Genomic DNA, 56,570 nt, shown 5'->3' on the forward strand with positions numbered 1-56,570 from the left:
GTGGCGACGAACGCGAAGCGCCGGATGACGTCCAGGATCTCTTCTTCGGGCATCACGCGCGGCACGAACTCCGGCCGGCCCGGCACGTTGAGCGAGATCGCCGACGGCGCCGGGAACGTGCCGTCGCGCGTGACCGCGCCCTGGCGACCGGGATGATTGATCTGCATCCAGAAGTGATTGCCTGCGCGCGTGCCCGCCTTGGCGTAGGCGCGAATCCACTCGAGGCCGCCGTTGTTGTCGATGGCCACGTTGCCCGGTCGTTCGAGATAGCGGCGATCGACATGGACGTTGCCCGACACCAGCAGGCCGGCGCCGCCCTCGGACCAGCACTCGTACAGCCGCACGAGCTTCTCGTTCGCCCGGTTGTGTTCGTCCGCAAGGCCCTCGGTCAGCGGCGCTTTCGCGAGGCGGTTCGACAAGGTGGCGCCGCAGGGAAGTTTCAGCGGCCGGCTCAGCAGGTCGGTCATCGGGGATTCCATCGGAAGTCGGAATCCCGATGCTATGCACCGATGCGCAGAGGGCCTATTGGGGTGTTTCCGCGTGGGCGCAGTGCTAGGTCTCGTCAGCGAGGCTTTCGCGCGACGATGGCGATACTGTCGATCCACGAAAACCCGCCCGCGTCGCCGGGCGATCAACCGGACCGGGGACATGAACAATCTGAGCGGCAAGACGGCTTTGATCACTGGCGGCAGCCGCGGCATCGGCAGGGACGCGGCCGTTGCGCTGGCGCGTGAAGGCGTGTCCGTCGCCATCACCTACCGCGGACAGCGCGAGGCGGCGGAGACGGTGCGCGCCGAGGTCGAGGCGCTGGGTCAGCGCTGCGTCGTGCTGCAGCTCGACGTCCGCGATGGCGCGGCGATCAAGAACGTGGTGGTCGAGGCCGAACGTGCGCTCGGGGCAATCGACATCCTGGTCAACAACGCCGGCATCGCCGTCCCGCGCGATCTGGATTCGCTCACCGAGCAGGACTGGCACGACGCCATCTCCACCAACCTGACGTCGGCCTTCCTGGTGATCCAGGCGGCGTTGCCCGGCATGCGCCAGCGCGGCTGGGGCCGGATCATCAACCTGTCGTCGGTGGCCGCGCAGATCGGCGGCGTCGTCGGCCCTCACTACGCCGCCTCGAAAGCCGGACTCCACGGACTCACGCACGGCTACGCGCGCTTTCTCGCCGGCAAGGGTGTGACCGTCAATGCCATCGCACCCGCGCTGATCGACACCGACATGGTCAAGGGATTGCCCAGCGGAGCGATGGGCCTGATCCCGGTGGGACGTTACGGAACAGTCGGCGAGACCAGCGACATCGTCGTGATGCTGGCCCGCAATGGCTACATCACCGGGCAGACCATCAACGTGAATGGCGGCTTGTACATGAGCTGAGGGCGCGGCGCGATCGAGAAGCTGCGCCTCTCCTGCGTTCTACGGATGAGCTGCGATCTGTTCCTGGATGCGCGCCCGCGCGGCCTTCCACATCGCCAGACCGTTGGCCGTGTTGCTGTCGACCAGCAGCACCGCCGCGTAATTCCGGCCGAACTCGATCCACGGCGTCGTGCCGAGCAGCCCGGGATCGCTGACTTCCGGCCCGATGCTCCCACCCAGCCCGGCGACATCCGAAATCCACCAGCCGAAGCTGTAGCCATCGACACCGGCGCCCGGCGGCAGTGGCGAGAAGAACGATCCCAGGACGCCGATCTGCGAGGTTCTGATCTTTGCGGCCTGCGCTGGAGAAAGCACCGTCCGGCCGCCGTACGTTCCACCGTCGAGCATCATCCGGGCGAATCGAAGGTAATCGCCGGCACTGGACACCGCGCCGCCGGCGACACGCGGGTTCTGCGTATTGCCGTAGCTGTAGCTCGACATTCCGAGCGGCGCGGTCACGCGTTCGCGAATCACGGCCGCCCATGACTGGCCCGTCACCTGTTGCGCGACCAGACCTGCAACCTGATAGCCGGCCCCGCTGTATCCGAACATCGTGCCGGGCAGGAAATCGAGCTGTGTGTCCGCGATCTCCTGCACGCAGGCCTGCAAGGTCATCTCCTGGCGTGACAGGCAGGGCGAATTGAACGGAATGCCGGACGTGTGATTGAGCAGCATCCCCATCGTGATCGCGGACTTCGACAACGGCCAGACGACCGCGCCGTTCAGATAGCGGGACACCGGCGCCGCGAGATCGATCAGCCCCTCGTCGACCAGCGCCAGGATGGCCGCCGCCGCCGGAGCCTTGGCCGAGGAAGCGATGGGGACGACGGAGCCGGTCGAGAATTCTCCAGCGGCACGCTGGAAGACCGTGGTGCCGCCGATGTCCAGGACGAAGCTGTAGCCGGAAACTTCATTCTCGTCATCGCCGACGAAACCATCGAGCGTCGAGGCGAGCGCGTCGAAGTCGTAGCCCGTCCCCGGCGCTGGCGCCTCATAGCCGTAGGAGCCACTGTCACTGCATCCCCCCAGCATCAGGAGCAGGAAGGACATCAGGATCGCGGAGGCGCACACGGATCGGCACGAACACATCGGTGGGAACCGTTAGAGGCGATCGGAAGAGAAATGAATATATATCGCGATCGACCCCGCGGACACTGTCACGCGAGATAACGGAATGCGTCGAAACGCTGACGCGACACGGTCACACGAACATGCGACGCCTTCGATCGGCGTCGCAGCGAATCACTTCTCGCCCTGCACCGTTCGAGCCGTTACGATGGACCTGTTTGCTGCGACGACACTGAAAGACAATCGTAAGGACCGTCGTCTCCGCCCGTCCGCTGTTGGCACGCTTCGCGCAACGGCCCTGCTCACCATTCGTTGCGAAACGGCAGAAGGGCTCAAGACAAATTCCGTGTGCGGAGTCGAAACCCTGCGGGCAGAGACGTCGAGTGAAAGCCTCGACGGACCTGCGTTCGTCCAGACCGGCTGACGGTCAGTGAACATCCGCGCGTGTCCGCGGTCTATCTGCGCTCGCCTGTCCTGCGCAGCGCGGCCGCACGAAGTTCTCCTCGCGGCTGCGTTCGAAGTCGATGGGCGAGCGCGACTCGTACTGAATGTGCCGTCGCCTTTCGGGAATACCTACTAATTGGAGCGTTGTGCTGATGCAGAGCGGGATGGAGCGCGGTAGTTCGAGCAACGCGATGGGGTGGGACGAGCCATACGATCCGGGCCCGGAGCGACGCCAACCCGACAGTGCAGTCAGTACAGGACGACTTGCGCCAAACCAGGGCATTCCTGAACTTCGAACCGAGCGCCGCGGCATCCGCAGGACCGCGCTGCTGGAACGCGTGTTCAGGGACGACGGCTTCCGTACGATCATCGTGCAGGCGCCTGCCGGACACGGGAAGAGCACGTTGCTCGAACAGATCCGCGCCGAATGCGAGCAACGCGGTGACGTGACCGGTTGGCTCGATGTCAGCGAAAGCGACAACGACATCCGCCGATTCTATGAACGCCTGGAGGCGATGATCGCCGCGATGAAGGCGCAGGGACCGACGGCCCATCGAGGTGCGCCCGCGCCGCCCGGAACCGGTGAGCTCCCCTACGAGTGGTTGCGTGCGCAGGCGCTCTCGATCGGTCGTCCCGCCAGCATTTTCCTGGATGACGTTCACGGCGTCGCCGCCAAGCAGACGCTCGCGTTTCTCGGGCAGCTGCTGAGCCGTGTTCCTCCGGGGATCAGATTCTTCATCGCCACGCGTTCGCCGCCGGAGATCGGATTGGCACGCCTGAGCGTCGCCGGAGAGGCGCTCTTCATCCGCGCCAGCGATCTGTGCTTCACGCAGGACGAAACGGCGCGGTACTTCGCATCGGTCGCTCACCTGGATCTGAGCGAACAGGAGATCGCGCTGATCCAGCGCCAGACGGACGGCTGGCCGGCAGCGATCCAGCTGTTCAGGCTCGCGCTGCATCAGCCGATGCTGCGACGCGACCTGCACCGGTTCGGCGAATTCCAGCGGCACGAGCTGGCGAGCTACCTGGCCGAGAATGTCCTTCAGCAGCAGACGGCCGGCGCGAGGGAGTTTCTGCTGCTGTGCTCGGTGATGAGCCGCTTCTCGGCGTCGCTCTGCGACCACGTGCTGCAGCGGAACGATTCGGCGGACCAGCTCGCACGCCTGGAAGCGGGCGGCCTGTTCCTGCGTCGCCTGGAAAGCGATCCCCGGTGGTTCTCGTTCCACCCGCTGTTCGCAACGTTCCTGCTCGACCAGCTCAAGTCGCAGTGGATCGAGAAAGTCGGCGCGCTGCGCAAGCGCGCGGCGAACTGGTTTCTGAAGCACGACCGCGTCGAGGACGCGATCGAGCACTACCTGGCCGCCGGAGATCACGCGTCGGCCGCCGCCGCCCTCGACGACTGGAGCACACGACTCATCCCGGCCGCACAGTTGACGACGGTCGAGCAGTGGGCCGATCGCATTTCGTTGACCGAGATCGAACGGCGGCCCGGCCTGCTGGTGAAGCTGGGCTGGGCGCAGACCTTCCTGCGGCGCCATTCGCGTCTCGCGCCGACGCTGGACCTGCTGCGCAAGCTCGGCCCGACGACCGCCAAGGACAACGCGGATCCACGTCTGCTGCTCGCCATGGCGGCCATTCTCGATGACGACCTTCACCAGGCTGAAGCGATCGTCAGCCAGGTGGCGATCACCGACGCCGAGCCGGGCTCGTTCCGCGCTTTCGAGCTGGGCGCCGCCTGCAACGTGCGCGGGTACGCCGCGATGTCGGCCGGCAACTTCCCCGACGCACACCACTTCTTCGGGCGCGCACGACAGTTCTGCGAACCCTCCGGCGCCAGCTTCACGTGGGCGTACTGGATCAGCAACACGGCCATGGCGCTGATCGCCCAAGGGCAGTTGCAGGAAGCGGTCACGCTGCTGCGCAACGGGATGAAGGATCGACGCATGATCGTCGACGAGTCCGTGACGCAGGCTTCGGTCGTCTCCAGCCTGGTCGTGGCGCTCTACGAAACGGATGAACTGCAGGACGCCGAGTCCTACTTCCACGAATTCCGCGACGTCATCACCCACGCGGCATTGCACGACTATCTCGCGACGACCTTCATCGCGATGGCGCGCATCCACGACGCGATGGGTCATCCCGGCAAGGCGCTCGATCTTCTCGACGAGGCCGAGGCCATCAGCTACGCCAACCGGTGGCCGCGACTGAGCGTCGTCCTGGGCTGGGAACGGGTTCGCCGCGAAATCATCCGCGGTGAACCGGAGCGCGCCAAGGCGGTCGCCCAGCGCGTCGAACGCGCAGGAGACGTGCAGCGCGGAAGCGGGATCCGTTTCTCGGAAGACGTCAACGGCAGCACGCTGGGACGCCTGCGGATGCTGGCCTACTGCCTGGATCCCGACGAGGCGCTCCGGATGATTTCCACCACGCTGGGATCAGCCCGAAGAAAGGGACGCATTCATCGCCAGATCAAGCTGCTCCAGCTGGCGGCTCTGGCCCACCATCGACGTGGGACGATGTCGCGATCGCAGCAGTATCTCGAAGAAGCGGTGAAGCTGGCGTCACCCGGCGGATACCTTCGTTCGTTCCTGGAGGAAGGCCCGCTGTTCGAGACGCTGCTGCGTGAGCACCTGGGCACGCTCCGGGGTTCGCTGAATGTCCGGTCCTCGCCGACGCATGGCGCGTTCCTCGATCGGCTCGCGCATCGCCTTCATCGCCACGACGACGCGGGTCCGGACGACACCGTCATCACGCCGGCATCCTCGTCGGCGTTGATCTCCACGGAGACGTTCACGCGGCGAGAACAGAATCTGCTGAAGCTGCTGGCCGAGATGGCGTCCACCGACGCGATGGCCGACGCCATGCACCTGTCGCGCGACGGACTCAAGTTCCATCTCAAGAACGTCTATACGAAGCTGGACGTCAAGACACGTCTCGACGCCGTTCGCGCGGCGAGGCAGCTCTTGAAGTAGCCATCGGCCCGCCGCGGATCCGCCCAACCCCACCCGAACGGGTAGGTTTTCGATTCGACCTACCCCCGGGTGGGTTTCGGGTGGGAAAACGCCGGAATTCCGGGCCGGAATTCATCGGCTCGCGCGTTATGCGAACGCCGTGACGGCCTGAATTCCGGCGCTGCGCGACACATCGCACTCCCCCACCGGAGTTCGACCCACATGGGTGGCTCTTCGACGCAGCGCGACGCCTATTTTGTCTCCCATAAGCGGGAAGAGAATCGGCGCCGCGGAATCGCGCGTCTCCTCTTCCTCGAAGACCGACAGCCTGCGTTGGCGTACCGCCGGCGCGCGCTGGAAGGACGGGAAGCAGCCCCCTGATCGAATGGGCTGCATCAAGCGAGGAGACACCGCGTCATGCGTATCCGGAAGTACGACTTCAATTTCAGCCGCCGATCCTTCATGGAAAAAGTGGCGACGGGCGCGGGAGCCGGTGTGCTCGCCCCGTTGTGGCCGACCATCGCCAACTCGGCGGACGACATCAGCAAGGCCTATCCCGACGAGCTGCTGTCGATCGAGATGTACACCAAGGGCAAGATCAAGCCAGGCGACGTGATCACGGCGGCGAACGTCGAGGCGGTCAAGGACCTGCTCGAGCCGATCGCGTATCAGCAGGTCAAGGAGCATGGCCGCCGCATCAATATCGTGCAGTCCAACAAGGACGTCACGAAGTTGTTCAACGCGACGTACCTGAAGAAGACACTCGAGAACAAGGGTCGCGCGAAGATCGGTGCGGACGGCAACGTCTGGACCGATGGAAAGGAAGGCAGCCCCTGGGTCGGCGGCCTGCCGTTCCCGGACGCCAACGACGGCTTCCAGGTGCAGTCGAACCTGACGCTGAACTGGGGTCGTCACGACTACTCGCAGTACGCCGCACAGGCGGACTCGCTGAGCCCGGACGGTGAGGTCGGCTATCGCCACGAGCTGGTGTGGTGCGAACTCAACACGACCGCGCGTACCGACGGCACCGTGTTCCAGGGTCACAGCGACAAGCTGCGCTTCCAGTCCGTGTTCTTCACGGCGCCGAACGACACCAAGGGCTCGTCGTTCCTGTCGATCTGGCACTACGACCAGCGCAAGTTTCCGGACCTGTACGGGTACTTCCCGGCGTTCAAGCGCGTTCGCCAGTTCCCCACCAACCAGCGTTTCGAACCGCTGGTTCCGGGTGTGACGTTCTTCCTGTCCGACGCCTGGGCAGCCGGTGATCCGATCCTGACCTGGGGCAACTACAAGGTCGTCAAGCGCGGCCCGATGCTGGGCGCCATCTCGGGCCATCACAACTGGATGGGCGGCAAGCACGCGACGTGGGTGCCCAACACCAACGGCGGCAAGAAGGGCAAGACCTTCTACGACACGTACATGGAGCTCATCCCGGAAGTGATCGTGTTCTCGGCCGAGCCCACGGGCTACCCGCGCGCGCCGGTCGGCCGCAAGGAAGTCTATGTGGACGTCCGCAACATGATGTTCACGTCGCAGGTGACGTATGACCGCCGCGGCCAGATCTGGAAGCAGTTCGAAGCGACCTTCGGCCAGCTGAAGAACGACAAGGCCGAAGTGCTCGCCGCCGACGGCAAGCCGGACTGGACCTGGATGTTCTGCCACACGCACGACATCCAGTCGGGCCGCATGACGCGCCTGCTCCAGGCGAAGAACCTAGCGTCGGGCTACAAGAGCAAGTACGCCATGGAAGGCGAAGACGTCTACAACAAGTACCTCACGCCCTCGGCGATGTCCCGTCTGGGCACCTGAACCAGCTTCCTCCGTAGCGTTTTTTAGCCCGGCTTTCGCCGGGCTTCTTTTTTTGCGGCGGCGCATGGGCTCACCATCTCGTGGCGCCGGATTCTTTCGGCGCCACGAGACCGGCCTCAATGCATCACCGTGCCTCCGTCGACCTGGATGGTCTGCCCGGTGACGAGCTTGCTGGCGTCCGACAGCAACCACGCGATGGTGCCCGTCAGATCGGTTGCTTGCAGCGACGTGGTGATCGCCTGGTTGTTCTTCACCACTTCGACGGCCTTGGCGGCCTTGTCGCCGAAGAATTCCTGCGTGCCCTGCGTCAGCACGGCGCTGGGCGCCACGGCGTTCACGCGGATCAGGTCCCGGCCGAGCTCGCGCGCCAGCCCGCGGGTCAGGCCGATCACGGCGGCCTTCGATGTCGTGTAGTGCAAGGCGTACGGCATTCCGTAGGTCGCTGCCAGCGACGCGATGTTCACGATGCTGCCGCCGCCGGCCGCTCGCAGGCTCGGCACCACCGCCTTGCAACAGTTCCAGATGCCCTTCACGTTGACCGCCATCGAGGCATCCCAGGCCTTCTCGTCGATCGCGTCGAAGCGCCCGCCACGCAGGGCTCCGTAAAGCGCCGCGTTGTTCACCAGGCCGTCGATGCGTCCGAACGCTTCCTTGGCCTGCCGGGCCATGGCCATCGCCGATTCGATGTCCGTCACGTCGAGCGTCACGCCCAGCACCCTGCCCTTCGCGCCCTTGCAGCGAGCCAGTGTCTCGGCGCAATCGTTCAGATCACCGGCGACGACATTCGCGCCCTGAGCCGCCAGGGTCACGACATATTCCTGTCCGATGCCGCGTGCCGCGCCGGTGACGACGATCACTTTCCCGGATACGTCCATCGATGCTTCTCCTCTTGGTTTTCGATCCGCGCGTACGGTTGCCCGACGCCGGCCTCGCGCTTGGTCCCGGCGTCCATCGTTTCTATACGCCTTGAGCGGAAGGCCGTCGACTCTGGCTGACCCGCAGGCGAAGTCGCGAACTCTGCGCACTGTGGAACCGGAACAGCGCCCGGATCAGTTGCCGATCAGGCGCCGATGATTCCGTGCGATCTGAGCTGTTCGATCTCGGCCTCACTCATGCCGAGCGCTTGCGAGAGCACCTGCGCGGTGTGTTCGCCCAGTCGCGGCGCCGGCTCAGGCGGCAGACGACCGGTGCCGAAGTCGAGAGGAACGGAAGCACTGAGCACCGGGCCCACGCCCGGTTGTTGAACGGTGCGAAACATCGGATTGGCCTCCGAGCACGCGGCGTCGCTGTCCACCAGTTCCTTGACGCTCTGGTAGCGGCTCCAGCAGACGGCGTGCGAATCGAAGATCGCCGCAATCTCGGCGAGCGCACGAGCGCCGGCCCACGCGGCAACGAATGCGGCGATGTCTTCGCGCGCCCTGAACCGGTCGCCTTCACGATCGAGATCGAAGCCACGCTGCCGTCCGATCTGCTCGACGTGCTCCGTCATTCCGGTGGCGACGCAAAGCGACCGCCATTGCTTGAGCGTCAAGCCGATCACCATGATCCGCTCGCCGTCCCGCGTCACGAAGTCGCGGCCGAATGCGCCAAACAGATCGTTGCCGTAGCGGGGACGCTCGATGCCGCGCTGCGCCTCGGCGATGAAACCGAGATGGCCGAGACTCGCCAGCGCGACATCCTGCAGCGCGAGCTTGATGTGCTGACCCTCGCCCGTGCGTCGGCGGTGCCGTTCCGCCGCCAGGATGCCCGTTGCCGCCATCTGGCCGGTGATCAGGTCCCACGCAGGAAGCACGTGATTGACCGGACCTTCATGAGTGGGAGGGCCCGTGAGATACGGCACGCCCATCCTCGGATTGACCGTGTAATCGACGGCGGAGCCGCCCAGATGATCGCCCTGGATCGTGAGCTGGATCAGGTCACCTCGGCGGGCGCGCAAGGCGCCGTGATCCAGCCATCCGCGCGCGGGAAAGTTGGTCAGCAGAATGCCGGCGTCGTCGCCGGGTGCCGTGATCAGGGCCTGGGCCAGCTCGCGGCCCTGCGGCGTCGCGATGTCGATGGCGACCGAACGCTTGGACTTGTTGAGCCCTGCCCAGAACAGGCTGACACCGTCATCGGTGACGGGCCAGCGACGGTAATCGAGCCCGCCGGTCGGCGGATCGATGCGAACCACGTCGGCGCCCATCTGCGCCAGCGTCATTGCGCCCAGCGGCGCGGCGACGAACGCGGAGATCTCGACGATCCTGAGGCCCTGAAGAATGCCTTGCGTCATGGCCGGCTTCATACGGCCTTGGGCAGGAGCGCCGATTCGAGCAGGCTTCGCGCAATGACTTTCAGCGCGAGCGTTTCTTCCGCTCCTTCGAATATCGACAGCACGCGGGCATCGACGAAGTACCGGCTGACGTCCATCTCCTCGGCGTAGCCCATGCCGCCGTGAATCTGCAGCGCATCGCGCGTGACCATCTCGGCGGACCTGCAGGCGAACAGCTTGACCATGCTCGCCTCCATGCGCCCACCGCCTTCGTTCAACAGGCGCGCCACCGCGTACGTCAGGTAGCGACAGGCCGCGTAACGCGCCGCGGATCTCGCGATCTTGCTGCCGGTCAGTGGATAGTCCATCAGCGGCGCGCCGAAGACCTTGCGCTCCTGTGCGTAGCGCAGCGACGCGAGCAAGGCCGCGCGCATGACGCCGCTGGCACGCGCGGCCGTCTGCATGCGGCCGCCGACCATGCCCGCCATCACGTAGTAGAACCCCTGCCCCAGTCCCTGTTCCTCGCCGATCACATGGGCGTCCGGAACGAAGAAGTTGTCGAACGACAGATCGAACGAGTGCATGCCGCGATACCCGATGGTCGGGATTGCGCGACCCGTCAGCCGCCCGCCGCCTTGCTGGACGTAGTCGAACGCATGGCCTTCGTGAACCGGCTTCTCCGCCAGCATCAAGCTCAGGCCGCGATGACCGAGCGATCTGTCCGGATCGGTGCGGACAACCACCATCAGCACACCCGCCTTGCCGGCGAACGTGCACCAGGTCTTGGCGCCGTTCAGCAGCCAGCCTCGCTCGACGCGCGTTCCGCGCAGGCTCAGGCTGGCCACGTCCGAACCGTAGTCGGGCTCCGTGATCGCGATGGCACACAGCGGATCGCCCCGGGCGATGCGCGGCAGCCAATGCCGCTTCTGGGCTTCCGTCCCACCGACGAGCAACGCACGCGAAAGGATTTCCGGGCGGGTGATCAGGCTTCCTGCTGCTGCCAACGACGCCTGCGACAGCGCTTCGGTCACGACGATCATCGTGAGGTTGTCTTCGGCATCACCGACGACACTGCCGCCGTATCTCTCCGGAATCGACAGCCCGAACACGCCCATTTCCCGTAGCGGCTGCAGCAATTCCTCCGGCACGATCAGGTCGTTTCGATGAATGCTTCCGGCAAGAGGCGCCACGGCCTCGACCGCGAACCGGGCGAACTGATCCTCCACCAGCGAATGCTCTTCGGTGAGCGGCACCTGCGCGAGCGAAGCAGGATCCCGCGCCAGAAGCCGGGCGGTTTCCAGGATCGATGTGCCGGTCAGGACGTCCCGATACAACGATTGGAACGACCGATCACCGGTGATCGACGCGTTCGCGCTGCCACCGAGTTCCAGCTCCGCCTGCAGGGCTTCGAGCCGATCCCGAATCATCGTGACGGCGTCGACAGCGAAAATCAGCGTCAGCCTGCGGTCCAGTTCGCCGATTTGCGCGTCCCACGCAGACAGCGCCTGCTCCGCCGCGAGCAGCTCCGCGGATGCCCAGGCCAGTTCGAAGCAGGGCACCTGATGCTCGTCGAGCAGACTCGCATCGAGCTTGCCGCTTTTCGCGCAGCGCGACGCCAGCACGTCGGTGGCCTGATCGAGTGCGTCGCGCAGCCGCGCGAGGAGTCGGCGCGCCGATTCACGCAGCGCAGGCGACGGCATCATCGAAGCATCGCTCGATTCGAAGCGAGTCCAGCGCAGATGCCGCGCCGGCCTGGACGCGCTGGGCGGGAACGATGAAATGTCGAATTCAAAGCCGTCATGCGCCGATGATGGATTCTCGCCAGTCGAGGGTCTTGCCGGGACCTCTGCAGCGAGTGTGAAGGCAAAGGCCTCGAGGGACTACCCGGGCGCCGCCCATCTGGCGGTGGCACATCGCCTCCATTGATGAACAACGTTGTGCAAGACGTGCGTGCTCTAAAATAGTGCCGCTGCACGCGTAACCCGAGACCGCTACCGTGATCATCCGGCCACAACCTTCGACGCTTTGGCGCGACGTGCCCCTGCACACGAACCCGCGAACTGGCGCGTGCGGGCGCCAGGACGCAGGACCGGATGGCCTCATTTCTTTCACGCAGCTGACGGACGAATGAGCCTGCATGGATCGCGATCGCGGACGATCGGTCGGCCGTGAATGAGCCGCCTGCCGGGCAGCCGGCGACGACGCCGCTGACCGTCGAGCCGAATCCGCTCTTCGCCGACGGCGATGCTGCCGAGAGCGGCGAGCACCCCCTTTTGAAATCGCGCCCGACGCTCGTCACGCTGAAGCGTCTGGAGGCCCGGGTGCGCCATGGCTGGGGCGCATGGAATTTCGAAGGGTCGGCCGAGGACGCTTATCGCGTCTGGCATCGCAAGCGCTTTCGCGCCTCGCGCACGCTCTTGTTCTCCCTGATCGCCTTGCTCTTCCTGACCGGTCCGCTGTACCAGCACGGACTTCTGCAGGTCAGCGAACCGCTCGGGCAGCTCTACAAAGTTCTGGACGTGTGGGCGCTCGGGCCGCTGCTGATCCTGGCCGCGGTACTGACCGCGCTGGGCCGCTGGCAATTGCTGACGCAGAGCGTTCAATCTGCGGCCGTGATGGCGACACTGGCCGCCCTGGTCTATCTGCACGCTGCCGACCTGCGCGACGAGGTGGTGTTTCCCGACGCGCTGATGGGGCTGACGCTCATCGCGATCGCCTATTTCGGCGGATTCAGTTGGCCGCGCATCGCGCTGACGGCCCTGGTGTGCTTGGGGGTTCGCATCCTGCTGGAGGTCGAATCGCTCGGCGTCGTCCCCGAAACGATCACCTCGATGGCGATCCGCGTCATCGAAGCCAGCATCGCCATCCTCGGAGCGTGGTCGCACGAGCGCCTGGCGCGCCTGACCTGGATCCGGCGCGCCGTGATGCAGGTGCTGCTGAGAACCGACGGACTCACGGGCCTGAGCAGCCGCTACGACTTCGACCGGACGTTCGCGCGGGTTCTTCGACAGGCGCGACGCGAGCACAAGCGCATCGGCGTGCTGCTGATGGACGTCGATCATTTCAAGCGCATCAACGACGGACACGGGCACCTGGTGGGTGATCACGTGCTGCGCTCCGTGGGAGAGGCGATCGGCCATCAGTCGGGGCGCCGCCCGCTGGACTTGCATGCGCGATTCGGCGGCGAAGAAATGGTGATCGTCTGGTACGACCTCGTCCCTGCAGAACTCGAGGCGCTTGCGGACAGCGTCATCAGGACCGTCCGGGATCTCGCGGTCACTTCTCCGCTCACCGGCGAGCGCATTCTGGTGACGATCAGTGCCGGACTCACGTGGACGGAGCCCGGCAGCGATCACCTGCCCCACCAGGTCCTCCAGCACGCGGACGAACTTCTCTACCAGGCCAAGCAGGCCGGTCGGGATCAGATGAAGTTCGGGGCGTTTGTTTCAACGCGCGTCTGAACTTCCCGCCGATCCTCAGGCCGGCCTGGTGTAGTCGGGAAGTTGCGCAAACGCCTGCGCGTCTTCATGAAACCGGCCTTCCTCATAGGTGCCGACCGCGGTCCGTTCCCGGATGCGCCAACCCTCGGGATGGCGAACCAGGGTGTCGTGGTAGTAGCCGCCGAGGATCCAGTTCGCGCGCGTGCCGTCCTTCAGGATCTGCACATGCACCGCGTGCACCGTGCTGGTCGTCCGCGCGACATCGCCATCGAAGGATTCGATCACCGGCGGCGAGACCAGATGCTGGGTCGCGTAGCAGCGCTCGTGGTAGGACATCGCCACGTCGACGCCGGCCGGCATCGAGAACTCCACGAACTGGCCCAGCAGGTAGTAGTGCTGCCGGGCGTTCTCCTCGAACGCCCTGGGCAGCAGCTCGCGGTGCCGCTTGTGATCGTAGGCACGCGCGACGAGCTGGATGGTGCGCGTGATCGCGAGTTCGTCTTCGGGGCGGATGTTCGCCATGGGCATTTCCTGCTGTTCGGGCGCAGTCGCCCGCTAGCGATCGGGACAGCGAATCAAAGCGGACTCATGAGGCCAGACCGCCTCATGAGCCGCCGTCATGCCGGAAGCGAAGCCACCGGCGGTACGCGAATCAGGCGACGTCCTTCACCGGAACCCGTCGGGCTTCGAGAAAGCGGGCCACGGCCTGGTTGATTTCCGCCGTGCGCGGAACGAACGCCGACATGTAGAACGCCGCGTGGACCAGGCCTTCGATGCGATGCAGCCGCGTCGGCACGCCCGCAGCCTGCAGTGCCCGCGCGTAGTCTTCCCCTTCGTCGCGAAAGGGATCGCACTCGGCGGTGATCACCAGCGCCGGAGCGAGTCCCGCCAGCGACTTCGCGCGGTTCGGCGAGGCCAGCGGCGATACCGCCTTCGACAGGTCTCCGAGATAGGTGGACCACATGCCCCGCGCGGCGGCCATCGACAGGATCGGCCCGTTCGCATAGGTGACTTGCGAGGCGGTCCTGGCTTCGGCGTCGATACCGGGATACAGCAGAACCTGGGCCATCAATTGCGGCCCGCCCTCGTCCCGCGCGCGCTGTGCGGCAACCGCGGCGAGCTGCCCGCCGGCGCTGTCGCCCATCACGACGAGCTGATCGGGATCGCCGCCGTATTCGCCGATCACTTCCGCGATCCAGCGCAGCGCCGCGTAGGTATCGTCGGTGGCCGCGGGGAACGGTGCTTCCGGCGCCAGCCGGTAGCTCGGCGCCACGACCATGGCCTTCAGTTCATGCGCCAGCGAGGCGCACGCTGCGGAGCACATGTCGATGCTGCCGGCGACCCAGCCGCCACCGTGGATGAACATGACGACCGGCAGAGGACCTTCCACGTCTTCCGGCCGGTGGATGTACATCCGGCGCGGGCCTGCAGGGCCCGGATACGTGGATTCGATCCGGCGCACCGAACCCGGCGCCGGCTTCTGCATCAGCGCGAAGCTTTCGACCGCGGCGCGGGTTTCCTCGAGCGTGCACTGCTCCAGCGGCTTCATGTCCTGCATCGCCATCGCACCGACCACCTGCGCGACCGCGGCATCGATCTGGATCATCGGCGGCACGCGCCCGGCGGGCGCCTCACCGACGCTGAAACCGGCGTAGCCATGATCCACCACGTCCGCGCACATCGCGCGATACAACGGAGCGCCGCCGGCGAAGATGAAGACGGCGCGCGGCTTGCCGGGCACGTTGGCGCCCATGTACCAGGAGTTGGCGCGCGGCATCAGCGTGGTGTGCAGGATGCCTTCGACCTGCTTGTGCCACGCGCGTTCGGCCGCCTCGTCCGCTTCGATCGTCTCGGCGCCCTTGTCGAGCGTGTACTTGATCGCGGCCGTCGCGAACTCGACGTGATCCTCGATCGCCATCGGGTTGTTGTAGAGCACGACGGCGCTCGTCGGACCCGTGATGTAGAACAGGTTGGGGAACTTGGCGCTGCAGATGCCCAGATACGTCTGCGGCCCGGAAGCCCATCGATCCGTCAGCTTCACACCCTCGCGACCGACGATGCCCATCTGCATCAGCGCGCCGGTGATGGCGTCGAACCCCGTCGCCAGTACGATCACGTCGAGCTCGTGGTCCTTGCCGCCGGCGCGAATGCCGGTGGCGGTGACCTTCTCCAGCGGGGACGCGCGAAGATCGACCAGCGACACGTTGTCGCGGTTGAACATGTCGTAATAATCCGCCTCGAGCACCGGGCGCTTGGTGCCGTACGGATGGTCCGTCGGGCACAGGCTCTCGGCCACTTTCGGATCCTTAACGCGAGCGCGGATCTTCTCGCGTACGTACTCGGCGAGCGTTTCGTTGGCCTTCTCGTCGGTCAGCACGTCCGCGTAGCTCGACGCGAGCACACCGAAGCCGCCCACCTTCCACAGCCGGTCGAAGCGCTCGCGGCGCTTCTCCGGACTCGCGGCCAGTGCGCTCGGTTCGGGCGACTCGAGGGGCACACCCATGAAGCGGTCGCGCGTCTTGGCGCGCAGCTGTTTCCAGTTCTCGGCGTTCCAGCGCTGCTTGTCCTCGTCCAGCGGCGCGTTGCCCAGCGGCACGGCGTAATTGGGCGTTCGCTGGAACAGCGTGATGTGCGCAGCCTGGCGCGCAAGGTTCGGGACCATCTGGACGGATGTCGATCCGGTGCCGATGACGCCGACGCGCTTGCCGGAAAGATCGACACCTTCCTTGGGCCAGCGGCTCGTCGTGAGGACCTGCCCGCCGAAGCTGTCGATGCCCGGAAATTCGGCGCGCGACTTCGGAACCCCGACGTTGCCGCCGCCCGCGATGATGAAGCGCGCGCTGTAGGAGCCGCCGTCATCCGTCGTGACGTTCCAGCGCTTGGCCGATTCGTCCCACACCATCGCCGTGACGCGGGCGTTGTAACGGAAGGCCTCGCGCACCTTGAGCTTGTCGGCGACGAACTCGAGGTAGCGCAGGATCTCGGGCTGCGCGGCGTAGCGTTCCGACCAGCGCCATTCGCGCTGGATCTCGTCGGAGAAAGAGTACGAGTAGTGGATCGATTCGATGTCGCAGCGCGCACCGGGATAGCGGTTCCACCACCACGTGCCTCCCGGTCCGCCGGCAGCGTCGATGCCCTGGACGCTGAGCCCGAGCTCGTCGCGAACCTTGTGCACGGCGTACAGGCCGGAGAATCCGGCACCGATGACAATGACGTCGGAATGCTGCTTCATGTTGGTAGCTCCACCATCGCTGGGAAAAGGACGTTCGACCGGACGCTGCTTCGATGGCAGCGGCCGCACGGCGCAGGTTCGGGATTCAACCGATGTGTCCACCGCGCGTTGCGCGGCGAGGTGAAGCCACATCGCGAGCGCGCATCACCGACGTCTCGCGAAAGGCGCAGGTGCGCCAAGGCCATCTCCTCTTCTTCATGTGCTGCCCGGGTCTGCTGCCCGATGGGATGGAGAATGCGCCTCGTCGATCGGTCATGACATGGCCGAATGCGCAACGGACATGGCATTCTGCGCATTGGTCGTCCGGAGTCCGACGTGGCCGGTTTTCTGATTCGAAGTGCCATCCTCGAAGGGGCAGCCGATCTGATCCGGGCGCACGGGGCGCGGCCCGCTGTCCTTGCACGCCGGGTCGATCTCCCCGCGCGGGCGCTGACGGATCCCGATCTGATGGTGCGCGCCACCTCCGTCCTGGAGTTCTTCGAGCTGGCGGCGGAAGCATGCAGCCTTCGAACCTGGGGCCTGACGCTGGCTCGCGACGCGCGTCTGGCCGCCATCCTCGGGCCACTGTGGATCCTGCTCAGAAACTCGCGGACCGTGGATCAGATGTGCAAGGAGCTGGCCGACAACTTCGACCTGTACAGCGACTCTGCGCTGGTGACCCTCGAGCGGACCGAGGGGGGCCTCTACCTCAACTGGTCGGTAACGACCGCTCAGGCTCAGAGCGAAGTGCAGATGTCGGAGTACGCAATGTCGCTCTTCGCAAGCGAGATCCGCAGCCACCTGACGCGTGACTGGATGCCACGCGCCGTGCTGTTCCGGCACGCCGCTCCAGGCGGTAGCCTGCGTCTCTACAGGACCGCCTTCGGCGCGGACGTGCGCTTCAACCAGGGCAGGAACGCCTTGCTGCTGGATACCAGGACGCTCGAAGCGCCGCTGAGAGGCCGTGGTGCATCGGGTCGCGCCCTGGCGGACCGGCTCGTGCATCTGGAGGAGCATCCTGCAGAGCAATCGATTGCCCGAAGAGTCGAGGCCATCATTCGCGCGCTGATGCCGTATGCACCCTGCGGCGTGAAGGATGTCGGTCATGCCCTGCAGATGGCGCCTCGCACCTTGCAGCTGCGCCTGAAGAAAGCCGACGCGCCCTCGTTCGTCGAGATACGCGACGCCGTACGTTCGGACCTGGCGTCGAAGTATCTGCGGCACTCCAAGCTGAGCGTCGTCCAGATCGCCGAGATCCTCGGTTACGCCGACTCGACGTCGCTCAGTCGGTCGTTTCGAAAGTGGCACGGCCGATCGCTACGCGAGGTTCGTCGCCAGCGATAATCGAAATCCCGGCCCAGCCATTGCCCGCCCCGGACCGTCGGCGGGCGCCATCTCATGCGTCGACCGTGAGGTCACATGCAAATTGCCGCGCAGCCGCGAGCTTCGTGCAAAACGCATTTCAACCCACGCTTCGCGGCAGCAGCATCAAACGTGATTTCAACGACATAACGACTTTCCCGGCTGGCACGACTTTTCAATATGAAAGGTCGAAGGCGCGCTTCCTGCACGACCCGGTGGCGGCAAGCCGCTCGCCTCCTAATCCAAATGAAGGGTGAAGGTCATTCGACGAGGCGCTCCGTTCGCAGAGCCGAGTCGAGCAGGCCCAGCACAGGGAGAGTCAGACAGATGGCGGTGAAGAAACGATTGGCCCCGCGCGTGGCACCCACGACGCACGACCTCAAGAAGGCGCGCACCGGCATCCATGGTCTGGATGAAATTACCGGTGGCGGCCTGCCCCGCGGCCGACCGACCTTGGTCTGCGGACCCGCGGGTTGCGGGAAGACGATGTTCGCGACCGAGTTCGTCGTCCGAGGTGCACTCGAACAAGGCGAGCCTGGCGTCTTCATGATGTTCGAGGAGACCGCCCAGGAGCTTGCCGAGAACGTCCGGTCGCTGGGTTTCGACCTCGAGGACCTCCAACGTCGGAAGAAGCTGGCGCTCGATTTCGTTCACATCGAACGCACCGAGATCGAAGAGACCGGCGAGTACGATCTCGAAGGCCTGTTCATTCGTCTCGGTCATGCGATCGACAAGGTCGGCGCCAAGCGGGTGGTCCTGGACACCATCGAAGCCCTGTTCAGCGGACTGCCCAATCACGCGGTCCTTCGCGCCGAACTCCGCCGCCTCTTCCGCTGGCTCAAGGACCGCGGAGTGACCGCCGTCATCACCGGCGAGCGTGGTGAGCACTCGATGACGCGGTACGGACTCGAGGAGTACGTCGCCGACTGCGTGATCGTCCTGGATCACCGGATCGTGGACCAGATCTCCACCCGCCGACTACGCGTGGTGAAGTATCGCGGTACCTCGCACGGCACCAACGAATATCCGTTCCTGATCGGCGCGCACGGACTGGTGGTCCTGCCCATTACGTCGATGCGTCTGGATCACGCGGCATCTCATGAACGGGTCCCGAGCGGAATCCGCGGTCTGGACGAGATGCTCGGCGGCAAGGGCTTCTACAAGGGCAGCAGCGTGCTGGTGTCCGGTGCTCCGGGGACCGGCAAGAGCACCGTCGCCGCCACATTCGCCGACGCCGCCTGCAAGCGCGGCGAGCGCACGCTTCTGTTCACCTACGAGGAATCCCAGAGCCAGCTTCTGCGCAACATGCGCTCCATCGGCCTGGACTTGGATCAGTGGGTACGCCAAGGCCTGCTGGAGATTCATGCGTCCCGGCCGACTCTTCTGGGACTCGAGCAGCATCTGGTCGCGATGCACGAAATCGTCACGCGGTTCCGTCCCGCCGTTGTCGCGGTGGATCCGATCAGCAACCTGACGATGGAACAGGGCGATGTCGCTCTCAAATCGACGCTGATGCGCCTGATCGATTTTCTGAAGGAGAAAGGCGCGACGGCGCTTTTCACCAGCCTGACGGCCGACTCCACCGTCCCACTGGCCGAGTCCCAGGTCGGCGTGTCGTCGTTGATGGACAGCTGGATCCTGCTGACCAACATCTCGGGGAACGGTGAACGTACGCGTGCGGTGCAGGTGCTCAAGTCGCGCGGGATGCCCCATTCCAACCGTGTCCGCGAATTCATATTCGGTGACCGAGGCGTAGACCTTATCGACGTCTATTTCGCGGGCGGCGAAGTTTTGACCGGCACGGCACGCGTGAAGCGCGAGGCACAGGAAACAGCATCCTCCGAGTTGCGGGACGAAGACCACTCCCGTCGGCTCAGCGCGCTCGCCAATCGGCGCAAGGCCATCGACGCGCAGATCGCGGCGCTCAACGCCGAGGCGGAAGATCACGCCCGCGAGGTCGCGGTCAGTCTGGCTCGCGAGCGGCTCGATGCCGGCATCACCCGGAATCGCGCCGCCGTGAACGAGGATCGCGATCCAGGACGGGCTGCGTCTTCGTCGAGGAAGCGAGCACGATGAGTCCGGTAAGGAACCCCTACAAGAAGCCGGCGAAAATGGAACCGGAGTGGCAGCTCAAGCTCTACGTTGCCGGCCATACCGCGAAATCGCTGGCGGCGCTGAAGAATCTCCAGACGGTGTGCGAGACGCACCTGGCCGGTCGGTATCACATCGAAGTGATCGATCTTCTGGTCAATCCCAGATTGGCGGCGGGCGATCAGATTCTTGCGGTACCCACGCTGGTCCGGAAGGTTCCTCAGCCCATTCGAAAGATCATCGGCGATCTTTCCAATGAAGAACGGGTGCTGGTCGGCCTGGACGTGGTGCCCATCGGCAAGACCGCGCCGTGAACGTCCGAAGCACGTCGACGCCCGATGCATGGATCGACGGAGCGCCAGCGACTTACCAGTTCCGTCTCTACATCAGCGGCGCAACACCGGCGTCTGCACGAGCGGTCGTCAATACACGTCGAATTTGCGAGGAGCATTTGAAGGATCGCTACACGCTCGAGATTCTCAACATCGCCGATCACGTGGAGCGCGCCGCGCGCGACCAGGTGGTGGCCGCGCCCACGCTGATCAAGGGATCACCACTTCCACTGCGCCGCTTCATCGGCGACATGTCGAACGTCGACAGGATCCTCGCAGGGCTGAATCTTGCCCCCTCGCCCTGAGCTCGTCGCCACGCTCGCCCCTCCCATGAACAGCGATGACCAGACCGAAGCGCGATTGCTTCGGGAGAACGCTGACCTCAAGATCAGACTCGAGGAAGCGGAAGACACCCTCGCAGCGATTCGCCGCGGCGACGTCGACGCACTGATCGTCGGCGACGACATCTACACACTCGACAGCGCCCACACGGCGGCGACGCGACTCAGAAAGGACGTCCTCGCACAGATGCAGGACGCGGTGATCGCCTTCGATCATCTGGGCCACATCATCTTCATGAACCCGGCAGCCGAGCGGCGATACGGGCAGTCCGCTTCCGAGACGCTGGGGCGCACGCGCAATGAACTCTTCGAGGAACAATGGCCGAGCGCGGACGCCGAGCAGGTTTCGCAGGCGGCGCTGCAGCGGGACGGCGTCCATCGGGCGCAGAGCGTCCACCGCTGCAGGAACGGCGAACGGATCGACGTGGAAACCACCGTCACCCGTCTCGACGTTGCCGAAGGACAGGCCTTCGGCGAGTTGCTGGTGGTGCGCGACATCAGCGCCCGCATCCGGGCCGAGCGCACGCTCCAGATCGCCGTGAAGGAGTTGGCCCGTCGCGAACGGCAGTTCGCGACCATCGTCGAGAATTCGCCGGATATCTACTCCCGCGTCGATCCGCAACACCGCCACGTCTATGTGAGCCCCGCCGTCGAGCCTTATGCCGGACGAAGCGTGGAACATCTGCTCGGCAAGACGCTCGCCGAATGGGGAGCCGGACCTGCGGTGCATGAACAATGGGAACGTGCCCTTCGGACGGCATTCGATGGTGGCCAGAAATCGCGCATGCGAACCAGGTTCACCGATGCCCGGGGACTCCGGCATGTGTTCGATGCGCGCCTGATTCCCGAGCTCGCGGAGAACGGTTCGGTCGAGTCCGTGCTGTCGATCGCCACGGACATCACGGAGCAGGAGATGATCGACACCGCGCTGCGCGACAGTCAGGCGCGCCTTCGATTCGCGCTCGACTTCGCCAGCATCGGCGAGTGGGATCTGGATCTGACAAACGATGTCGCGGTGCACTCCCTCCGTCACGATCGCTGCTTCGGCTATGCCGAACCGATTGCGAAGTGGAGTTACGAGCATTTTCTCGCGCATATCCACCCGGATGACAGGGGTCGCGTCGCGCAGAGCTTCGACAGCAGTGTGGCGGCCGGCAGCGAATGGCGAGTCGAGTGTCGCGTGGTCTGGCCGGACCAGACGCTGCACTGGGTGCAGGCCGGTGGCAGCCTCTACGTCTCGCCCGATGGCACACGTCACATGATGGGCATCATCGCGGACGTGACCGACCGCAGGGCGGCCGAGGAAGCGTTGCGAGAAGCAGACCGGCGGAAGGACGATTTTCTCGCGACCCTGGCGCATGAACTGCGGAATCCGCTTGCCCCGATACGTAACGCTCTGCAGATTCTGCGCCTGACGTCGGATCCCGCGAAGCAGCTCAAGTGGCGGGACATCATCGAGCGCCAGTTGCAGCAGATGGTGCACCTGGTCGATGACCTCCTGGATGTCAGCCGCATCAGCAAGGGCAAGGTCGAACTGCGCCGCGAGCTGGTCGATATCGCCGACGTGCTGCGGGCTGCCGTCGAGACGAGCCGGCCGCTGATCGACGAGAACAAGCATCGGCTCGACATGCGGCTGCCCGAGCCCGCGACGATGTTCGTCAACGCCGATTCGACGCGGCTGTGCCAGATCGTCGCGAATCTTCTCAACAACTCCGCCAAGTACACCCCTGAAGGCGGAAGCATCAGCCTCACCGCGGAGCGCAATGGGAACAACGTGATCATTTGCGTCCGCGATTCGGGTGTCGGCATCCGGCAGGATCTCCTGCCCCGCGTGTTCGACATGTTCACGCAAGTGGAGCGCTCGATCGAGCGCGCACAGGGCGGACTCGGCATCGGTCTTGCGCTGGTCAAGACGCTGGTTCTCATGCACGGCGGATCCGTCTCTGCTCACAGCGACGGGCCTGGCCTGGGCAGCACTTTCATCGTCCAGCTGCCGCTGTCCAATATCTCCACGCACATCTCTGCGTCGGAGCACGAGCAGGGACCGGACCGGCGCGCAACCGAGCTCATGGTACTGGTCGTCGACGACAACATGGACAGCGCCCATACCCTTGCCGAGCTGCTGCAGTTATGGGGCTATCGCACCTGCACCGCCTACGACGGACCCGGAGCCGTGGCCGCGGCGGACTCGAATCGTCCGGCCGTCGCCGTGCTCGATATCGGCCTTCCGGGCATCAACGGCCTCGATGTTGCCCGCCGTATACGCGAACAACCCTGGGGTCGCGACATGGTCCTTGTCGCCCTCAGCGGCTGGGGGCAGGGTTCGGATCGGATCAAGACCGCCCAGGCAGGCTTCGATCATCACTTCGTGAAGCCGGTCGATATTCGCCGGCTCGCCAAGGTTCTCGAAGAATCGCGATCGGATCCTTGATTCGTTTCGGTCGTCTGTCGGCCGAAAGGCATACGGCGGACTTCGAGATCGGAACGGTCCTGATCGCAAGCAATCTCCCGGATGGGATCAGCGCAGCACGACCGGCCGACCCTCGAATCCGCGCGGGAAGACGAGCGAAGTAGATTTCGGCGCCGGCACCTCAGGCCGGAACCGAACCCGAGGAACGCGCCGACGCACGCGGCTTCTTCTTCTTCGACAAGCGTTCCTCGGCCTGGCGGAACGACTCCACCTCGGCCTTCATGCGAAGCAGCGTGAACACGTTGAGCATCAGCTTGCTGGCGACCTCCGCCATCGCCGCCCGCTTCTCGACCGGATGATCCGGGCTCACACGCGACACGAAGATGTCGATTTCCGCGGCCGCCAGATCCCGCGCCGCCTTGAGGTACATCGACACGATGTTCGGATCGAACCCCTCTTCCTCGGTGAACCCGGCAGTGCGCATGTCGCCCCAGACGCCGACGATCTGAGCATCCATGCGGGACACGTACGTTCCGTCCGGCCTGGTGTGAATCTCGATGGCTCCGATTCGACGCAGGATCTTGGCGTCGGCCTCGGCTCTGGGGTTTCGACTCTCGATCGACTGCAGCGCGACCAGCTGCGTGTCGACGCCTGCGCGGAGCGCGAACAGGGCATCCAGATGTGGGAGCACCGCGATCTCGCCGGTGGACGCGGACGGCGCGCCATTCAAGGCCTGCTTGATCTCGTGGATCTTCAGCCGGCCCTCGGTCTGCAGACGCCGAATCGTCTCGATTGCGCGCACATGCTCTTCGCCGTAATCCGCCACGTTGGGCTTGGGCCGCGCCGGCTCGGGCAGCAGTCCATGTGCGAGATAGAACTGGACCATCTGCCTGCTGATGCCCGTCCTGCTCTCCAACTCCCTCATCTTCATGACGATTCCGTCGCTGTCGGGCGATCATCGCCCGGGCAAACTATACGTTAACGCACTATTTGTTTCCGGCCCCGAATTCCGCCGGCCGACCGTTCGTCAGGCCCTCAATACGAATAATTGAATTATGCATTAGTTCATTTTACGATCTGATCACGGTCGCAGGAACATCCGTTCCCGGACGCCCGGCAAAGAACGACACCTTCATCGGAGGATGAACATGGACTACCTCAAGTACTGGACGCCGGTTGCGGTTCTCGCTGCGAGCATCGCAGGCCTGGTGGCCGGCGGCGACTGGGTCTGGGTCGGCATCGGGACCTTCCCGGTTCTCGCGCTGCTCGACACGATCGTCGGCGCCGACTACAGCCAGCGCCGCATGTCGAACGGCACGCTCGCCAACCTGCCGATCTGGATCTGCTCGATCGGACCGTTGCTGCAGTTCTTCGTGCTGGCCTGGGCCGTCACCGCTCACGATCTCAGCGGCTGGCAGATGGCCGGCGCCGTCATGGGCGTGGCCTGGATGGGCGTCGTTCCGCTGGTCCCTGCCTCTCACGAGCTGTACCACATGCGCGGTCCCCTGCCCCGCTTCGTCGGTCACTACGTGCAGCTCTGCTACCTGGATTGCACGCGCGACATCGGGCACGTGATCAACCATCACATCGATGTGGCCACCGAAGAAGACGGCGACACCGCCAAGCGCGGCATGGGCCTGTACGCGTTCACCTGGGGATCGCTGATCCACAGCACAGTCTTCGCCCAGAAAATGGAAGGGCTCGCGTTGCGGAAGAAGGGATTGAGCGCCTGGAACATCCGGCATCGCGGTTACAGAGCGCTGCTGGCGCTGGCCGTGTTCCACGTCGCCATCTTCGCGGTGGGCGGCTGGGTCGCCGTGGGCCTGGCATTCGCCGCACAGGTCGTCGCCCGCCTCTGGGTCGAGTCGTTCAATTACTTCCAGCATTACGGCCTGATTCGCCTCAAGGGCGCGCCGATCGGTCGTCGTCATGTCTGGAATCACCTCGGCTGGTTCTCCCGCACCGTCGCGTTCGAGATCACCAACCACGCCGATCACCACCTGAATTCCTACCAGGTCTTCCACAAGCTGACGCCGCATCGCGAAGGCATCCTGATGCCCAGCGTGTTCGTGTGCTTCCTCGCGGCGCTGATTCCCCCGGTCTGGCACGAGCTGATCATCAAGCCGGCACTGAAGCGCTGGGACACGGAATACGCGACGCCCGAAGAGCGCGCGCGCGCCGCCAGGCAGAATGCCGCGGCCGGCTGGCCGGATTGGCAGAACGACACCGGAATAGAGATCGGCAAGGCCGCGACCGTGGGGATCTGAGCCGCGCCTGGTTTTTCGGGGACTCGACTCAAGGGTCCCAAACAGCAGCAACGGATGGCCGACCTGAGCAGGTCGGCCATTTTTTTGGCCCCGTCATTTCAGGGAACGATCCTCGCCTCACGCACGTGCTGACAACCAGAACTCTCTGACCGACCCTCACACCGCCTCGTGGGAAGCGTCCGCCTCTTCGGGACCAGATGAAGGACTGGCTCTTTCCGATCGTCGTCGCGGTCGCGATCTGCGCGTGTGCGCTGTATCTGCTGGAGCGAAGTTTCGTGATACCGCCTCGGGATTCTGCCGAAACTGAGCCGACTCAGGGATCGGGCGAGCGACCGACGACGCCGGAGCTCGATGCGCGACGTCCCGCGGCGAACCCGGCAAGCCTTCCTCCATCCCCGTCTGTCCCCGACGTCGAAGCTCTGCGCGCTCAATGCGTGGCCGAAACCCGATCCGGGAACGGGCTGACGCCCAGCCTGCAGAGCGCGTGCGAGCGCTTCGCCGCGGCGTCGCGCGGGACCCTGCCGGCGGCCCGCATGCCGCCGCCCCCTGCATCGATCTCGAGTCCGGGCCGTCAAGCGACGCGCCGGTCTGATCCGAATGCGGAGGGCGGTCTGGCGTACGTCGACATCCCAATGACCGACTGCGCGCGACATCACGGCTACGGGACGATCGACTACCGCCGATGCCGAGCAAGAGTCGCGGAAGAGCTTCGCTCCGATTGCCGTCGATATACCGAACGGGCCAACACGGCCAGCGGAGAACACCGCCAACACCTTCGCAACTGGGCGCGCTCCTACTGCCGCGAGGTCGATCGCTACCGCGTCACGGACTGAGTCGCGGCATGAGCAAAACCTGCGACATCCATCAACGCTCGCCCTGCACATCCATCACGAACCCCTTCACATCCGCCGAATCCACCCGGCCCCCTTCATCACCAATCATCAGGAACCCTTGATCCATCGATGCAACCACTGCCGCTGCAATGGTGCTTTCGGACCCCGACAAGTTCTTCAAGTACTACCCGCTGCAGATGGTCGGTGCCGCAGGGCCCTGGACGCAGAACGGCATCAGCACGAAGACGTTCTATGTCGGGAAGCGGAATGCAGGGACGATCGGAACCGTCGGAGGAAAGGAGGGGCACTACGGCGCCACGCGGCCAGGCTTCATGCACAAGAAGAACATCTCCAGTTTGAAGATGTCGGTCGGTGTCGTCCCGGGCCGTTCGGGTGCCTTGACCACACACGGCATTCCGATGGTGAACTACAACTCCAACAAGTACGGTGGCATCGACCTGCACGGCAACATCGCGGCGAAGCCGCATTTCGTCCCATCCCCGGCGGCCAACTAATTGCCTGGTGCCTTCACCCCGGCCCGCTGACGCCGCTGTAGCGATCCTGCGACGGACTCCACGCGGCAAGACATCTCCACGGTTCCGGGTCGTGCGTCCGACCGGCAGATCGGCTCTGCCGGTCATGGCATCTCGCCTCAGTCCAGGATCGATTCGTAACGCGAGAACGCAATCCACACCAGCGCTCCCGCGGACGTGATGCCGGCCGCGAGCAGGAACACCGCGTTGTACGACCCGGTGAGATCCAGCATCCACCCCGTCACCGCCACGCCGATGATGCCGGGCAAGGTTCCCGCGGTATTGGTCACGCCCACGACGATGTCGGCGTGCTTGGGCGTGATCTCGAGATGGTTCGGTGCATAGCCGGCCCAGGTCAGTCCCAGTGCACCGAGCGCGCCGCACATCAGCAACACCGCGCCGGTCGGCGTCGTCGGTTGCGAGATCAGCAGCATGAACGCCGAGGCGCCGAGCAGGCCGCTGACCTGCATGAGCTTGCGCACCGTCGGCAGCCGCATGCCGCGACGAAGCAGCGCGTCGGCGACCCAGGCGCTGAGATTGGCGACCAGGAACAGGCTCAGCCAGGGCGCCGCCGCCGCGAATCCGGCCTTGGCGAGGTTCAGGCCTTGCACGTCGCGGAAGTAGCTCGGCAACCACGAGAGCAGCACGTACAGGATCCAGTTGCTGCAGAAGTGGTTGAACACCAGCGCCCAGAACGCCGGCGCGCGAACGAGTCGGCCGACCGGCAGCGGCGAGCGCTCGTCGTTGCGCACGTCGACATTCGCGGCGATGTAATCGCGCTCTTCGACCGACAGCGTCGGGTGCCGCGCCGGCGAGTTGTGGATGCGCGGAAACCAGAAGAATGCGAGCACGATACCGAGGAAGCCGAACGCGTAGAACACGCTGGTCCAGCCGTAATGCGTGACCAGCAGACCCGACAGCGCAAGGCCGACGACGGTGCCCAGCGGCACGCCGCCGAGCGTCGCCGCCACCACGCGCGACCGCTCGTTGCGCGGGATCCACTTGCTGTAGAGGTTGTAGGTGGCAGGGAACGTTGCCGATTCGCCCAGACCGAGCACGATGCGCGACAGGATCAGCGCGCCGAAACCGGCCATCGCGGCAATCGGCGTGATCAACGTGAAGAACGACCACAGCAGCAGCGCGACTCCCAGGGTCAGGCGGCCGCCGACGCGGTTCGAGAGCCACCCGGCCGGGATCTGCCCGAGCATGTAGCCGAGAAAGAACGACGACATCACCAGGCCCTTCTCGGTCCCCGACCAGCCAAAATGCTCGGCCATCGGGATGATCGCGACAGCGATGTTGACGCGATCGATATAGCAGACGAACGCTGCGAGAAAGCACAGCAACACCAGCGCGTGGCGCTTGCCCAGACCCGGGCTCCCCATGTTCAAGCACTCCCAATTTCGCGTGATTTCATGTGCGCGCCCGAACGGCTCGCATCTGGACGTCGGCGCCGCGCAAATGTCCGCGCCGTGAATCATCGACGCGATGGGCCATCATCCGGCGTGAGCATCACCGCAAGCCGCGGCCGGCGGAACCACGCAGTTCGGGGATTCCCGGTCCTCGAACGAGGAGCGGATACCGGAGCGCCGGCAACGCCGAAGCCCGCTCCGGATGCCAGGGGCGCCCCTTCACGGGACACACGGCCGCAACACACGGCACGCCCCGTGCGTGCATAGTCGCGCCCCCATTGAACCGGCCCGGAGCCCTTTGTCCCCATGTCCACGATCCACTTCATCGGCGGCGAGAAAGGTGGCGTCGGCAAGTCGCTGGTGGCGCGCTTGCTGTCCCAGTATTTGATCGATCACAACCTGCCGTTTCTCGGCTTCGATTCGGATCGCTCTCACGGGGCGCTGCTGCGCTTCTATTCGAACTACGCATCTCCGGTGGTGGTCGACCATTACGAGAGCCTGGACAAGGTCGTCGAGGCCGCCACCGAGGACAGCGAGCGCCGAATCCTGGTGGACCTGGCGGCGCAAACACACCAGCCGCTCGTGAAGTGGATGGAAGAATCGGGGATGCTCGAGCTGGCCCACGAGTTCGGCATCAAGGTGCGCTACTGGCACGTGATGGATTCGGGCAAGGACTCCGTCGACCTGCTGCGTCGCCTGCTCGATCGCTTCGGCGCGCAACTCGACTACGTGCTGGTTCTCAACCAGCTTCGCGGTGACGATTTCGACATCTTAGAGAGCTCCGGAGAGAAGGAACGCGCGCTCGCGCTGGGCGCCCGGATCATCCGCATTCCGCGCCTGCACGAGTCGGCGATGACCCGCATCGATGCGCGCAGCACCAGCTTCTGGGCCGCCACGAACAGCGCGGACAAGGAGGCCACGGGCCTGGGCCTGCTGGAGCGTCAGCGCGTCAAGGTGTGGCTGAACAAGGCCAACGCCGAGCTCGCCCAGGTCGGCGTCTGAAACGGCGGCTCGCGTAACGCGCACCGCCAGGACGTCCCGGTACGAAAACCCGCTGGCCGGCCCAGTCGTCGGCTCACCGGCTTTTTTGAAGCTTGTCCCGATGCCCGCTCCGGCCGTTCGCGGAACGCACCCGGACGGCCGCATCCGAAGCGGTCGCCGCCAGCCCTCGAAACGCGCTTCGGAGACCGCGTCAACGGGCTATGGCCCACGAAGCCCCTCTGTAGGTACCATCGAATCACGGCACCTCCGGCTAAGAATCAGAGGGACGCGTCATGACGCAACCGTCGCAGATGAGGCCGTCAGGGCTTCTGGAATTATCCAGATGGCTCGCCTGCCTCACGTCGCTGGGGATCCTGGTCTGGATCCCCCAAACGCCTGTGCTTTTCTTCGCGTTGTGCGCGGGCACGCCGGTCGAGTTCTACGAGGCGGACCTCAATCACGACGACTACGTCTCCGTCATCGAAGCGGGCTATGCCTGCAATCTCGATTCGAGGCCGGTGCGGCGGCACGGGCACACCTGCACGGAGTTCTACAACCGCGTCGATTGGCGGCCGATCAAGGAAGTCTGCGAATAAGGATTCGACCCGATCCGCTCCATCGGAGCCGGAAGCTGTCGCGCTACTTGGCTCGCGTCACCAGACAGCTGCAGGTGGCGTGCGCCACCAGCTTGCCGGCGCTGTCGTACATCGAGCCTTCCGAGACGCCCAGGCGTGCCGACATGTTCAGGACCTTGCCTTCGGCGCGGTAGGTCTCGCCGACTCTCAGCGGCCTCAGCATCTTCACGGCAAGGTCGACGGTGCCGTACGTGGCGCCGGCCTCGAGCATCGTGTGGACCGCGCAGCCGGTGACCGAATCGAGCACGGTGCAGGCGAATCCGCCGTGCACGCCTCCCATCGGATTCAGGTGGCGCTGGTCGGGGATGGCCTCGAACGCGGCGAAACCCTCGGAGACCTCGACGGGCCGCATGCCCATCGTGGTGCCGATCGATGCCGCGCGGCCCTCGCCTGCTACAAAGGACTGCATCAGTTCGAGGCCGCTCATCTTCGCGCTCATGTCGTGCTCGCCGGAGTTCTCGAGTCGAGCTTAATTCAGCAACCGGCGCTTGTTGTGGCAGGTTGCGTCGGAAGCCAACGCGACACCCGTGGATCGCGCCTCGGTCCCGTTTACGAACCGATGCCGAAGCGCTGCCGCAGGTACACCGCCACCGCGTCGTACTCCTTGCGATCAAGGGTCTCCCAGAGCGTGTCGTCCTCGAAGAAGCGGCGGGCGACCGTTTCGTCGAGCGGCTTTTCGCCGAGCGGGCAGGTCGTGCAGCCGAGCTTCACGGCATAGATCTCCTTGCCGTACTCGTACTGCCGGTAATCGGGAACATCGCGCTTGGTCCGAGGATCCCGGTCCGGAGAGGGCGCCCGCGGCTGGGGCATGATCGACTGGGCGGCGGCGGCGAACGACGCCGACATCAGGACTGCAGCGACGATGGCCTTGCGGGATGACGAACGCACGCTTGCACACTCCAACGGGGGATCCGGCTGTGCATGCTAATCGCAGCGGCCACGCGTCTCCAGCCCCGGCTTGGGGCAAGTTCGTTCAGCTTTGAGCCCAAGTCACCGCGCCGATCGAACCGGCGCTTCGGTTCAACCTGCCATCGCCTTGTTCCGTGCCCACAGCGCACCGGCAGCGGCGACCAGCAGCACGCCCACCATGATCGCGATCTGCGACTTGGACGGATTGCGCAACACCTGGCGCAACTGGTGGCCGAAGGCCGTCATCAGCAGGTTGCCCGGCAACAATCCCAGCAGGGTTCCGAACGCAAAGGGCACCGCACGTACGTGCGCGGCGCCGGCGGCGAGATTCACCACCCCGTAGGGCGCCACCGGCAGCAGGCGCAGCGTCGCGATTCCCAGCACGCCGCTCTTCTTCAGCATCTGCGTGATGCGGTCGATCGCCGTGCTGTCGATCCGGCTCAGGCGCTTGCCGCCGAAGCGACGGCCCAGCGCGTAGGTGAACATCGCCGACGCCAGGCTGCCCGCCATGGCGCAAGGCAGCCCCCAGGCGGTGCCCATGCCCAGGATCGTCGCGGCGTTGAGAATGGTGTTCGGGAAGAACACGGCATTGGCCGCCACGTAGACCATCACGATGATCAATGGCGCCCAGGGATTGCGGCGCATGCCGTGCAGCCAGGTGGCGATCGCCTCGGTGTCCGCCACTTCGTGCAGCGGCGAGAACCGCCAGGCCGCCGCAATGGCCACCAGCACCAGGAAACCGATGGCAGCCGCGATCAGCGCGCGGCGCGAGCCGGACTTGTCACGTTCGGGGGCGTCGCTGGCCAGGGTTGGCGCCTCGGGTGCCGTCGACGGATCCGGCGTCGGCGCGGGCATCACCACGTCCATTGCGGACCCAAACGCGGCAGCGGCGGCGGAATCAGGCAACCCGCGCGGTCGCAGCGCGGGTGAGGTTGAAGGAGTGGGCGCACGGTTCGAAGGGAGGCGGCTGCGGCAGCCGCCGTGGCGCAATCGGCGTGCCCGGCGTTACCGTGCGTTGCGGTTGATGCCGCGCCCTGCAGGGAATGCGGCCCCCGACCCGAGTGACCCCGACCACTTTCTATCGAGGCAGCCTCGTGTCGCCCGTGCTGATACCGGCGCTGACCTGGTGGCTGTGGCCGAACATGGGAACCGCGATCCTGATCATGTCGCTGGTGATCGCAGGCCTGCCGTACCTGGCCTTCGCGTGCTTTCTGAGCTGGAAGCTCGGCCGCGTGCCGCCGACCGGCGACGTCCCGCAGCCGATCCTGCTGGCCCCGGCCTACTTCCTGCCGTTCGAACTCGTCGCCGTCCTCGCATGGTCCGCCCACCTCGAAGGCTTCGGTCTCAACCTGCTCGGCGCGCTGCTGGGCTTTCTGCCGATCGCGATGTTCCTGGTGATGTTCGGCTACTTCTATGTCGGCGCCACGATCCTGCTGCTCGTCCTGTTTCGCCGGCTGGGATGGGTTCGGGCACCGGACAGAGCCGCCGTCGCGGCCTGAGCGGCTCCAGCATTCATCGCCGCGCCCGCTGAACGATTGCAGCGCCGGCCATTGTTGACCGCGCCGCTGCTCGGCGGCCGGACAAAAGAAAAGGGCCCGCCGATCCGGCGGGCCCTTCTTCATCGATGTCGCCGAGGAGTGCCTCAGCACTCGCGTCTGCCCATCATTCCGTCGCTCACTGGAAGATGTTGTAGACCACCGCCGCGACGACGCCGGTAGCCACGGCCGTCAGCACCACGTCGTGGTCGACACGCACCCACTGGTGATTGCGCGGCGGCGTGCGCAGACGGTAGCTGCTGTAGTCATGCACGACGTACCGCGAACCGCGATAACCGGCCGGCAGACGCTCGCCGGCACGCCAGTAGTGATGCGAGTAGCCGCGCGGCGCCTGGTACTTCGCGACACGATAACGCTGCTCACGCCACTGCCGTTCACGCGCCTGGCTGTTCCAGTTGCGGTCGTCGTTGCGGTTGTTGCGATTGTCGTAGCGGTTGTCGTGGCGGTCGTCACGGTCATGACGATCGTCGCGGTCGCGCACGTCGCGATGCTCGATCACCACGACGCGATCGGGACCATGATCGTGGTAGCGGGCGTCCTGCTTGGGCTTGGCCATCGCGGCCGGTGCAACCGCGAGCCCAAGGCTGAGGGTGGAAGCGAACAGCAGTTGCTTGTACATGGAAAACTCCGGTGGAGACACGACCCCACCTTAGGCCCGGGTCACTGAACGACCTCTTAGCCCCAAGCGGATTTACCTTTCTTTACGCCGCGCAACGAAAGCGGAAAACGTGACTCCCGTCGCGCTCGCACCCGGTTCCAAAGCGCCGCCCGTGCGTCCTACACTCGGACTTTGCGCAGTCCCGCGGACCGGAGCACGACGATGGAAACCAGCACCCCAGACGAACCCGTTCTCGCCCGCCAGGATCACGACGGCGTCGTCACCTTGTGTCTCAATCGCCCGCGGCAGTTCAACGCGCTGTCCGAAGAACTGCTGGATGCGCTGCAACGCGAACTCGATTCGATCGCGGCCGACCCGACCGTGCGCTGCGTGGTTCTGGCCGGCGCCGGCAAGGCGTTCTGCGCCGGCCACGATCTTCGTCAGATGCGCGCCACGCCGGAAGCCGAGTACTACCGGGCGCTGTTCGCGCGTTGCAGCCACATGATGCAGACGCTGCAGAAATTGCCGGTGCCGGTGATCGCCCGCGTGCAGGGAATCGCGACGGCCGCCGGCTGTCAGCTCGTCGGCGCCTGTGATCTCGCCATCGCTTCGGATGGCGCGCGCTTTGCCGTCTCCGGCATCAACTTCGGACTGTTCTGCTCGACGCCCGCGGTGGCGCTGTCGCGCAACGTCTCGCCGAAGCGCTCGTTCGACATGCTCGTCACTGGCCGCTTCATCGACGCGGCCACGGCTGTCGACTGGGGCCTGATCAACGAGGCGGTACCCGAATCGGATCTCGACGCCGCGGTGCAGCGCAAGTGCGATGCGATCATCGCCAAGAGTCCTGCCGCGATCCGCCACGGCAAGGCCATGTTCTACCGGCAGCGTCAGATGACGCTCGAAGACGCCTACGTGTTCGCCGGCGATGTGATGACGCGCAACATGATGGAAGACGACGCCGGCGAAGGCGTCGACGCCTTCATCGAGAAGCGCACGCCCGTGTGGAAACCCGTCAGTCGCTGACACGCGACTGACACACGACTGCCACGCCTTGTCACTTTTCCATCGCGCGCATTTCGCGCGCCGGCAGTTGGCGTGCATCCGGACGCCAGACGCAGGAATCAGCACGCGCCGCGCGCGTGCTTTCGTACCGCCGCCGATCGGGCGCGAGTCGACAAGCGATTCAGGCTGAAGACTCGAACGGTGTACGGGCGCCAATGAACGGTGCATCGACGCAGGACAGCTGAATCGCCGATCGATTTGGCCGAATAGGTCTTGCACGGATGAAGGCTCATCCGATCGCACGCCACGACCATGTCGATCCCGAGCAAGCCGAGCGCCCTTCCCTTCCACCGGATTGCGCGCGCACTGCTCGCGACGTTCGCGATTCTGAGCACGCCTTCGCACGCGCACGAGACGGTGCTTCCGCAATTGCCTGGCATGACGATGAACTCGTTGAACGGCGTCCCGCAGGCGCGTTACGTGCGCACGTCCGATCGCGACGGTCAGCTTCGCGTCACGGCGGATTTCGCGGATCACGACGGCGAAGCGTTGCGCTTGAGCTTCAGCATGCATCCCGAAGCCAGCCTCGCATCGATGCAGGCCTTCGGTTTCAAGCAGGCTGAACTCACGGCGATGCATCAGGCCTGCATGCGTGACGCCAACTGCTCGCCGGCCGAGTTCGATCAGCGAATGAAGCGGTACTACCGCGAGCACGCGCTGCGCGCGCGAGAGATTCCAGGAAAACCGACGCGCCTGTCGGTCGACATTCCGACCGTGGTGCGACGCAATCGCGCCCAGGTTCAGCCGCTGGTCGCAGCGCTCAGGCAGCTGGGCAGCGAACGCGGCCTGGAGACCGAAGGGCTGATGGCCGCGGCGACGGCACTCGTGCAGGGTGGCCTCGCCTATCGCGCGCCCGCCGCACTGGAAGACGGGCGGGAGACGCTCGGCTTCTACACGCCGCCGCGCGCGCTCGAGAAGGGTTACGGAGATTGCGACACCAAGTCCGCCCTGCTCGCGGCCATCTTCGCGAACCTGGGTGAGGAGCGGATCATCGGCGTGGGGGTGCCGAATCACTACCTTCTCGGCGTGGCGCGCCAACCGCGCGACGGCGAGATGAGCGTCGAATATCGCGGAGAGCCGTATGTGCTGATCGAGGCGGCAGGACCCGCGCAGCGACGTCTGGGCGACGTCAGCAAGCAGACGCGAGTGGCGTTTGCCGAAGGACAGGAGATCCGCATCGACCCGATCTTCTGAGTTCGAGAACGCGGACGGCGCGAGTCCGTCGGTATTCCACGCACGGATCGGACAGCACCTGATCGGGCTGCGGGCGCAATGATGGTCCGCCCTCGGGTGGAATCGCACTCCCTGGTCCGGCATCGTGCAACGGATCCGCCTGACCCGAGATTCAAACGGGCGCCGCTCGAGGTGCGCTTCACCGGGCAGGCGTGGAAATCCGGGGAGAACCGCGATGCTCGATTACCGTCCGCTGGACGACATCATTCGCCACAAGGGACTGCGCCTGGTGCTGGTGCGCGGCATGCCCAGCCCCTGGGGCCAGGCCGCGAAGGCGATGATGGAACTCAAGAAGCTCGACTACGTCGTTGCCGCGCAGGAAGCGGGCGGCGCCAACGAGTCGCTGCTCGCGTGGTCGGGCCAGACCAGCGCACCGGTCGTGGCCTGGGCCGACGAGCCGCCTCGCCACCACTGGCTCGACATCCTGATGCTGCTGGAGAGGCTTGCGCCGACGCCGGCGATGCTGCCCACCGACGCCGCGCTGCGCGCACTGGCGGTAGGCTTCTGCAACGAGATCTGCGGCGAACTGGGCGTGGGCTGGAATCGCCGCCTGCAGATGTTTGCGCCGGCCATGGAGTCCGGCAATGCCCCGGAAGGCGTGGCTCGCATGAGCGCGAAGTACGGATACGGCCAGTCGGCGCTCGATGCGGCCAGCACGCGGACTGTCGGAATCCTGCAAGCGCTGAGCCATCAGCTCAAAGCCCAGCATGCGCGCGGTTTGCGCTTCTTCGTCGGCGACGCGGTCAGCGCGCTCGACATCTACTGGGTCACGTTCATGAATCTGATGGACCCGCTGCCCGCCGCGATCTGCCCGATGCCGGAAGCCTGGCGTCCAGGCTTCGTCGTGTCGGACCCGGCGATCAAGGCGGCGCTCGACCCGATCCTGATCGAACACCGCGACCGCATCTTCAAGGATTGCTTCCGCAATCCGATGGAGCTCTGAACCAGGGCCTCCTAAAACGCGGCCCTGCGGAGGCAAGGCGAGATCGCACGGCCTGGACGTTTCGAGAAGAGGATGTGGCCGGCAGTCCGGATTTCATCCGGGACCAGGCGACGGCGGGTCTGGCCCGTCCTGGACGGACGTCGGCGTGGGCACGCCTGCAGGTTGTTGGTGGAGACGAAGGGGATCGAACCCTCGACCTCCGCATTGCGAACGCGGCGCTCTCCCAGCTGAGCTACGTCCCCACGAAAACCTGCTGCCAGACGGACAACGATACAACCGGCCCGACGCGCAGCGCATCTTCATCGAAGAGGGTGGCTGCCCGTGAGGGGCCGGGATTATAACGACGGGTCAGCGCTCACGGTAGTGTCGCGAGCATATTGCAGCCACGCCATCGCGCCGCCCGTCGCGGGCACCCGCTGGCGATCCGCTTCGTGACTCTTTCGAGAGGGTCATCCGGGTGTGTGACCGTCCAGGCTCATCCACCGCCGGACCTTTCCGACGGCAGCGCCGGATTCGCTCGCCGCCGCCACGATTGTCTTGCGCGGATGCCTGCGCCAGCCCAGCTTCCCCAAGCCTGCGACACGCACGCGGAACGTCCAATTTCAGCCTCTACGAAGACCTCCCGCCGGCCCTCTTCACGATTGCATCAAAGCCTGCTAAAAGCCCGCCGTCGATTACCGAACCGGTGACCGTTTTCAGACATGGCCCGCAAGCCGAAGCAGAAGCCGCAACCCGAAGCACCCAAGAGCTTCGACGACAGTGCGCCGTTCGAGTCCGAGGGCGGCGACGAGGACGTGAGCGTGATCGAGCCGGATGATCCGCCGGTGGACACGCGCTCGCGCGATTGGCGCGACGTGGAGCGGTACAAGGAGATGCGCCAGCTCCGCAAGCTGGTGGATGACGACCTCGATTTCGAGGACAAGCCGCGCCGCGGCTCCTGAGCGATCCGCTGCGATCACCACCGGTCGGCACCACCCGGCCCTGCAAAGTGACCCTCAGCCGGACTCGCGTCCGGCCATCGTCTACATCAGCTCGCCCCCCGCACGCATCACAGCGGCGCCGCGATCGCGAGCCGCCAGCTGCATTCAGGCCGGCAACCCCGCCAGCACCAGTTGCATCGCCTCCTCAGGCGTATCCGCGTAGGTGAACAGGTCCAGGTCCTCGCGCCGGATCAAGCCACGACGCGCGAACGACTCGAAGTTGATCGTCTCGGCCCAGAACGAGCGGTCGTAGAGCACGATCGGCATGCGCGACGACTTGCCGGTCTGCGTCAGCGTCAGCAGCTCGAACAGCTCATCCATCGTCCCGAAGCCGCCAGGGAAGATCACCGCCGCGCGTGCAAGGTTCATGAACCAGAACTTGCGCATGAAGAAGTAATGGAACACCACGCTGCGCCGGTCGTCGACGAACGGATTGGCCTGTTCCTCGTGCGGCAGCGAGATGTTGAGACCGACATTCAGCGAGGCATCGACGCGCGCGGCGCCCTCGTGTGCCGCCTGCATGATCCCGGGACCGCCGCCGGTCACGATGTAGTAGCGCTCGGCCAGCGCGTGCGCCTGCGTGGTCCAGCGCGCGATCAGCTCGGCCAGCGCAGCGGCATCCTGGTACGAAGGGGATTCCTTCGGCAGACGCGCCGACCCGAACAGGATCACGCCGCGGTGGATATCGAGTTCGCGAAAGCGTCGTTCCGGATCCAGGTACTCGCACAGCAAGCGGACCGTGCGCGCATCCGGGCTCATCAGGAAATCCGGATTCAGATAGGACTTGGGCAGCTTCATGGTCGTGGATCGCGTCGGGGCAACGGGAAGCGATCTTAGAACCTGCGCATGACGCGGGCGCGCATGTCAGCGGGTTCTCCCCTCTCCCGCAGCGAGAGGAGCCGGAGGTGAGGGAGAGTCGGCCGATCGGTAGATGGCCTTCGCAGGAGAGCGACTCACCCTCACCCGCCCCTTCGGGGCACCTTCTCCCTGTGGGAGAAGGAACCTCGTGTCGTCAGGCGTCCCACACCACCTTGGAGCGCTTCGACGACCAGCCCGCGACGCGCGGCTCGTAGTGCTTCTCGACGACGTTGCGCTTGACCTTCAGCGTCGGCGTGATGAACCCGTTCTCCACCGTCCAGACCTCGGTGCTGAGCGCGATGAAATCGAGCTGCTCGTGCGGATCGAGCTGCCCGTTGACCGCCGCGAGGTGCGCTTCGAGCGAGGCGCCGAGCGCGTCGCGGTGCGCCTTGTCCTTCTTGCATGCAGCCGCTTGATCGGCCGGCAGGATCACCACCGCAAAGGGCTGCGCGCTGTTCGCGCCCATCACGCAGCAGGCCTCGATGCCGGTGTGCCCGGTCAGGCGATTCTCGATCGGCGCGGGCGCCACGTACTTGCCCTTCGAGGTCTTGAACAATTCCTTGGCGCGGCCGGTGATGCGCAAGCGGCCCTGGTCATCGATCTCGCCCAGATCGCCGGTGCGCAGCCAGCCGTCGTCCGTCATCGTCTCGCGCGTCTTTTCCGGCTCGCGGTAATAGCCCTTCATCAGGGCCGGGCTGCGCATCAGCACTTCGCCCGATTCGGAGAGCTTCTGCTCCACGCCCGGGTACGGCTCGCCGACATAGCCCACGCGCTGGCGTCCGGGCACGTTGGAATGAGAGCAGCCGAAGTTCTCGGTCATGCCGTAGGCCTCCATCAGAGGCAAGCCCAGGCGCGCGTACCAGTCGAGCAGCGCCGGCGGCATCGGCGCGGCGCCACCCAGCGCCAGACGCGTGTCGTCCATGCCCAGAGCGGTCACGATCTTCTTGCGCACCACGCGATTGAGCAGCGGGATGCGCATCAATCGATCGAGCTTCTGCTTGGGCATCTTCGAGAACACGCCCTGCTGGAACTTCACCCACAGCCGCGGCACGGTGCCGAACACCGTGGGGCGGGCCGCCTGCAGATCGCGCGCGAAGGTTTCGAGCGCTTCGGCGAAGAAGATCCGAAAGCCGGCGTGGAAGGACGCGCACTCCATCCCCCAGCGTTCGGCCACGTGCGACAGCGGCAGGTGCGAGAGCATGCGATCGCTAGGCACCAGCTTGTAGCGCAGCTCGAGCGTCTTGCTCGCCCAGCCCATGCCGGCGAAGTCGTGCATCACGCCCTTGGGCATGCCGGTGGTGCCGGAGGTGTAGATGATCGTGGCGAGATCGTCGGCCGCACGCACCGGGCTGCCGGAAATCGGTTGCGTGCGCGCGACGATGTCGTCCCACTGCGCGCAGGGCACGTCCGGCGACAACGGGAAGCGGATGCACTCCACGCCGTCGGGAATCCCGTCCTTCATCACCGGCCAGTCGTCGAGCTTGCCGATGAAGCAGAGCTTGGAGCCGCTGTGCTCGAGCACCTGGCGCACGGATTCCGCGGTGAGCGTCGGATACAGCGGCACCGAGACATGGCCGGCCATCCAGATCGCGAGGTCGGCGACGATCCAGTGCGCGCAGTTCTTCGAGATCAGCGCGATGCGCGAGCCCGGTTCCCAATGAAAACTCTGCAGGTGCGCCGCCATGCGGCGGGCCTCGTCTCCCACCTGCTTCCAGGTCCAGTCGCGCACTGCGCCGCCTCCCATCGGCTGCGTCAGGTAGATCGCGTCGGGCTGCACGCGCTCCCAGTGGTAGAAGCGATCGAGGAGCAGTTCCTTGGCAGCGTTCGTCATGCGATCAGGTGCGTTGGCGTCGGACGTGGGACTTGAACGGATGCTAGCTCAGGACTAGCGTGGCCGCTGATCATTTTCGGTTTGACGGTAATCCAGATGACTTACGCCTCACCCTTCTACGACAAGGACCACGAAGAGTTTCGCGCCCAGGCACGGCGCTTCGTGGAAAAGGAGATTTCACCCAACATCGAGGCCTGGGAAACGGCGGGCAGCATTCCGCGCGAGCTGCATCAGAAGGCGGCGGAAGCCGGGATGCTGCAGGTGGGATTTCCGGAACGCTGCGGCGGCATCGAAGTGCCTGATCTCTTCTACGGCGTCGTGCTGACCGAAGAACTCGCGCGCTCCGGCAGCGGCGGCGTCATCGCGGGACTGATGAGCCACGGCATCGCCCTCCCTCCGATCTGCCACGTCGGCTCGCCCGAGCTGCAGGCGCGATATGCACGTCCAGTCCTGGAGGGACGAAAGATCGCGGCGCTGGCCATCACCGAACCCGGCGGCGGGTCGGACGTGGCCAATCTGAAGACGCGCGCCGAGCGCGACGGCGATCACTACGTCGTCAACGGCTCCAAGACTTTCATCACCTCGGGCATGCGGGCTGACTATCTGACCTGCGCCGTACGTACCGGCGGCGCCGGCATGGGCGGCGTCTCGCTGGTGGTGATCGAGGGCGACACGCCGGGGCTGAGCCGCACGCCGCTCGACAAGATGGGGTGGCGTTGCTCCGACACCGCGACGCTCTACTTCGACAACTGCCGCGTGCCGGTAGCCAATCTCGTCGGGCGCGAGAATCAGGGCTTCATGGCGATCATGCTCAACTTCAACCAGGAGCGGATCATGCTGGCGGCGCAGGCCTACGCCTTCGCCAAGGTCTGCTACGACGAGGCCATGGACTACGCGCGCTCGCGCGAGACGTTCGGCAAGGCCTTGATTCGCAACCAGGTCATCCGCCACAAGCTGGTGGATATGCGCATGCGCCTCGAAGCGGTGAAGGCCAACCTGGACCTCGTGACTTGGCGCGTCTCGAACCGGCAGATCCCCATCGCCGAGGTCTGCATGCTCAAGAACTTCGCCTGCACCTCGCTCGAGTGGATCGCCAACGAGGCGATGCAGGTCTTCGGCGGCGCCGGGTATCTGCGCGGCGCCAAGGTCGAACGGATCTACCGCGAGACCAAGGTGTTGACGATCGGTGGCGGCTCGCTTGAAATTATGAAAGACCTGGCTGCCAAACAGCTCGGAATGTAAGGCAAAACCCTCTTTGCAAAGTTCAGCAAAGTCAGTACATTGCCACTTGAACTTAAAGTTCGCCCTGAGCATGGGGTGCGCAGGTGCCCGAAGAGGCCATCCGCGCATCGTTTTTCCCGGGGATCTAATTCGCGTTTCGGGGGATGCATGGCAATCAAAGGAAGCCTGCGCAGCGGGCTCGTCAAGGGCCTGATCGGCGCAAGCCTCGCAGGATTCTCGGTTTCGGCGATGGCTCAATCGTCGCCGGGCTGGTACTTCGGAATCGAAGGGTTCTACGCGGACACGAAGGATCTCGATGGTGCCGCCACCATCAAGCTTCCGGACTCCACCACAGTCTCGCCCAATACCTGCGTACTGCCGATCGAGCTGCTCGGCGTCAACCTGGAAGCGCTGGGTCTCTGCGTTCTGGGCAACAACCAGGGAACCATCTCCGAGCCGGGGACTGTGGCTCAGACCACGTCCTCCATCGCGCTCGATGGTGGGTTTGGTGGCGGCGCCTCGTTCGGCTATCTGTTCGACGGCGGTCTTCGCCCTGAACTGAACCTGCGCTACTCGGAAAACGATCTCAAGAGCTTCAGGACCGGCGGCTTCGACGGCAGCAGCGATGGCTCGCTGCGTGCAGTGCGCCTGATGGCGAACATCTGGTACGACCTCGACTTCGGCAACCTGGCGCCCTACTTCGGCGGTGGCCTGGGCCTGCAGAACACCGAGCTCAAGGGCTTCGGCACCAAGGCGGATGACGACACGATGGCCTTCCAGGCCGGTGCCGGTGTCGCCTACTGGTTCGGCAACGCCACGGCGCTGTCGCTCGACTACCGCTATGTCTCCTCCGAAGAACCGGAGTTCAAGACCACCGACGCGGCGACCGGCATCCAGACCACGCGCGACGGCGAGTACAAGGCGCACAACATCGGCGCCAGCCTGCGCTACTCGTTCGGCGGCCAGTTCAAGGATTCCGACGGCGACGGCGTGCTCGATCGCAAGGACAAGTGCCCGAACACGCCGCAGGGCGTGCAGGTGTACTCGGACGGCTGCCCGATCGATCTCGATCAGGACGGCGTGCCCGACTACCTCGACAAGTGCCCGAACACGCCGCCTGGCGCGCCGGTCAACGCCGACGGCTGCCCGTTCGATTCCGACGGTGACGGTATCCCCGACCATCTCGACCAGTGCCCGGGTACCCCGGCCGGCGTGAAGGTGGACGGCAAGGGCTGCCCGCTGGATTCCGATGGCGACGGCGTGCCCGACTACCTCGACAAGTGCCCGGAGACCGCCGCCGGTGCCGCGGTCAACGCGCAGGGTTGCGACATCAGCGACCGCGACGGCGACGGCATTCCGGACAATCTGGACAAGTGCCCGGATTCGGATCCGAAGATCAAGGTGGGCCCGGATGGCTGCCCGCTCGACAGCGATGGCGATGGCATTCCCGACTACCTCGACGAGTGCCCGCACACGCCGCCTGGCCTGAAGGTCCTGCCCAACGGTTGCGCCCTGGTGGGCGACTGCCGCAAGCCGCGCGCTGGCGAAGCGGTCGACGCCAAGGGGTGCGCACTGGATCAGCGCTTCATCCTGCGCGGGGTCAAGTTCGAGTTCGACTCGGACAAGCTGACCAAGCCGGCGGAACTGATCCTCAACGATGTGGCCGATACGCTCGCTGCGTATCCGGACGTCACCGTCGAGGTCCAGGGCCACACGGATAGCCTGGGCACCGATGCGTACAACCTGGGCCTGTCCGAGCGTCGTGCGATCGCGGTCAAGCGTTACCTCGATGGTCGTGGCGTCAACGGCAACCGCCTGCGCCCGGTCGGTTACGGCGAGTCCGCGCCCATCGCGAGCGACGCCACGCCGGAAGGCCAGGAAGAGAACCGCCGCGTCGAGTTCCGGGTCGTCGGGAACTAAGGCAGGACCGCTTCAAGACTCGAGCCCGGCCGGGTTATCCGGCCGGGCTTTTTTGTGGGCGATCCCCGGAGTCGACGGCCGCGGGCTCCACGCCATCGCGCGCCGTCCCGCTTCAGCTTGGGTTTACAGCCCCGCCTTCCACATCACCAGCTTCACGACTCCGAACACGACGAGCACGAAGGTCGCGGTCAGTGCGATACCCAATGCGAGGAATCGCAGCGGACTGCCGCTCGTGAAGTCGCGTTTCCGGTTCCGTGAGCTCTGCACGCCGAAGAACGAGGCCAGCACGCTGCCGATCTCCTGAAGCAGCGTGGGCCTGCGTGGCGGGGGATTCGGGACTTCAGGCATGGACGTGGAAGATCGAGACCCGGGACGGATCCGCGCCAATGTAGCCCGGACGAAGTCCGGGATTGACGCTCGAATGAGACGGCGAGCCGGACTTCGTCCGGGCTACGGCACTACGCGAGTCAAAGACTCAATAGTCGAGCACGATCTTTCGCGACGCCGCCAGATCCCGCTTCGACTTGGCCTTCACGTCCTCCGAAATCGCAGCCTCGATCTTTCCACCGACCAGCGGGATGCCGCAGGTGATGGTCCAGCTCTGCACGTTGACCGCCTTGCCGTTCTCTTCGATCAGCTTCATGTCCGCGAACATCTTGATCGGCGCGCCCTTGATCTCGATGTCGATGCGGCCCGTGCGCTTGGCGATGTCCCAGCTGTCCTGCTGCACCATCTTCACGGTGTCGCCCAAGATCTTCTTCGCGACTTCCGGCAGCGGTGCGTCCGACTTCATCACCAGCCGGTACTTCACCATGCATCGGGCATCGGTCTTCTTCTCTTCGAGAAGCTCGCACTCGATCGCGTTCACGTCCTTGTACTTCCGATCGAAGAATTTCCGGTCCGAATACATCTTCATCACGGTCTCGGCGGACTGCTCGAAGCTGTGGCGCTCTTCGAATTTCATGCGTGGACTCCTGAAATGAAACCGCCGGCACACGGCCGGCGGTCTTGAATCTGAAAGATGCGAGGTCCTACTTGGTCGACGACTTCTGCACCGAGGACGACGTGAAGTAGTCGCTCGAGAAGCTCACCGACAAGTCGTACGGCTTATCTTCGTTGACCGCGGCGGTGATGAAGTAACGGCCCGAGTTGAAGTGGTAGATCACTTCCGGAATCGTCGACGGCGCCAGGATGTTGTAGGCGAACACCAAGTGCCCTTCCTGGAACTGGTAGAGCTCATCGCGGTTGTCGTAGTCGTCGACGGCCAGGATGTTCCAGGAATCCTCATCGATGTAGAACACGCGCTTCTTGAACGTGTGGCTGGTGCCCGGCCTGATATTGGCTTCCACCACCCAGACACGATGCAGCTCATAACGCGGGATGTCCGGGTTCAGATGCTTGGGCTTGGCCAGATCCTTGTACTTGACCTTGTTGCCCGCGATCTTGTTCGAGTTGTAAGGCACGACCATCTCGCGCTTGCCGAGCAGCTTCCAGTCGTAACGCTCGAGCACGCCGTTGAACATGTCGACCTGATCGTAGAACTGGTGACCGTCGGTGCCTTCGTACGGGTTGTCGCAGCACACCGTCGGCGCGCGGCGGATGCGCTTGAGCGCAGGGGTGTAGAGCCATGCCTGGCGGCCACCGGCGCCGGTGCCGGCCTTCTCGTGCACCAGAATGTAGGTGCCCGCGAGGCGCGGCGGCGCCACGGTCTTCGAGAGGTACTTGAGGAACTCGCCCTCTTCCTTGGTCAGCGGCACCGGCTTCTTGATCGACGCGTAGCCGAAGGTCACGTCTTCGACGATCTTGGTGAGCTGGAACTGACCGTCGGGCTGCACGATCATCTGGTTGTTGTAGCGGGTGGCGTTCTCGCCACGCCACTTGAGCTTGTGGTTCCAGATCGGCTCGGCGCCGGTCTTGGGAATCGGGAACGGGAAACCCAGCTTGCAGTTGTTCGGGTTGTCCGTGCCGATCATCTCGCAGTTGACCGCATTCTCCTTGGTCGCCGCGTAGATCTCGTCGGGGAACGCGACCACGCGATGGGTCGGGTACACGTTCATCTTGTACGTGTCGTAGCTCGACAGCAGCTTCAGGTGGCCCTTGGTGAGCTTGTCCTTGTACTGCTCGATGTTCGCCTTGGTGATCGTGTAGATCGGCTTCTCGCCGTCGATCTTCGGATTGTTCGGAAACTCGCCCGACAGCGGCCCACGCTTGGCGCCCGGTTCCCACGCGGGAATGGTGTTGTCCTTGTTGCCGGCCTTCTCGGCTCCGACCGGCGTCAAGGTCTGGCCCAGCTGGCCCGCTTCATCGGGTGATACCTTCGCGTGGACGGGAGCTGCGAGTGCGATCAACGCCAGGCTCAGACAAGCGCCGAGCAGATTTTTCTTGTTGTACATTCGTTTCTTCTCCTCGAGAAAGCAGCCGCGATGCTTATGGCAGCGCGGACCAATTCTAGCCGTGGTGACCTGTACTCGCGCACGGGTGATATGGTTTCACCATTGTCCTTGTCGCTGCGCCTACGACGACCCCAATGAAGGCATCGTCCTCGCGGGTGGCTCCGGCACCCGGCTTTATTCGCGGACCACGGTGGTTTCCAGGCAACTGCTGCCGGTCCACGCCAAGCCGATGATCTACTAGTCGCTCAGCACGTTGCTGCTGGCCGGCGTCCGCGACATCCTGATCATCTCCACGCCCCGCGACACTCCCCAATTCGAGGCTCTGTTCGGGGATGGTCGTCACCGGGGCATCTCGTTGCGGTACGCAGTCCGGCCCTCTGCGCATGGACTCGCACAGGCCTTCCCGAAATGGATCGACGACGCGCCGTTCCAGGCACTGGCCGCCCCACTCGCGAAAAACGGATCCGGGGAGCACCTGCTGTCGTTGCTCGAAAACCAGGTGCCCTGAAGACGGCGCGGTTTCGACGCGCACAAAAAAGGCCGCTTTCGCGGCCTTTTTCGATACTGATTGGTCGGGGCGAGAGGATTTGAACCTCCGACCACCTCCACCCCAAGGAGGTGCGCTACCAGGCTGCGCTACGCCCCGAAACTGTTTGACGGGTTTCGTCCCGCGTTGAGCGGGCCGCGATGATACCGGCAGGCCGCCGGAACGGAAAGCTCAGCGCAACAACTTCAGCAGCGATTCGAGTTCGTCGCGCACCTGGCGGATCTGCGCGCTGCGTGCAGCGACCGGCTCGAGATGCGGAGAATTGGCGGACGGCGCTGCCAGGACGGTCTCGGGAATGTCGCTACCGAGCTTGAGCTGGTCCCTCAAACGCTGACGCGCGCCGCCGATCGTGAAACCTTCTGCGTAAAGCAGGCTGCGGATGCGGCGCACCATCACCACATCCTCGTGCTGGTAGTAGCGACGGTTGCCGCGGCGCTTCACCGGCTTGAGCTGAGGAAATTCCTGCTCCCAGTAACGCAGCACATGCGGCTTGACCTGGCAGAGATCGGCGACCTCGCCGATGGCGAAGTACCGCTTGCGAGGAATCGCGGGCAGTTCGATGGGTGCTTCAATCGCTTGCATCGAGCTCCACCCTCAAACGCAATTTCTGACCCGGACGGAAAGTGACGACGCGGCGTGCGGAAATGGGAATTTCCTCGCCGGTCTTCGGATTTCGTCCAGGACGCTGGTTCTTGCTGCGCAGCTCGAAGTTCCCGAAGCCGGACAGCTTTACTTCTTCGCCCGCCTCGAGGCGTCCGCGAATCTCCTCGAAGAAGAGGTCCACGAACTCCTTGGCCTCACGCTTGTTGAGGCCCAGTTCGTCGAACAGTGCTTCTGAAAGTTCGGCCTTGGTCAACGCCACGATTTCGTATCCCCACTGCGGGTCGGGTCAGCTTCGCCCGGATGCCCCCAATTTTTCTGCCACCTCGGCGTTGATGCGTGCCATCGCCGAGTCGATCTCCACGTCCGTCAGGGTGCGCGAGTAGTCTTGGAAAATCAAGCCTAAAGCCATGCTTTTGAAGGTAGTCCCGAGATTTTCCCCGCGGTACACGTCGAACACGAAGACGTCCCGCAGCGACGGCGGCGCGGCCGCGCGGACAGCTTCCTGCAAGGTTCCGAGAGAAATCGACTCAGGGACAACCAGTGCCAGATCGCGCCGGGAGGCCGGAAATTCCGGCACCGGCCGGGCCCGGGGCACCTCGGTACGCTGCAGAACTGTTGCTGACAGTTCAAATACCAGCGCACTCGATGGCAGGCCCAGATCCGTCACCAGCGCCGGGTGCAACTCGCCGATCCAGCCGGCCGCCTGGCCGTCGCAGCTGATGCGTGCGCTGCGACCGGGATGCAGCGCCGGGTGCTCCGCCGCTTCGAACCGGAAATCCTCCGGGCGCCCGAACAGGGCCTGCACCTCGGCCTTCAGGTCGTAGAAGTCCGACCCGCGCGCCTTGGCGCCCCACTGTTCCGGCAGCGCCGGGCCTGCGATCAGTCCGGCAATGCGCGGAGTCTCGGCAATGGCTCCTTCCACGCGGGTGAAGCACACGCCTGCCTCGAACAACCGCAGCCGCGGCATCTGGCGGGCGTGGTTGTAGCGCCAGGCGTCGAGCAGGCCGCACCAGAGCGTCGACCGCATCAGCGCAAGGTTGTCGGCGATCGGGTTGTCCAGCGGGATGGCCACCGCGTCGGGCGCCAGCCGCTCCTGCACCGCACGGTCGGCGAACGCCAGCGAGATGATCTCCTGCCAGCCGCGCGCCGCCAGGATGTTCTTCAGCGAAGCCAGGCTGCGCTGCGATTCGCTCGGCCGTCCGGGCGCGATGCGCGCGGCGTAGGGCTTGGCGGGAATCCGGTCGTAGCCGAACAGGCGCGCAACCTCTTCGATCAGATCCGCCTCGATGCGCAGGTCGTAGCGCCAGCTCGGAACCTGCGTCGACCAGGTGCCGCCGACTTCGTTGCGCGTCGTGATGCTCAGCCGCGCCAGCAGGGCCTCGACGTCCTTGGCCGCGATGTCCTGGCCCAGCAGCTTGTTGAGCCGCGCATGCCGAAGCTTCACGCGCACTTCCGGCAACGGCCGACCGGTGAAGGTCACCGGGCCCGCCTCACCACCGCAGATCTGCGCGGTCAGCTCCGTTGCACGTTCCAGCGCGGCGCGCTGCAGCTCCGGGTCCACGCCACGTTCGAAGCGGTACAGCGCGTCCGACGCCAGCTTGTGGCGCCGGCCGGTACCGGCCACGGCGTTCATCGCGAAGCAGGCGCTTTCGAAGAACACGCGCGTCGTCGAACCGGACACCGCCGTCGAGGCACCGCCCATGACGCCCGCGAGCGCAACCGGTCCGCTGTCGTCGCAGATCAGCAGCTCGTTATTGTTGAGTTCGACCGGCTGGTCGTTCAGAAGGGTGAGCGACTCGCCGGCCTTGGCGCGACGAACCCGCACCGTACCGACCAGACGCGATGCGTCGAACGCGTGCATCGGCTGGCCGAGTTCCATCATCACGTAGTTGGTGACGTCGACCAGCGGCTGGATGCTGCGGATGCCGCTACGGCGCAGGCGCTCGCGCATCGCGTCCGGCGTGCGCGCACGTGCATTCAGGCCGTACATCACGCGGCCCGCGTAGGCCGAACAATCCGCCGGGCTCTCGATCTCCACCGAGTGGCGGTGCTCACCGACGACGACGGCCTGCTTCGCGCGCGGCCGCGTCACGTTCACGCCATACAGCGCCGCCACTTCACGCGCCAGGCCCACAACCGACAGGCAGTCGCCGCGATTGGGCGTGATCTCGAGGTTCAGGATCTTGTCGTCGAGCGCCAGATGCTTCTCGATCGGGGTGCCGGGACGCGCGTCGGCATCGAGTTCCAGCAAGCCTTCGGATTTCTCGGCCAGGCCCAGCTCGGAGGCCGAGCACAGCATGCCGGCCGACTCCACGCCGCGCAGCGCGGACGCCTTGATCTCCAGGCCGCCGGGCAGACGGGCGCCCGGCAAGGCCACGGGCGCCACCATGCCGGCGCGCGCGTTCGCGGCGCCGCAGACGATCGTCGATTTGGCGCTCGCGCCTACATCGACCTCGCACACGCGCAGCCGCTCGGCGTTGGGATGCGGCGCGATCGACACGATGCGACCCACGACGACGCCACGCGGCAACTCGGCGCAGACGGGTTCGATCTCCAGCTCCAGACCGCCCATCACCAAGCGTTCGGCGATCTGCTCGATGGTCGCGGACGGATTCACCCACTCGCGCAACCACTGTTCCGAAAGTTTCATGGCGTCAGACTCAGGCGAACTGCTGCAGGAAGCGCAGGTCGTTGTTGAAGAACAGGCGCAGATCGTCGACGCCGTAGCGCAGCATCGTCAGGCGCTCCACGCCCATGCCGAAGGCGTAGCCGGTGTATCGCTCGGGGTCGAGGCCGACGGCCTCGAACACCTTCGGGTGCACCATTCCGCAGCCCAGCAACTCGAGCCAGCGGCCCGGATGGTCAGGTCCTTTCGAGGGATCGCGCCAGCGCATGTGCACGTCGGCGCCCGGCTCCACGAACGGGAAATACGAGGGGCGGAACAGCGCCTCCACATCCTGTTCGAAGAAGCGCGACAGGAACGTCTGCAGGTCGTACTTGAGGTCGGCGAAGCTGACGTCCTCGGCCACGTACAGACCTTCGACCTGATGAAACATCGGGCTGTGCGTGCGATCGGAATCGACGCGATATACGCGGCCGGGACAGATGATGCGGATCGGCGGCGTGCGGCCCGACTTCACGACGTTCTGCATCGTGCGGATCTGCACCGGGCTGGTGTGCGTGCGCAGCACGCGCGCGCCGTTCTCCACGTAGAACGTGTCCTGCATCGCGCGGGCGGGATGCAGTTCGGGAATGTTCAACGCGCCGAAATTGTGGAAGTCGTCCTCGATCTCGGGTCCGTCCATCGTCTCGAAGCCGAGCTCGTTGAACAGGCGCTCGATGCGGTTGAGCGTGCGCGTCAGCGGATGCAGACCGCCGACGCCTTCGCCGCGTCCCGGCAAGGTCACGTCGAGGGTCTCGCTGGCGAGCTTCGCCGCCAGCTCCTTGCGCGCCAGCTGCACACCGCGATGCGATAACGCCGTGGTGACCAGCTCCTTGACGCGGTTCACGCGATCACCGAAAGCCTTGCGTTCCTCGGGCGCCATGCCGCCCAGCTGCTTGAGCAGTTCGGTGACGCGGCCCTTCTTGCCGAGGTAATTGACTCGCAGCTGCTCGAGATCGCGGCTATCCGGCGCGGCTGAAATCTCGGCCAGCGCGGCCTGCTGGATCGCGTCGAGTGATTCGCTCATGGACTTCCCAGAAACAAGGAAGGGAAGCGGCGCAGCGCGCAGCTTCCCTTCGTGACTCGTGCCCGCCGCGATCTACACGGCGGATCGTGCGTCGATTACGCCAGGGCCGCTTTCGCCTTCTCCACCAGCGCGGCAAACGCCGGCTTGTCGTGGATGGCGATATCGGACAGGACCTTGCGATCCAGCGTGATGCCGGCCTTGCTCATGCCGTTGATGAAACGGCTGTACGACAGGCCCAGCTCGTTGGTCGCGGCGTTGATGCGCTGGATCCAGAGCGCGCGGAACTCGCGCTTCTTGACGCGGCGATCGCGGTACGCGTACTGACCGGACTTGATGACCTGCTGCTTGGCGGCGCGGTAGACGCGCGACTTCGCGCCCTGGTAACCCTTCGCCTTGTTGAGCAGCTTCTTGTGACGCGCGCGGGCGGTGACGCCTCTCTTGACTCGTGCCATGTGCGATTCTCCTTAGGCGTAGGGCAACATCTTGTTGACTTCCTTCACGTCGGAGCCCGAGATCTGGGCTTCGCCGCGCAGCTGGCGGATACGCTTTGCCGGCTTCTTCGTCAGGATGTGGCGCTTGTGGGAATGGCCTCGCTTGTAGCCGCCTTTCCCGGTCTTGGAGAAGCGCTTGGCAGCGCTCTTGACCGTCTTCATCTTGGGCATTGGAACTCCTTCCCGGTTGTGCCGGGTCTTGAATGGCCGACTTCACAACCCGCCCGGGGCGCTTGTCGGGCCCGCGACGACCGTCGCGGGACTTCGGTTTGCCTGTAGCAGGGGCGTGAGCCCCGACCACAAGCCTTGAATCAGCGGTTGCTCAAACCAACTGCGAGCGACCGGTCGGGGCTGTCGCCCCTGCTACAAAATGCTTAGTGCTTCTTGGCGCCGAGCACCATGACCGCCTGGCGCCCTTCCATCTTGGGATGCTGCTCGACGACGGCCAGTTCGGCCAGATCGCCCTTCACCCGATCCATCACGCGCATACCCAGTTCCTGGTGCGCCATCTCGCGACCGCGGTAGCGAATCGTGACCTTGACCTTGTCGCCCTCTTCCAGGAAGCGCGTCATGTTGCGCAGCTTGGTCTGGTAGTCGGCTTCCTCGGTCGTGGGTCGGAACTTCACTTCCTTGACCTCGATCTGCTTCTGCTTCCTCTTGGCGGCGTGCTGTGCCTTGTCCTTCTGGTACAGGTACTTGCCGTAATCCATGATCTTGCAGACCGGCGGGTCCGCGTTGGGCGAGACCTCCACCAGATCGAGCTCCGACTCGGCCGCCTTGGCGATCGCGTCGCGGGTCATCATGATGCCGACCATCTCGCCATCGGCGCCGATCACGCGGACGCGTCCGGCCGTGATCTGCTCGTTGCGCCGGTCTTCACGTTCTTGGGCGATGCTGCAATCTCCTGCGAATTCCTGGGCTGCCGCAATTCAAAGCGGACAGACAAGCAAAGCCCGCGAGGCGGGCTTTGGGGCGGCCATCATAGGCAGGCAGGGCCCGAAGCTCAATAGGAACAGCCCCCTGAGACCCCATTGCCGTACGGCCCTAGTGATACCGGAGGGCCTCGATCGGCTCCAACCGCGCTGCCTTGCGGGCCGGATACCAGCCGAAGAACACCCCGACCGACGCCGATACTGCGAAGGCCAGCACGATCGCCGTCGAACTGATCAGCACCGGCACGTCGGCGAAGCGCTCGACGATCAGCGTGCCACCGACGCCGATCAGCACGCCCACCGTCCCGCCGAGCAGCGCCAGCAGGATCGACTCCAGCAGGAACTGCAGCAGCACGTCGCGCGGCTGGGCGCCGATGGCCACGCGAATGCCGATCTCGCGCGTCCGCTCGGTGACGCTCACCAACATGATGTTCATGATCCCGATGCCGCCGACGACCAGCGAGATCGACGCGATGGCGCCGAGCAGCAGCGACATCACGCGCGCCGTCGACGCCGCGGTCTCGGCCACCGCCGTCAGGTTGCGCACGTTGAAGTCCGGGTCCTGCCCCGCACGGATGCCGTGCCGTTCGTTGAGCAGGCTGTTGATCTCCAGCTCGGTCTGCGGCATCGCGGCTTCCGAGACGCTCTGCACCATGATCATGCGCAGCGTGCCCTGGAAGCGTGAACCGAACAGCTTGCGCTGGGCCGCGGTCACCGGGACCAGCACGGTGTCGTCCTGATCGCGCCCGTCCAGGCTCTGGCCCTTGCGGGCGAGTACGCCGGTGACCAGGTAAGGACTGCCGTTGATGCGGATGGTCTTGCCGACGGCATCTTCGGAGCCGAACAGCTGGCCGGCCACGGTCTGCCCGAGCACGGCGACGCGCCCGGCGGAGCGCACGTCCGAATCGCCGAACATCGCGCCGGCATCCATCGGCCATTCGCGCACGACGAGGTAGTCGTCGGTGGTGCCGAAGACCTGCGTGCCCCAGTTGTACGAGCCGTAGACGACCTGCGCGTTGCCCGACACCTGCGGCGCCACCGCGTTGACCGAGCCCAGCTCGGTGATGGCCTCGGCGTCGCCCATGGTCAACGTGGACGCATTGCCGCCGCCGAGCCGCACGCCCGAGGTCGATGCGCTTCCGGCCAGCACGATGAACAGGTTGCTGCCCATCGAGGCGATCGAGTCCTGGACCGACTTCTGCGCCCCGCTGCCGACCGCCAGCATGATGATCACGGCGGCGACGCCGATGACCATGCCCAGCGTCGTCAGGAACGTGCGCAGGCGGTTGGAACTCAGCGCCTGGACCGCTTCGGCAAGCATCGGTCCGATCATGCGACGGCTCCGGCCCGCTGCGCGGTGCGCAGCTGCTGCTGCCGGTCCTCGACGACCACGCCGTCGTGGAAACGGATGACGCGCTTGGCGTACTCCGCCACATCCGGCTCGTGCGTGACCAGCACCAGCGTGATGCCTTCCTCGCGGTTGAGCTCGGAGAACAGCGACATCACTTCTTCGGTCGTATGGCTGTCCAGGTTGCCGGTGGGTTCATCCGCGAGCACCACGCGAGGCCGGTTCACCAGGGCGCGCGCGATCGCGACGCGTTGCTGCTGTCCGCCGGAAATCCGTGACGGCAGTGAATCCGCATAGCGTTCCAGGCCCACGCGCTCCAGCAGCACACGGGCACGCGCCTGGCGCTCGGCACGGGGCACGCCGGCGTACACCAGCGGCAAGGCGACGTTGTCGACCACGCTCGCACGCTGCAACAGGTTGAAGCCCTGGAACACGAAGCCGAGGTGGCGGTTGCGCACGCGCGCCAGTTCCTCGTTCGGCAGCCCGGCGACGTCGCGATCTCCGAGCCAGTAGCGCCCGCGCGTCGGCGAATCCAGGCAGCCCAGCAGGTTCATGAACGTGGATTTTCCGGAGCCCGACGGACCCATGATCGCCACGAACTCGCCTTCACGGATCTCCAGGTCGACGCCGCGCAGGGCCGGGAACGCGCCCGCCGCGGTGACGTAATCCTTGCTCAGACCTTCGACGCGGATCAGTGCAGCGCCGCTCATGCTCAGAACATCCTCATGCGCATCGGCTGCTGCGACTGCGCGGCACCCTTGGTCGCAACGCGATCGCCGACGATGAGGATGTCGCCCTCGTGCAGCTCGTCCGATTCGACCGCCGTGTTGCGGCCGTCGGTGCGCGACGGCCTCACTGCCACCGCCACCGCCTTGTCGCCGCGCAGGACGTACACGCTGCGTTCCGGGTTGTCGCCGCGACGGTGTCGACCGCCCGGCTTGCCGCCCGATTCACCGCCGGCTTCGCCGGACCGTCGCGACTCGCCGCCGCCGCCGCCGCGGGATTCCCGGTTGCCGCGGGATTCGCCGCCGGTTTTCGATTCGCCACGGTTGCCCTTCGCCTCGGAGCCGGCCGCCCCGTCGCCGCCGGCGCGCGACTCACGCGATCGCGAGCCTCCGCTCGAACCGGTCTTCACCGGCTCCGCGTCCTTGGGCCGGTAACGCAGCGCGCTGTTGGGCACGCGCAGCGTGTCGTTCAGGCGGCTCAGTTCGACGCTCACGTACGCCGTCATGCCGGGGAGCAGCGACAGATCCTCGTTGTCCACGTCCACGACGACGTCGTAGGTCACGACGTTCTGCGTCGTCGTCGGATTCATGCGCACCTGTCGCACCGCGCCCTTGAACGAGCGATCCGGGAATGCGTCGACGGTGAAGCGCGTCAACTGCCCGGGCTGGATGCGCCCGATGTCGGCCTCGGCGAACGTCGTGTGGATCAGCATCTTCCTGAGATCGCCGGCGACCTTGAACAGCTCCGGCGTCTGGTAGCTCGCGGCCACGGTCTGGCCTTCCTCGACGGTGCGCGCCACGACCGTGCCGGACACCGGCGAGCGGATCACCGAGTTGCGCAGATCGACCTCGGCGTCGGCCAGCGCCGCGCGCGCCTGCTCGACCTGGGCCGAAGCCGATTTCAGCGCCTGCCGGGTCTGGTCGAGTTCCTGTCGCGCGACATAGCCCTTCTCGAACAGATCGCGCGAGCGCGCATCGTTGGCCTTCGCCAGATCCAGGCTGGCCTGCACGGATTCCAGTGCCGCGCGCGACTGGCTCACGCGCGCCTGGTAGGCGGCCGGGTCGAGCTCCAGCAGCACCTGGCCCGCGGTGACGCTGTCGTTGAAGTCCACGTGCACCTTCACCGCGGTGCCCGACACCTGGGTGCCGACGCTGACCAGGATCACCGGATTGAGCGTGCCGTTGGCCGAGACGCTCTCGACGATCTCGCCGCGGCTGACCTCGTCGGTCAGGTAGGCGGACCCGGGATCGGCGTCCTTGCGCAGGTAGCCCCAGGCCGCCGCGGCGACCGCCGCGAGCAGCAGGAAGATCAGCCAGGGATTGAACAGGGTGCGGAGCTTCATCGGCGGGTCGGCGTCGCCGCCGGGGTCATGTTCGTATCGAGATCGGGATTGCGCGCGGTGTCGAGAACGCCGACGGACTGCGCGAGCTGCGTGCGGGCCGCGGCCCAGTTGCTGCGCGCGAGCACGAGCTGGCGGCGCGCATCGGCGGCGCTGCTCTGCGCGTTGATCAGATCCAGGATCGTGCCGACGCCGGCCTCGTAGCGGCCGCGCGCGACGCTTTCGGATTCCTCGGCGGCCGCGACGAGCGACTGCGCGGTGAACACCGACTGCGTCTGCGTCGTCAGCTCGCTGTGCGCCTGGTAGACGTCGAGCGTGGCCTGGTTGCGCAGGCGTTCGAGTTCGGCCTTGCTCGCTTCGAGCTGGGCCTCGGCGCCGCGAACGCGGTACGTCGTGCTGAAGCCCTCGAAGATCGGGATCGACAGCGACAGACCCACCGACGTGGTGTCACGCGTGCGCGTGCCGGTATCGGTGTAGCTCTGCGAAGCCGATGCCGACAGGGACGGGCGACCGGCAGCCCGCGCAGCGTCGATGTCGCTCTCCGCCGAACGCAGGTTCGCCGCCGCAGCCGCCAGGTCCGGGCGCGCCTCGATCGACGCGGTCACCAGCGGATCGAGCTGTTCGGTGTAGTCCGCCGACGGCGACACGACCGGTGCTTCCGCCAGCCGCAACTTCGTGTTCGCGGCCAGGCCCATCGCATTGGCCAGCGTCCCCAGCGAGGTGCGCAATGCGCCTTCGGCCTGCACGCGCGTGAGCTGCGACTGCGAGTACGCGGTCTGCGCCTGCAAGCGGTCGGCGCGGGTCGCAGTGCCCACCTGCTCGCGGATCGTCGCCGCGTCGAGACTTTCCTTGGCCGCGCGCTCGCCTTCCTGGGCCGCCTTGAGCGCGCCCTCGGCGGAAACCCACCCGTAATAGCTGGTCACGGCGCTCAGATACACGGTCTGCAAGGTCGCATTGCGCGTGGCGCGCGCGGCATCGAGCAGGGCGCGGGCGCCGTCGAGCGCCGCACCGCGGGCGCCGAAATCGAACAGCAGGTAGCTGAGGGTCGCGCTCGCCGAATAGCGGGTCTTGTTGCCGGAAGAGCTGGACGAAAACTCGGAGCCTTCGCCCTCACCCCCTCCAAAGCCCGATGAGCTCGTGCTGTCACCCGCGACCGTACGCGTGGCCGAGCCCGATCCCGACACGGTGGGCAGGTACGCCGAACGCGCGGCGCCGACCGCGGCAGCCCGCGAGCGCGCCGTGGCCCAGGCCGACGCCGTCTGCGGATTGCGGCACAGCGAGGTGTCGATGACGTCGGCCAGGTTCAGCGGCCGCTCCGGCAACGTCGGCGGGCAAGGCCTTCCGGTTTCCTGCAGCGAAGGAATGGCCGCCAGATCGCCGAACGGATCGGAGAACTCGAATGCCGCGGCCGGCAGCGTCGTTCCCGCCCACGCGACGCTTGCGAGCAGGACGCGGGACAGCCAGCGTGGAAGATTCACGAGCATCGTTCGGATCGGTCTGTCGAAGGGAGAGGCGGCTGAGGGACAGCGGTTTCGGGATAAATACTTTTAACCCGGCCGTCTTCAGAGGGCCCGCTTTGTAACAAAACTTTGCAAGCGGCCTCGTGA

The 56,570-nt window shown here is 65.4% G+C and carries 51 protein-coding genes, 2 tRNA genes and 1 pseudogene (1 of these 54 cut by a window edge); 23 read left to right on the forward strand and 31 right to left on the reverse strand.

The window, feature by feature from the left end; translation table 11 throughout:
- Window positions 1-467: the beginning of an NADH:flavin oxidoreductase/NADH oxidase family protein gene (locus DFR24_RS10305; protein WP_133881174.1), read on the reverse strand. Its footprint begins 790 nt before the window's first position; only the first 467 of its 1,257 coding nucleotides appear in the window; the start codon lies at window positions 465-467; its stop codon lies beyond the left edge, outside the window.
- A 181-nt stretch (window positions 468-648) separates the two neighbouring features.
- Between DFR24_RS10305 and DFR24_RS10310 the strand changes: the two genes are divergently transcribed.
- Entirely contained in the window at window positions 649-1,380 is a 732-nt protein-coding gene (locus DFR24_RS10310; protein ID WP_133881175.1) for a 3-oxoacyl-ACP reductase family protein, read from the forward strand.
- 39 nt (window positions 1,381-1,419) lie between these two features.
- Here the strand turns inward: DFR24_RS10310 and DFR24_RS10315 are convergent, their stop codons facing one another.
- Window positions 1,420-2,469, reverse strand: a complete 1,050-nt coding sequence (locus tag DFR24_RS10315; RefSeq protein WP_162851145.1) for a serine hydrolase domain-containing protein — start codon at window positions 2,467-2,469, stop codon at window positions 1,420-1,422.
- Window positions 2,470-2,695: 226 nt separating this feature from the next.
- Between DFR24_RS10315 and DFR24_RS10320 the strand changes: the two genes are divergently transcribed.
- The 3 genes from DFR24_RS10320 (at window position 2,696) to DFR24_RS10330 (ending at window position 7,688) form a co-directional block, all read left to right on the forward strand.
- Entirely contained in the window at window positions 2,696-2,911 is a 216-nt protein-coding gene (locus DFR24_RS10320) for a hypothetical protein (protein WP_133881177.1), read from the forward strand.
- A 172-nt stretch (window positions 2,912-3,083) separates the two neighbouring features.
- Window positions 3,084-5,900 carry a LuxR C-terminal-related transcriptional regulator gene (locus DFR24_RS10325; protein ID WP_162851146.1) on the forward strand — a complete coding sequence of 939 codons (2,817 nt, stop codon included), beginning with the start codon at window positions 3,084-3,086 and terminating at the stop codon, window positions 5,898-5,900.
- Window positions 5,901-6,296: 396 nt separating this feature from the next.
- Window positions 6,297-7,688 (forward strand): DUF1329 domain-containing protein, encoded by a 1,392-nt coding sequence (locus DFR24_RS10330; protein WP_133881179.1) that lies wholly within the window; start codon window positions 6,297-6,299, stop codon window positions 7,686-7,688.
- Window positions 7,689-7,804: 116 nt separating this feature from the next.
- Here the strand turns inward: DFR24_RS10330 and DFR24_RS10335 are convergent, their stop codons facing one another.
- The 3 genes from DFR24_RS10335 to DFR24_RS10345 all read right to left on the reverse strand — a co-directional run bounded on the left by DFR24_RS10335 (window position 7,805) and on the right by DFR24_RS10345 (window position 11,639).
- Window positions 7,805-8,563, reverse strand: coding sequence for an SDR family NAD(P)-dependent oxidoreductase (locus DFR24_RS10335; protein WP_133881180.1), 759 nt, complete (start codon window positions 8,561-8,563; stop codon window positions 7,805-7,807).
- A gap of 185 nt (window positions 8,564-8,748) precedes the next feature.
- Entirely contained in the window at window positions 8,749-9,957 is a 1,209-nt protein-coding gene (locus tag DFR24_RS10340) for a CoA transferase (RefSeq protein ID WP_133881181.1), read from the reverse strand.
- An 8-nt stretch (window positions 9,958-9,965) separates the two neighbouring features.
- Window positions 9,966-11,639 (reverse strand): acyl-CoA dehydrogenase family protein, encoded by a 1,674-nt coding sequence (locus DFR24_RS10345; RefSeq protein ID WP_133881182.1) that lies wholly within the window; start codon window positions 11,637-11,639, stop codon window positions 9,966-9,968.
- Window positions 11,640-12,104: 465 nt separating this feature from the next.
- Here DFR24_RS10345 and DFR24_RS10350 point away from each other — a divergent pair, with 465 nt between their 5' ends.
- Window positions 12,105-13,397, forward strand: a complete 1,293-nt coding sequence (locus tag DFR24_RS10350; RefSeq protein ID WP_133881183.1) for a GGDEF domain-containing protein — start codon at window positions 12,105-12,107, stop codon at window positions 13,395-13,397.
- A 15-nt stretch (window positions 13,398-13,412) separates the two neighbouring features.
- On the opposite strand, the gene DFR24_RS10355 is transcribed toward DFR24_RS10350, so the two are convergent.
- Complete coding sequence (locus DFR24_RS10355) at window positions 13,413-13,898, reverse strand: nuclear transport factor 2 family protein (RefSeq protein WP_162851147.1); 486 nt, start codon at window positions 13,896-13,898, stop codon at window positions 13,413-13,415.
- A 130-nt stretch (window positions 13,899-14,028) separates the two neighbouring features.
- Window positions 14,029-16,608: a flavin-containing monooxygenase gene (locus DFR24_RS10360; protein ID WP_133881185.1), complete on the reverse strand. Its 2,580-nt coding sequence runs from the start codon at window positions 16,606-16,608 to the stop codon at window positions 14,029-14,031.
- A gap of 267 nt (window positions 16,609-16,875) precedes the next feature.
- Between DFR24_RS10360 and DFR24_RS10365 the strand changes: the two genes are divergently transcribed.
- From DFR24_RS10365 to DFR24_RS10385, 5 genes are all read left to right on the forward strand, one after another.
- Window positions 16,876-17,931: an AraC family transcriptional regulator gene (locus DFR24_RS10365; RefSeq protein WP_133881186.1), complete on the forward strand. Its 1,056-nt coding sequence runs from the start codon at window positions 16,876-16,878 to the stop codon at window positions 17,929-17,931.
- A 345-nt stretch (window positions 17,932-18,276) separates the two neighbouring features.
- Window positions 18,277-20,025, forward strand: a complete 1,749-nt coding sequence (kaiC, locus tag DFR24_RS10370) for a circadian clock protein KaiC (protein ID WP_133881187.1) — start codon at window positions 18,277-18,279, stop codon at window positions 20,023-20,025.
- Entirely contained in the window at window positions 20,022-20,354 is a 333-nt protein-coding gene (locus tag DFR24_RS10375) for a circadian clock KaiB family protein (protein ID WP_133881188.1), read from the forward strand. The genes kaiC and DFR24_RS10375 overlap by 4 nt, the downstream gene beginning before the upstream one ends.
- Window positions 20,351-20,677 carry a circadian clock KaiB family protein gene (locus DFR24_RS10380; protein WP_133881189.1) on the forward strand — a complete coding sequence of 109 codons (327 nt, stop codon included), beginning with the start codon at window positions 20,351-20,353 and terminating at the stop codon, window positions 20,675-20,677. Before DFR24_RS10375 ends, DFR24_RS10380 begins: the two co-directional genes overlap by 4 nt.
- A 25-nt stretch (window positions 20,678-20,702) precedes the next feature.
- Window positions 20,703-23,144, forward strand: coding sequence for a hybrid sensor histidine kinase/response regulator (locus DFR24_RS10385; RefSeq protein WP_133881190.1), 2,442 nt, complete (start codon window positions 20,703-20,705; stop codon window positions 23,142-23,144).
- 160 nt (window positions 23,145-23,304) lie between these two features.
- Here the strand turns inward: DFR24_RS10385 and DFR24_RS10390 are convergent, their stop codons facing one another.
- Window positions 23,305-24,054 (reverse strand): MerR family transcriptional regulator, encoded by a 750-nt coding sequence (locus tag DFR24_RS10390; protein ID WP_133881191.1) that lies wholly within the window; start codon window positions 24,052-24,054, stop codon window positions 23,305-23,307.
- 217 nt (window positions 24,055-24,271) lie between these two features.
- Between DFR24_RS10390 and DFR24_RS10395 the strand changes: the two genes are divergently transcribed.
- From DFR24_RS10395 to DFR24_RS10405, 3 genes are all read left to right on the forward strand, one after another.
- Window positions 24,272-25,390 (forward strand): alkane 1-monooxygenase, encoded by a 1,119-nt coding sequence (locus tag DFR24_RS10395; RefSeq protein WP_133881192.1) that lies wholly within the window; start codon window positions 24,272-24,274, stop codon window positions 25,388-25,390.
- Between the two features lie 197 nt (window positions 25,391-25,587).
- A complete protein-coding gene (locus DFR24_RS10400) occupies window positions 25,588-26,223 on the forward strand; it encodes a hypothetical protein (RefSeq protein ID WP_133881193.1) in 636 nt (211 codons plus the stop codon).
- 149 nt (window positions 26,224-26,372) lie between these two features.
- Window positions 26,373-26,738, forward strand: coding sequence for a hypothetical protein (locus DFR24_RS10405; RefSeq protein WP_133881194.1), 366 nt, complete (start codon window positions 26,373-26,375; stop codon window positions 26,736-26,738).
- Between the two features lie 137 nt (window positions 26,739-26,875).
- Here DFR24_RS10405 and DFR24_RS10410 read toward each other — a convergent pair whose 3' ends face one another.
- Window positions 26,876-28,141 carry an ACS family MFS transporter gene (locus tag DFR24_RS10410; protein WP_162851149.1) on the reverse strand — a complete coding sequence of 422 codons (1,266 nt, stop codon included), beginning with the start codon at window positions 28,139-28,141 and terminating at the stop codon, window positions 26,876-26,878.
- A 333-nt stretch (window positions 28,142-28,474) separates the two neighbouring features.
- Here DFR24_RS10410 and DFR24_RS10415 point away from each other — a divergent pair, with 333 nt between their 5' ends.
- Together DFR24_RS10415 and DFR24_RS10420 are read left to right on the forward strand one after the other, a co-directional pair.
- The gene (locus tag DFR24_RS10415; protein WP_133881196.1) at window positions 28,475-29,170 is read left to right on the forward strand and encodes a P-loop NTPase family protein; all 696 of its coding nucleotides are present in this window, start codon (window positions 28,475-28,477) and stop codon (window positions 29,168-29,170) included.
- Window positions 29,171-29,547: 377 nt separating this feature from the next.
- Window positions 29,548-29,745, forward strand: coding sequence for a hypothetical protein (locus DFR24_RS10420; protein WP_133881197.1), 198 nt, complete (start codon window positions 29,548-29,550; stop codon window positions 29,743-29,745).
- 43 nt (window positions 29,746-29,788) lie between these two features.
- Here the strand turns inward: DFR24_RS10420 and DFR24_RS10425 are convergent, their stop codons facing one another.
- The 3 genes from DFR24_RS10425 to DFR24_RS10435 form a co-directional block, all read right to left on the reverse strand.
- On the reverse strand, window positions 29,789-30,223 hold the full coding sequence (locus DFR24_RS10425; protein ID WP_133881198.1) for a PaaI family thioesterase: 435 nt from the start codon (window positions 30,221-30,223) through the stop codon (window positions 29,789-29,791).
- Between the two features lie 110 nt (window positions 30,224-30,333).
- Window positions 30,334-30,672, reverse strand: coding sequence for a hypothetical protein (locus DFR24_RS10430; protein ID WP_133881199.1), 339 nt, complete (start codon window positions 30,670-30,672; stop codon window positions 30,334-30,336).
- Window positions 30,673-30,804: 132 nt separating this feature from the next.
- Complete coding sequence (locus DFR24_RS10435) at window positions 30,805-31,548, reverse strand: TVP38/TMEM64 family protein (protein ID WP_162851150.1); 744 nt, start codon at window positions 31,546-31,548, stop codon at window positions 30,805-30,807.
- A gap of 206 nt (window positions 31,549-31,754) precedes the next feature.
- On the opposite strand from DFR24_RS10435, the gene DFR24_RS10440 reads away from it, so the two are divergent.
- Window positions 31,755-32,192 carry a hypothetical protein gene (locus DFR24_RS10440; protein ID WP_136249363.1) on the forward strand — a complete coding sequence of 146 codons (438 nt, stop codon included), beginning with the start codon at window positions 31,755-31,757 and terminating at the stop codon, window positions 32,190-32,192.
- A 175-nt stretch (window positions 32,193-32,367) separates the two neighbouring features.
- Here DFR24_RS10440 and DFR24_RS10445 read toward each other — a convergent pair whose 3' ends face one another.
- The gene (locus DFR24_RS10445) at window positions 32,368-32,868 is read right to left on the reverse strand and encodes an RcnB family protein (protein WP_133881202.1); all 501 of its coding nucleotides are present in this window, start codon (window positions 32,866-32,868) and stop codon (window positions 32,368-32,370) included.
- Window positions 32,869-33,069: 201 nt separating this feature from the next.
- Here DFR24_RS10445 and DFR24_RS10450 point away from each other — a divergent pair, with 201 nt between their 5' ends.
- From DFR24_RS10450 to DFR24_RS10460, 3 genes are all read left to right on the forward strand, one after another.
- Window positions 33,070-33,870 (forward strand): enoyl-CoA hydratase, encoded by an 801-nt coding sequence (locus DFR24_RS10450; protein ID WP_133881203.1) that lies wholly within the window; start codon window positions 33,070-33,072, stop codon window positions 33,868-33,870.
- Window positions 33,871-34,161: 291 nt separating this feature from the next.
- Window positions 34,162-35,103, forward strand: coding sequence for a hypothetical protein (locus tag DFR24_RS10455; RefSeq protein ID WP_133881204.1), 942 nt, complete (start codon window positions 34,162-34,164; stop codon window positions 35,101-35,103).
- A gap of 214 nt (window positions 35,104-35,317) precedes the next feature.
- Window positions 35,318-36,085 (forward strand): glutathione S-transferase family protein, encoded by a 768-nt coding sequence (locus DFR24_RS10460; protein ID WP_133881205.1) that lies wholly within the window; start codon window positions 35,318-35,320, stop codon window positions 36,083-36,085.
- Between the two features lie 166 nt (window positions 36,086-36,251).
- Here DFR24_RS10460 and DFR24_RS10465 read toward each other — a convergent pair.
- Window positions 36,252-36,327 (reverse strand) — tRNA-Ala (locus DFR24_RS10465).
- Window positions 36,328-36,786: 459 nt separating this feature from the next.
- Between DFR24_RS10465 and DFR24_RS10470 the strand changes: the two genes are divergently transcribed.
- Window positions 36,787-37,026 carry a hypothetical protein gene (locus DFR24_RS10470; protein WP_133881206.1) on the forward strand — a complete coding sequence of 80 codons (240 nt, stop codon included), beginning with the start codon at window positions 36,787-36,789 and terminating at the stop codon, window positions 37,024-37,026.
- 144 nt (window positions 37,027-37,170) lie between these two features.
- Here DFR24_RS10470 and DFR24_RS10475 read toward each other — a convergent pair whose 3' ends face one another.
- Window positions 37,171-37,863, reverse strand: a complete 693-nt coding sequence (locus DFR24_RS10475) for an LOG family protein (protein ID WP_133881207.1) — start codon at window positions 37,861-37,863, stop codon at window positions 37,171-37,173.
- Between the two features lie 214 nt (window positions 37,864-38,077).
- A complete protein-coding gene (locus tag DFR24_RS10480) occupies window positions 38,078-39,754 on the reverse strand; it encodes an AMP-binding protein (RefSeq protein ID WP_133881208.1) in 1,677 nt (558 codons plus the stop codon).
- A 96-nt stretch (window positions 39,755-39,850) separates the two neighbouring features.
- Here DFR24_RS10480 and DFR24_RS10485 point away from each other — a divergent pair, with 96 nt between their 5' ends.
- On the forward strand, window positions 39,851-40,996 hold the full coding sequence (locus DFR24_RS10485; RefSeq protein WP_133881209.1) for an acyl-CoA dehydrogenase family protein: 1,146 nt from the start codon (window positions 39,851-39,853) through the stop codon (window positions 40,994-40,996).
- 147 nt (window positions 40,997-41,143) lie between these two features.
- The gene (locus DFR24_RS25150; RefSeq protein ID WP_281280151.1) at window positions 41,144-42,895 is read left to right on the forward strand and encodes an OmpA family protein; all 1,752 of its coding nucleotides are present in this window, start codon (window positions 41,144-41,146) and stop codon (window positions 42,893-42,895) included.
- A gap of 123 nt (window positions 42,896-43,018) precedes the next feature.
- Here the strand turns inward: DFR24_RS25150 and DFR24_RS10495 are convergent, their stop codons facing one another.
- The 3 genes from DFR24_RS10495 to DFR24_RS10505 form a co-directional block, all read right to left on the reverse strand.
- Complete coding sequence (locus DFR24_RS10495) at window positions 43,019-43,243, reverse strand: DUF2970 domain-containing protein (RefSeq protein ID WP_133881210.1); 225 nt, start codon at window positions 43,241-43,243, stop codon at window positions 43,019-43,021.
- A 127-nt stretch (window positions 43,244-43,370) separates the two neighbouring features.
- Window positions 43,371-43,859, reverse strand: coding sequence for a DUF2505 domain-containing protein (locus DFR24_RS10500; protein ID WP_133881211.1), 489 nt, complete (start codon window positions 43,857-43,859; stop codon window positions 43,371-43,373).
- A 67-nt stretch (window positions 43,860-43,926) separates the two neighbouring features.
- Complete coding sequence (locus DFR24_RS10505; protein WP_133881212.1) at window positions 43,927-45,288, reverse strand: DUF1329 domain-containing protein; 1,362 nt, start codon at window positions 45,286-45,288, stop codon at window positions 43,927-43,929.
- Between the two features lie 88 nt (window positions 45,289-45,376).
- On the opposite strand from DFR24_RS10505, the pseudogene DFR24_RS10510 reads away from it, so the two are divergent.
- Window positions 45,377-45,691: pseudogene (locus DFR24_RS10510) on the forward strand (sugar phosphate nucleotidyltransferase); the annotation flags it as partial.
- A gap of 166 nt (window positions 45,692-45,857) precedes the next feature.
- Here the strand turns inward: DFR24_RS10510 and DFR24_RS10515 are convergent.
- The 12 genes from DFR24_RS10515 to DFR24_RS10570 form a co-directional block, all read right to left on the reverse strand.
- Window positions 45,858-45,934: transfer RNA gene (locus DFR24_RS10515), tRNA-Pro, on the reverse strand.
- A 72-nt stretch (window positions 45,935-46,006) separates the two neighbouring features.
- On the reverse strand, window positions 46,007-46,417 hold the full coding sequence (locus tag DFR24_RS10520) for a MerR family transcriptional regulator (protein WP_133881213.1): 411 nt from the start codon (window positions 46,415-46,417) through the stop codon (window positions 46,007-46,009).
- The gene (locus tag DFR24_RS10525; protein WP_133881214.1) at window positions 46,404-46,697 is read right to left on the reverse strand and encodes an integration host factor subunit alpha; all 294 of its coding nucleotides are present in this window, start codon (window positions 46,695-46,697) and stop codon (window positions 46,404-46,406) included. The genes DFR24_RS10520 and DFR24_RS10525 overlap by 14 nt, the downstream gene beginning before the upstream one ends.
- 27 nt (window positions 46,698-46,724) lie before the next feature.
- On the reverse strand, window positions 46,725-49,088 hold the full coding sequence (gene pheT, locus DFR24_RS10530; RefSeq protein ID WP_133881215.1) for a phenylalanine--tRNA ligase subunit beta: 2,364 nt from the start codon (window positions 49,086-49,088) through the stop codon (window positions 46,725-46,727).
- Window positions 49,089-49,098: 10 nt separating this feature from the next.
- Window positions 49,099-50,127, reverse strand: a complete 1,029-nt coding sequence (pheS, locus tag DFR24_RS10535; RefSeq protein WP_133881216.1) for a phenylalanine--tRNA ligase subunit alpha — start codon at window positions 50,125-50,127, stop codon at window positions 49,099-49,101.
- 95 nt (window positions 50,128-50,222) lie between these two features.
- The gene (gene rplT / locus DFR24_RS10540) at window positions 50,223-50,579 is read right to left on the reverse strand and encodes a 50S ribosomal protein L20 (RefSeq protein WP_133881217.1); all 357 of its coding nucleotides are present in this window, start codon (window positions 50,577-50,579) and stop codon (window positions 50,223-50,225) included.
- Window positions 50,580-50,591: 12 nt separating this feature from the next.
- On the reverse strand, window positions 50,592-50,789 hold the full coding sequence (gene rpmI / locus DFR24_RS10545; protein WP_133881218.1) for a 50S ribosomal protein L35: 198 nt from the start codon (window positions 50,787-50,789) through the stop codon (window positions 50,592-50,594).
- A gap of 203 nt (window positions 50,790-50,992) precedes the next feature.
- Entirely contained in the window at window positions 50,993-51,547 is a 555-nt protein-coding gene (infC, locus tag DFR24_RS10550) for a translation initiation factor IF-3 (protein ID WP_366518916.1), read from the reverse strand.
- A 115-nt stretch (window positions 51,548-51,662) separates the two neighbouring features.
- Window positions 51,663-52,883, reverse strand: coding sequence for an ABC transporter permease (locus DFR24_RS10555; RefSeq protein ID WP_133881220.1), 1,221 nt, complete (start codon window positions 52,881-52,883; stop codon window positions 51,663-51,665).
- Window positions 52,880-53,608 (reverse strand): ABC transporter ATP-binding protein, encoded by a 729-nt coding sequence (locus tag DFR24_RS10560; protein ID WP_133881221.1) that lies wholly within the window; start codon window positions 53,606-53,608, stop codon window positions 52,880-52,882. The genes DFR24_RS10555 and DFR24_RS10560 overlap by 4 nt, the downstream gene beginning before the upstream one ends.
- A gap of 2 nt (window positions 53,609-53,610) precedes the next feature.
- The gene (locus DFR24_RS10565) at window positions 53,611-54,966 is read right to left on the reverse strand and encodes an efflux RND transporter periplasmic adaptor subunit (protein ID WP_133881222.1); all 1,356 of its coding nucleotides are present in this window, start codon (window positions 54,964-54,966) and stop codon (window positions 53,611-53,613) included.
- Window positions 54,963-56,441, reverse strand: a complete 1,479-nt coding sequence (locus DFR24_RS10570) for a TolC family protein (RefSeq protein ID WP_162851151.1) — start codon at window positions 56,439-56,441, stop codon at window positions 54,963-54,965. Before DFR24_RS10570 ends, DFR24_RS10565 begins: the two co-directional genes overlap by 4 nt.
- Window positions 56,442-56,570: the final 129 nt, after the last annotated feature.

This window comes from Panacagrimonas perspica (assembly GCF_004364935.1).
Taxonomy (GTDB): Bacteria; Pseudomonadota; Gammaproteobacteria; order Nevskiales; family Nevskiaceae; genus Panacagrimonas; species Panacagrimonas perspica.

What these genes read in the sequence shown, in the direction of transcription:
- DFR24_RS10445 (WP_133881202.1), bottom strand. Translation starts at nt 32,868, where the DNA reads ATGTACAAGCAACTGCTGTTCGCTTCCACCCTCAGCCTTGGGCTCGCG.
- DFR24_RS10560 (WP_133881221.1), bottom strand. Translation starts at nt 53,608, where the DNA reads ATGAGCGGCGCTGCACTGATCCGCGTCGAAGGTCTGAGCAAGGATTAC.
- DFR24_RS10330 (WP_133881179.1), top strand. Translation starts at nt 6,297, where the DNA reads ATGCGTATCCGGAAGTACGACTTCAATTTCAGCCGCCGATCCTTCATG.
- DFR24_RS10470 (WP_133881206.1), top strand. Translation starts at nt 36,787, where the DNA reads ATGGCCCGCAAGCCGAAGCAGAAGCCGCAACCCGAAGCACCCAAGAGC.
- DFR24_RS25150 (WP_281280151.1), top strand. Translation starts at nt 41,144, where the DNA reads ATGGCAATCAAAGGAAGCCTGCGCAGCGGGCTCGTCAAGGGCCTGATC.
- DFR24_RS10410 (WP_162851149.1), bottom strand. Translation starts at nt 28,141, where the DNA reads ATGGGGAGCCCGGGTCTGGGCAAGCGCCACGCGCTGGTGTTGCTGTGC.
- DFR24_RS10400 (WP_133881193.1), top strand. Translation starts at nt 25,588, where the DNA reads ATGAAGGACTGGCTCTTTCCGATCGTCGTCGCGGTCGCGATCTGCGCG.
- DFR24_RS10520 (WP_133881213.1), bottom strand. Translation starts at nt 46,417, where the DNA reads ATGCAAGCGATTGAAGCACCCATCGAACTGCCCGCGATTCCTCGCAAG.
- DFR24_RS10320 (WP_133881177.1), top strand. Translation starts at nt 2,696, where the DNA reads ATGGACCTGTTTGCTGCGACGACACTGAAAGACAATCGTAAGGACCGT.
- DFR24_RS10365 (WP_133881186.1), top strand. Translation starts at nt 16,876, where the DNA reads ATGCGCAACGGACATGGCATTCTGCGCATTGGTCGTCCGGAGTCCGAC.
- DFR24_RS10360 (WP_133881185.1), bottom strand. Translation starts at nt 16,608, where the DNA reads ATGAAGCAGCATTCCGACGTCATTGTCATCGGTGCCGGATTCTCCGGC.
- DFR24_RS10475 (WP_133881207.1), bottom strand. Translation starts at nt 37,863, where the DNA reads ATGAAGCTGCCCAAGTCCTATCTGAATCCGGATTTCCTGATGAGCCCG.
- DFR24_RS10375 (WP_133881188.1), top strand. Translation starts at nt 20,022, where the DNA reads ATGAGTCCGGTAAGGAACCCCTACAAGAAGCCGGCGAAAATGGAACCG.
- DFR24_RS10500 (WP_133881211.1), bottom strand. Translation starts at nt 43,859, where the DNA reads ATGAAATTCGAAGAGCGCCACAGCTTCGAGCAGTCCGCCGAGACCGTG.
- DFR24_RS10495 (WP_133881210.1), bottom strand. Translation starts at nt 43,243, where the DNA reads ATGCCTGAAGTCCCGAATCCCCCGCCACGCAGGCCCACGCTGCTTCAG.
- DFR24_RS10385 (WP_133881190.1), top strand. Translation starts at nt 20,703, where the DNA reads ATGAACAGCGATGACCAGACCGAAGCGCGATTGCTTCGGGAGAACGCT.
- DFR24_RS10455 (WP_133881204.1), top strand. Translation starts at nt 34,162, where the DNA reads ATGTCGATCCCGAGCAAGCCGAGCGCCCTTCCCTTCCACCGGATTGCG.
- DFR24_RS10565 (WP_133881222.1), bottom strand. Translation starts at nt 54,966, where the DNA reads ATGAAGCTCCGCACCCTGTTCAATCCCTGGCTGATCTTCCTGCTGCTC.
- DFR24_RS10395 (WP_133881192.1), top strand. Translation starts at nt 24,272, where the DNA reads ATGGACTACCTCAAGTACTGGACGCCGGTTGCGGTTCTCGCTGCGAGC.
- DFR24_RS10315 (WP_162851145.1), bottom strand. Translation starts at nt 2,469, where the DNA reads ATGTCCTTCCTGCTCCTGATGCTGGGGGGATGCAGTGACAGTGGCTCC.
- pheS (WP_133881216.1), bottom strand. Translation starts at nt 50,127, where the DNA reads ATGAGCGAATCACTCGACGCGATCCAGCAGGCCGCGCTGGCCGAGATT.
- rpmI (WP_133881218.1), bottom strand. Translation starts at nt 50,789, where the DNA reads ATGCCCAAGATGAAGACGGTCAAGAGCGCTGCCAAGCGCTTCTCCAAG.
- pheT (WP_133881215.1), bottom strand. Translation starts at nt 49,088, where the DNA reads ATGAAACTTTCGGAACAGTGGTTGCGCGAGTGGGTGAATCCGTCCGCG.
- DFR24_RS10390 (WP_133881191.1), bottom strand. Translation starts at nt 24,054, where the DNA reads ATGAAGATGAGGGAGTTGGAGAGCAGGACGGGCATCAGCAGGCAGATG.
- kaiC (WP_133881187.1), top strand. Translation starts at nt 18,277, where the DNA reads ATGGCGGTGAAGAAACGATTGGCCCCGCGCGTGGCACCCACGACGCAC.
- DFR24_RS10345 (WP_133881182.1), bottom strand. Translation starts at nt 11,639, where the DNA reads ATGATGCCGTCGCCTGCGCTGCGTGAATCGGCGCGCCGACTCCTCGCG.
- DFR24_RS10405 (WP_133881194.1), top strand. Translation starts at nt 26,373, where the DNA reads ATGGTGCTTTCGGACCCCGACAAGTTCTTCAAGTACTACCCGCTGCAG.
- DFR24_RS10555 (WP_133881220.1), bottom strand. Translation starts at nt 52,883, where the DNA reads ATGATCGGACCGATGCTTGCCGAAGCGGTCCAGGCGCTGAGTTCCAAC.
- DFR24_RS10415 (WP_133881196.1), top strand. Translation starts at nt 28,475, where the DNA reads ATGTCCACGATCCACTTCATCGGCGGCGAGAAAGGTGGCGTCGGCAAG.
- DFR24_RS10310 (WP_133881175.1), top strand. Translation starts at nt 649, where the DNA reads ATGAACAATCTGAGCGGCAAGACGGCTTTGATCACTGGCGGCAGCCGC.
- DFR24_RS10335 (WP_133881180.1), bottom strand. Translation starts at nt 8,563, where the DNA reads ATGGACGTATCCGGGAAAGTGATCGTCGTCACCGGCGCGGCACGCGGC.
- DFR24_RS10355 (WP_162851147.1), bottom strand. Translation starts at nt 13,898, where the DNA reads ATGGCGAACATCCGCCCCGAAGACGAACTCGCGATCACGCGCACCATC.
- DFR24_RS10505 (WP_133881212.1), bottom strand. Translation starts at nt 45,288, where the DNA reads ATGTACAACAAGAAAAATCTGCTCGGCGCTTGTCTGAGCCTGGCGTTG.
- DFR24_RS10425 (WP_133881198.1), bottom strand. Translation starts at nt 30,223, where the DNA reads ATGAGCGCGAAGATGAGCGGCCTCGAACTGATGCAGTCCTTTGTAGCA.
- DFR24_RS10435 (WP_162851150.1), bottom strand. Translation starts at nt 31,548, where the DNA reads ATGCCCGCGCCGACGCCGGATCCGTCGACGGCACCCGAGGCGCCAACC.
- DFR24_RS10325 (WP_162851146.1), top strand. Translation starts at nt 3,084, where the DNA reads ATGCAGAGCGGGATGGAGCGCGGTAGTTCGAGCAACGCGATGGGGTGG.
- DFR24_RS10480 (WP_133881208.1), bottom strand. Translation starts at nt 39,754, where the DNA reads ATGACGAACGCTGCCAAGGAACTGCTCCTCGATCGCTTCTACCACTGG.
- DFR24_RS10460 (WP_133881205.1), top strand. Translation starts at nt 35,318, where the DNA reads ATGCTCGATTACCGTCCGCTGGACGACATCATTCGCCACAAGGGACTG.
- DFR24_RS10450 (WP_133881203.1), top strand. Translation starts at nt 33,070, where the DNA reads ATGGAAACCAGCACCCCAGACGAACCCGTTCTCGCCCGCCAGGATCAC.
- rplT (WP_133881217.1), bottom strand. Translation starts at nt 50,579, where the DNA reads ATGGCACGAGTCAAGAGAGGCGTCACCGCCCGCGCGCGTCACAAGAAG.
- DFR24_RS10340 (WP_133881181.1), bottom strand. Translation starts at nt 9,957, where the DNA reads ATGACGCAAGGCATTCTTCAGGGCCTCAGGATCGTCGAGATCTCCGCG.
- DFR24_RS10485 (WP_133881209.1), top strand. Translation starts at nt 39,851, where the DNA reads ATGACTTACGCCTCACCCTTCTACGACAAGGACCACGAAGAGTTTCGC.